Raw genomic sequence first — 57671 nt, 5'->3', positions numbered from 1 at the left:
GTTTGCGCGTTCGCCCGGTAATGATGACGGTAGCAACCATAGTGATTGGCCTGTTACCGGTGTTATATGGCACAGGCACTGGGAGTGAAGTAATGAGTCGAATAGCCGCCCCCATGGTTGGCGGTATGTTTAGCGCCATTGTTTTAACATTGCTGGTGTTACCCGCGGTGTATTTATTATGGCGAAAGCGAAACCTATAATTTTTACACTGGTTGTGTAACTTGTACTGTAAAAAATCAGTACAAGTTACCCATCCTTACTTTACCTACTGATTTTATTGTTTTTTTTGTTGGCATGATTCACGCATCTATTTAATCATTAGGGTTAAATAGTAAGGAACGCACATGCAAGTTAAAACAATTCAAGAAGTGTTCGATTGGACCGTTCAATTTCACACACAAATGGCGGCTAATTTTTTTAGTGTAAGGGATTTACTTGGAGAGCATAACAAACAGTTAATCGATTATTGTGTTGAGTATGAAAAAAAACTCGCTGAGGATTTAATTGGCTTTAAAGCAATCACTGAAATAAATACTTTAGATACATACTGCTATGAATATTTTTCAGAGCACTCAGAAATTATCAGCTTTACTGATTTAGATCGCAGTAATGAGCTAGATGAACTAGCGATTCAAGAGTATTTATCTCAGCAGCATCAAAAAGTATTAAATGCATACAGTTATTTGGCAGATAAAGCGCAGTCACCTGAGGCTCAAGAAAAGCTAGGGGAGATCTTACAGCTCGAAGAGCAAGGTTTGAAGCAGATGATGCAAAGCATTAATCGTCATGCAGATATGTAGCAACAAGTGTTACGCATAAAAAAGGCGCTGTAATAAGCGCCTTTTTCGTATGTAAAATAATAGAGCACATTTAACTTTGCTCTACATCAACCACTAAGTCACTCGTAATTGACTCAAGTGCGTTAATTACTTCGTCTTTGTTAAGCCCATTAGGCAGGCTAACGGTGGCAACGGCACTAAAAATTGGCACCCCCCAGTTTGGCGCACTTTGCTGCCTTGAGTTTAAGTTCGTAATATTAGCGCCTTTATGGCGAATAACACTTGCCAACTCCTGGACAATACCGGGACGATCGTTCCCGGTGATCACAAAATTAAGCTGCTCGAGTTCAACAGGCTCAATTTCGGTGTTGCCTTTTTCAATACGGACATCTAATTTAGGAAGCCCATTAAGCGCATCTTGAAATGCCTGTAAATGCTCTTCAGCCACCTCAACTTGTATAATGCCAGCAAAGTGGCCAAGCAAATGACTTAAATTACTGCTTAACCAATTACCGTGGTTTTCCAATATAACCGATGAAATACTTTCTACTAAACCGGGGCGATCTTCCCCTAAAATGGTTATTACCAACTGCTTCATAATAGTTCTCTTTTTAAGCCCAAATGAAAAAATAAATGCATAGGCATTAAGTGATGCGATCTAATGTATGTGATTCTTAATGTATGTAAAAGCTAACCACAAAAGGATTGTTATATCTTAATAGGTTACTTTATTATTGTTATATTAGATGCCCATTGAGTATTGTCTTGGATAAATAGTTTGTCCAATTAATAATTGATTTAGTTTATTAATAACACATAAATAAATACGATTATTTAATAAAACAATACTTTAATATTATTTTGTGGTTCCAGTAAAGAATTATTACGACTGTAACATTACTGTCACTTTGATGAAATATAATGCGCCCAACGTTAAGATATAAGGGTGTTTTGATGACTTCAAATCCGAATAAACCGACTTTTAATACGGATCGAAGCCGTCTATTTAAAGACCGGTTTGCTAAGTTTGGCATAACCGCAGGCGGTATAATGGTATTAATAGCACTGCTATTGATCTTTTTTTACCTTCTTTATGTAGTGCAGCCTATTTTCGAGTCAGCTAAAGTTGAAAAGCGCGCTAGCTTTAATGTTGCTAATGCTGAGCAAATAGTTGGGCTTGGTGTTGAAGAGCAAACTGAGGTTGCTTACTTACTTGATAATCAAGGCCAAGTTAACTTCTATAGTGTTGATAAAGCAAACTTTGGTAAAAAACTAAAAACACTTAATGCCACTTTACCTGCGAAGGTAACCAGCTTTGCAAATAGTGCTCCTTTTCAAGGTCATTATGCGTATGGCTTAGAAAATGGCACCGTGACTATTGTTGCGCCTAAGTTTTTAGTCACCTTCCCTAATAATGAACGTAAATTAAGCCCGCGTTTAGGTTATCCATTGGGTGAGATGGCGTTAGAAGTTGATGAACAAGGTGCTGCTATTAAGCGTTTTGCCTTTAGCCATTATGAGGACAAAACAGCCGTTGTGGCACTTACCGCCGATAAACGTGTGGTATTTAGCAGCTTTGTAGCCGAAGAAAATATGTTTACCGGTGAAGTCGAATGGCAAGTTGAACGTACCGAATTGAACGTTGATGGTCGCGTAGATGAGTTATTAATGTCGCCGGATACCACCCGCACATTTGTTCGCTCTGCTAATCAAATTTACGTATTCGATACTCGCTACCCAAGTGAAGTAGAGCAAATCCAATTATTATCTGCCAACGAAGAAAACGCTAATATTGTGTCATCACAATTATTAGCTGGTGCTAACTCCCTGATGTTGGCCAATGATAATGGTGAAATATCGCAGTGGTTTGAAGTAAACACTGACTCAGGTCGCGAGTTTCAAAAAATTCGTTCGTTTGAAACCACTAAGCAAAGTAAGCTCAATGTTTTTACTGAATTCTACCGCCGTACCTTTTTTACAACGGGTCAAAATGGTGAGCTAGGTGTTTATTACACAACCAGTGAAGCAAAGTTGTGGCAAGGTAAAGTCAGTGAAGGTGCAATTGAACAGTTTGCTATTGCTCCGCGTTCAAATGCGGCATTGATTTTGGCTGATAACAAGCTAACGGTATTAGAAATTCATAACGAACACCCAGAAGTAACGTGGTCAGCGCTTTGGCAAGAAGTATGGTACGAGGGTTACCCTGAGCCGGGTTATATTTGGCAATCAACGTCTGCAAGTGATGATTTTGAATCTAAGTTCTCACTGGTACCAATTTCATTTGGTACTTTAAAGGCTGCTATGTATGCAATGTTATTTGCTGTGCCTATTGCTATTTCAGCCGCTATTTACACCGCTTACTTTATGTCGAGCGAATTACGTCGCGTAGTTAAGCCGACCGTTGAAATAATGGAAGCTTTGCCAACGGTAATACTCGGCTTTTTAGCTGGCTTGTGGTTAGCGCCTTTAATTGAAGAGCACCTGCCGGCTATTGTTGGCTTACTCGTATTACTGCCATTAGGTATTTTAGCAACCGCTTTAGGTTGGACTAAATTACCTGCAGCTATTCGCCATAAAATTCCTGAAGGCTCACATTCAATTTTATTAATTCCTGTGGTGTTATTTATTGGTTGGTTGTCATTTGCGATGAGCGAAAGTATTGAACTGTGGATGTTTGATGGCAATGTGCGTCAATACTTAACCAATGAGCTTGGTATGACTTTCGATCAGCGTAACTCGCTTGTGGTTGGTATTGCGATGGGCTTTGCGGTTATTCCCACTATCTTCTCAATTGCGGAAGATGCGGTATTCAGCGTTCCTAAGCATTTATCAAATGGCTCGTTAGCATTAGGTGCAACGCAGTGGCAAACGCTAATTCGCGTGGTGTTACTTACGGCTAGCCCAGGTATTTTCTCTGCGGTCATGATGGGGTTAGGTCGCGCCGTAGGCGAAACCATGATTGTACTGATGGCAACCGGTAATACGCCGATTATGGATTGGAGTATTTTCCAAGGTATGCGTACCTTAGCCGCTAATATTGCCGTCGAAATGCCAGAGTCGGAAGTGGGGAGTTCGCATTATCGAATTCTATTCTTAGCCGCCTTTGTATTATTCATATTTACCTTTATTTTCAACACCGTTGCTGAATTTGTTCGTCAGCAGCTGCGTGAAAAATATAGCTCAATGTAAGTGGAGAAACACGACATGGTAAAGCAGTGGTTTAGGTCTGGTTCTCCTTGGATTTGGATGACCGGTGGTGCCGTCAGCATCAGTTTAATTTCAGTAATTGGTTTACTCGCCATGATTGCATGGAAGGGATTAAGCTTTTTTTGGCCATCTCAAGTTATGCAATATGAGCTTGAAGGCTCGATTACTAAACAAACCGTTATTGGTGAAATTTACGACCGTGAATTAGTACCTAAGTCGCGTTTAGCGGCAACCGGTATTGATGTTTCTAAATTTGAAAAAGACGAGGTTGAGCGTTTACTAATTAAAACCGGTAACCGTGAGTATGTAGATTTAGACTTTCGCTGGATACTTGAAACTGATATTACACAAAGCTCAGCACCAAAAGCACTCGCGGTATTTGAGCGTAGCAAAAACGGTAACTTTTACGGTTATGTAGAATCAGTAATCAAAGACGGTGAAACAATAACTACAGATAAAGTTGAAACATTACATGATCTTGTAGAGCGTGCGGTTGACTTAAATGACGAAGCACTGGATTTACAAAATGGTGATATTGGTCATATAAACTACGAGTTAGAGCGTTTACGTTTGCAGGAAAAAGCCTATTTGCTTGATAACGAGCTAACTGATGAGCGCGTAGCTGAACTTGCTCAAGCCCGTGCTGATTTACGTGCGCAATATGGTGAGCTTGAAAAAGAGTTATTTGCACTGCGTAACCAAGCTAAGCGTGACCAAGTAACTGTGAAAGATATGCGTGGTGAGATTGTTACTATCCCGCTTTATCAAGTGTTGGATGTATGGTTTCCAAACGATATGGGCTTTTTTGCTAAACTAGGCCATTACTTTGTGCAGTTAGGCAAGTTTGTTTCAGATGACCCACGTGAAGCCAATACCGAAGGCGGTGTATTTCCTGCTATCTTTGGTACGGTATTCATGGTGATGTTAATGGCTGTGATTGTGACGCCATTTGGTGTGGTTGCCGCCATTTATTTGCATGAATATGCAGCTAAAAACGCAATTACTAAAATGATCCGTATTGCGGTTATTAACTTAGCGGGTGTTCCGTCAATTGTATATGGTGTATTCGGTCTAGGTTTCTTTGTGTATATGGTAGGTGGCAGTGTTGACCAACTATTTTACCCAGAGTCATCGCCTACGCCTGTATTTGGTACACCCGGTGTGATGTGGTCGGCACTCACCTTGGCTATATTAACTCTGCCTGTAGTAATTGTGTCAACCGAGGAAGGTTTATCTCGTATTCCAAGCACAGTACGTGATGGTTCATTAGCACTGGGCGCGACTAAGGTAGAAACGTTATGGCGAATCATTATTCCTATGGCCAGCCCTGCTATTATGACGGGGTTAATTTTAGCGGTTGCTCGTGCTGCGGGTGAAGTTGCACCGCTTATGCTGGTGGGTGTGGTAAAAATGGCACCAACGTTACCGCTTGATGGTAACTTTCCATACATACACTTAGATAGAAAATTCATGCACTTAGGTTTTCATATTTACGATGTTGGCTTTCAAAGCCCGAACGTTGAAGCGGCGCGTCCGCTGGTATATGCAACGGCCTTTTTGTTAGTGTCGGTTATTATTACCCTTAACATCACCGCCATTGGTATACGCAACCATTTACGTGAAAAATTCAGATCGCTTGAGCATTAATTTAGTATAGGTAACAAACATGATTACAGTCGCTCCAAAAGTAAACCAAGCAAAGCCAAGCTTGAAGTTAGATTTAAATAATTTAACAGACGAACAAAAAGCGCTAGAAATTAAAGATCTCGACCTTTACTACGGTGATAAACAAGCACTGAGTAAAGTAAATATGAACATTCCGAAAGGCCAAGTAACGGCATTTATCGGTCCGTCGGGTTGTGGTAAGTCAACTTTGCTGCGTTGTATTAACCGTATGAATGACTTGGTTGATATTTGTCGCATAGAAGGCGAAATAATGCTGCACGGGCAAAATATTTACGACAAAAGCGTAGATGTTGCTGCGCTTCGTCGTAATGTTGGCATGGTGTTTCAGCGTCCAAACCCGTTTCCTAAATCAATCTACGAGAATGTGGTTTACGGTCTTCGCCTGCAAGGGATTAAAGAAAAGCGTAAGCTTGATGAAGTGGTAGAGCAATCGCTACGTGGTGCGGCATTATGGGATGAAGTAAAAGACAGACTTCACGATAGCGCATTTGGTTTATCGGGCGGTCAGCAGCAGCGTTTAGTTATTGCTCGCTCAATTGCGATAGAACCAGAGGTATTATTACTTGATGAACCAACATCAGCACTCGATCCGATTTCAACTTTAGTGATTGAAGAACTAATTAATGATTTAAAGAATAAATTTACTGTGGTTATTGTTACTCATAACATGCAACAAGCAGCGCGGGTATCTGATCAAACCGCGTTTATGTATATGGGTGAGCTCATTGAGTATTCAGATACCAATACGTTATTTACCACACCAACGAAGAAAAAAACTGAAGATTATATTACCGGACGCTACGGCTAGTCGGGTTAAAACGCTAAAACAATGAATTATTAAAGAAGGTCATTATGGAACACAACATTAATAAACATATTTCTGGTCGTTTTAACCAAGAGTTAGAAGATGTGCGAAACCATGTACTGAGTATGGGTGGGTTGGTTGAGCAACAACTTAATAGCGCGCTTGATGCAGTTAGCAAAAACGATGCGGTATTGGCACAAAAAGTACGTGAAAACGACTACAAAGTTAATGCAATGGAAGTCAGTATTGATGAAGATTGCACCCGTATTATTGCTAAGCGCCAACCGGCAGCCAGTGATTTACGTTTAGTAATTGCAATAGCAAAAACCATTGCTGATTTAGAGCGAATTGGTGATGAAGCTAAGCGAATTGCTAAAGTTGCACTAGACTCATTTACTAAGGATCAACAAGATTTATTAGTAAATATTGAAAATATGGGTCGCCAAGTATCTAAAATGCTGCATGACGTTTTAGATGCATTTGCACGTATGGATGTGCAACGTGCATTTGAAGTGCATAAAGAGGATGCTAAAGTAGATAGAGAGTATGAAGCTATCACCCGTCAAATAATGACGTACATGATGGAAGATCCGCGCTCAATTCCAAAAATCATGGATTTAGTATGGTCTGTTCGCTCATTAGAGCGTATCGGTGATCGTTGTCAAAACATCGCTGAATATGTCATTTATTTTGTAAACGGTAAAGATATTCGTCATACATCTCAAGAAGATATTGAAAAATCACTGTAGTGATACGAATAACTAGAAAATAAGAAAGGCAGTAATACACTGCCTTTTTTATTTTTTGTAAATAATTGAATGAGAAAAAGCGTTCACAATCTAGCTTAATGCTGTAAAATTCACGCTGAACAGCATATTGAATTGATTAAAGGGTCAGTTATGCCAACAAATTTTTTAGGTGTTTTTGCAAAATCACCTATAAAACCAATAGAAGAACACATCAGAAAAGCGCATCAAGCAAGCGAAAGTTTGATACCTTTTTTTAATCATGTTTTTAAAGAAGAATGGCAACAAGCTGAAGAGCTACGTTTAACTATTCGTAATTTAGAACGTGAAGCCGATGAAATGAAAAGAACTATACGCTTACAACTACCTGGCGGATTATTCATGCCGGTAGAGCGTACAGACCTTCTCGAATTAGTAACCCAACAAGACAAAATTGCTAATAAGGCAAAAGACATTGCTGGGCGTGTAATTGGTCGTGAGATGATCATACCAAAAGAGATTCAAGAAGACTTTTTGGCGTATGTAACTCGTTGTGTTGATGCAACAAAACAAGCATCTAAAGCGATTAATGAATTAGAAGAATTGTTAGAAACGGGCTTTAAAGGCAGAGAAGTTACTCTGGTTGAAAAAATGCTCGTAGAATTGGATGCCATAGAACAAGACACGGATGAAATGCAAATTAGAATACGCCGCCAACTGCGTAAAGTAGAAAGTGAGCTAAATCCAGTAGATGTAATGTTTTTATACAAAATCATTGAGTGGGTTGGCGAGCTTGCAGATATTGCAGAGCGCGTAGGATCACGTCTTGAGCTGATGTTAGCTCGTTAATTTAAAATCAGTTCAAACACGAAAGATTAAGGTTACACAATGGATATCATTGCATCTTACGGCACGGTATTAATTTTAATTGCCGCAGCAGTCGGCTTTTTTATGGCTTATGGTATTGGCGCAAATGACGTTGCCAACGCGATGGGTACATCAGTAGGTTCAAAAGCACTTACCATTAAACAAGCGATTTTTATCGCGATGATTTTTGAGTTTGCAGGTGCTTATTTAGCCGGTGGTGAAGTAACATCAACAATTCGTAAAGGGATTATTGATGCGGCCCCATTTGCCGACATTCCTGAATTGATGATTTTAGGTATGATCGCCTCTTTATTTGCCGCGGGCAGTTGGTTATTAATGGCCTCGTTTTTAGGCTGGCCGGTATCGACGACTCATTCAATCATTGGCGCTATTATTGGCTTTGCTCTGGTTGCAGTAGGCACAGAGGCTATTCAATGGGGTAAGGTTGCCGGTATTGTAGGTAGCTGGATTGTAACGCCGGCGATATCAGGTTTTATAGCGTACTTAATATTTATGAGTGCGCAAAAGCTGATATTTGATACAGACGCTCCACTTAAAAATGCAAAGCGCTTTGTACCAATATACATGGGTTTAGCTGGCTTTATTATGGCACTTGTGACCATTAAAAAAGGCTTAAAGCACATTGGTATTAATTTAGGTACCTTTGAAGGTTTTGCTATTTCTATAGGTATAGCGGTACTAGTTGCTGTTATTGGTAAAATTGCGATTTCTCGTTTAAATATCGATCCTAAAGCGGATAGAGAAATGCAGTTTAACAATGTAGAAAAAGTGTTTGCAGTACTTATGGTGCTAACAGCCTGTTGTATGGCATTTGCTCATGGTTCTAATGATGTTGCTAATGCAATTGGACCACTAGCTGCTGTTGTAAACATTGTTGAAAATAATGGTGAAATCGCGAAGAAAGCGGCTATTGCTTGGTGGATATTACCACTGGGTGGTTTAGGTATTGTTGCCGGTCTTGCTATTTTAGGCAAAAAAGTAATTAAAACCATTGGTGAAGGAATTACACATTTAACACCAAGCCGTGGTTTTGCTGCTGAATTAGCCGCTGCATCTACCGTTGTTATTGCATCGGGCACAGGCTTACCTATCTCAACCACACAAACCCTAGTGGGTGCCGTGTTGGGTGTAGGTATGGCACGTGGTATTGCCGCACTTAATATGGGTGTAATAAGAAATATTGTAGTTTCTTGGGTAATTACATTGCCAGTTGGTGCTGCCCTTGCTATTGTTATTTTCTACGTACTAAGAACCGCTTTTGGGGTTTAATAAAAAGTACTTAAAAGACTTTTAGCTTGAAAAGATCTCAACGCCCTTGGTGTTGGGGTCTTTTTATTTGTGGAAAGAAAAATGACCAATCTCCCTAGTATAAAGCAGCTACAGTATTTATTAGCTGTGCATCAGCATCAACATTTTGGCCGCGCAGCAAGTGCCTGCTTTATTGGCCAGTCAACGCTGAGCACCGCAATTCAAAACTTAGAAGAGACCTTAGGGTGTCAGCTTATAGAACGAGAAAATCGCAGCCTTATGTTTACCACCATTGGTGAAGAGGTTGTTGAGCGTTCAAGAAAAATCATTAACGACACTATTAGCTTAAAAGAGCTTACCAAAAGCTTTTTAACGCCGCTTAGCGGCACATTAACGGTAGGTGTTATTCCCACGATTGCGAGCTTTATTGCAGCGCCTCTTTATCACTTTTGTCAGCAAACGTTTGCTGACTTAGAGTTAGTTTTAGTGGAGGATACCAGCGACAAGCTACTTGATAAGTTAGAGCATGGGCAAATTGACTTGGCACTATTAGCGCTGCCCTACGAAACCGATAAATTTCATACACAAGTACTTGCACAAGATCATTTTAGCTTAGTGCACCATAAAGACTACACACCAGCTAAAGGCATTGAAGACTTTAATTTACTACCAGAAGCGAGTGTATTTTTACTTGAGCGAGAGCACTGTATGACTGGGCATGCGCTCAGTGCGTGCCATTTAAACCGCTCTAGCTGTATAAATCCCTTTGAGGCGGCTAGCTTACATACTTTATTGAGTATGGTTGAGTATAAACTTGGCGTGACTTTTTTACCGCAAATGGCGATTAACGCGGGTATTTTAGAAAACAAAAACATGCTTGCTACGCCATCACAAGGTGATGCTTATCGTGATATTGGTGTACTGTGGCGAAAAACAACGGGGCGGATTCGTGACTTTAAATTGTTTAGCCAACAGTTAGAGGTCTTTTTGAAAAAGCAGTGCAGTGTTGATTCTAAGTAACGTAAAAAAAGCGTATTAGAGATAATACGCTCAATAACACAGGGAATTAAAGTGGCTGCTTGTGCTGGCCATGGTAGCTCTCTAGAGGCGGTAAAAACAATAAGTAAACCCACACAACAACATTGAAGTAAGGCACCAGTCCAAGCACTGTAAAGGTTTTTACAGGGTAGCCTTTAATCTGGGCATACTTGTAACATTGAAGCGCAATAGCAAAGTGTATAAACAATAATAACGTGATTAGTTGCGTCATAAACATCCTCCTTATGACCAAATGTCCATCTTTAAGAGTATAGACATCTAGACGATAAGAAATAAAGATGTCATGTAAAATCAAGGTAATCACTTAATTTTCATGACATTGTGCTGCCGATAAGCAAAGTATAGGTTAGATGGGCAATTTTGGTAGTAATAAATTGCTTAAATTTGTTTATTAATGTTTATAGTGATGTGAGGGTATCTTGATAAAAAATAGGGTTGTTCTTTATTTTTTCTAATTCAATCAATACCTTGTCGATAGGGACAGGGCGAGCAATAAAATAGCCTTGCCCGTAGTCTACGCCTATTTCTTTGAGTGCAAAAAATACTTCAGCGGTTTCCACATATTCAGCCACAGAGCGCTTATCTAGTGACCGACTGATGTCATTTATAGCTTTTACTAGTGCTAAATCAATGGAGTCGTTAAGCATATCGCGGACAAATGAGCCGTCAATTTTCACATGTTGGGCTGGTAATTGTTTAAGATAATTAAAGGTACTAAATCCGGTACCAAAGTCATCAATCGAAAAGTGGCAGCCTAAATTATTTAACCGTTCAATCATTTTACGAGTGGCAGCCAAATTATTAATGCTAGCCGATTCGGTTATTTCAAAAATAATTTTTGACGGAGGCACTTGATATTTTTCGAGGCTTGACTCTATTAACGGCAGTAAACGCTCATCTAAAAATGATTGTGCCGATAAATTTATTGCAACCTGAAGAAGCTCTGGGTGCGCAGCAACACTCGCAATACTGTTACGAATAACACATTGATCCATTAAAAAGGTGTCGTTAAGCATTTCCAATGAGGGAATAAATTGATTTGGGTAAATAAGTTCGTCGTCGAGCTTTAATCTCAGTAGTACTTCAAAGTAAGCAACCTGATTAGTTTTAAAGTCCCAAATGGGTTGATAATGAAGTTCTATACTGTCTTGTTGTAGAGCTTGGCGTACGCCATGGCCCCATTCTAAGCCCGTTTGCAGCGCATTGTTTTCACCATCTTGTTTTGAATAACAATGTACTAAGTTACGGCCTAAATTTTTAGCAATATATAACGCAATATCTGATTGCTTTAAACATTCATTAGGGTCGCAGTTATCAGCAGTAATTTGTGTTAAGCCAATAGAGCAGCTAATTGAATACACTTGATCTTCTGACTTAAATTGGTTGCCCTCAATGGCACTACAAATCCCCTCTGCAATTAAATGTGCATCTAATAAATTGGTATTTTTAAGGATCACCGCAAACTCATCGCCACCCACACGGCAGATCAGGTGCTCATTACTAATATTGGCAATAAACAGTTGTGCCACTTCTTTTAAAACAATATCGCCTTGTTGGTGGCCTTTACTGTCGTTGATTATTTTAAAGTGATCAAGATCGATATAAATAAGCGCATGCTCAATATTTGCATAGGTATTTTCGCTTTGGCAAATATAGTTAAGTTGTTGGTCGAAGTAATAACGATTATGTAGGCCGGTTAACGTGTCATGCAATGCTAAATGGCGTAATTGAAGCTCAGCTTGCTTACGCTCATGAATATTATCGAGTGTGGCGGTAATGGTCGCGTTATTACTGCTATTTTTTATTAGCTGGAGGCGGCATTCAACCCACACCGAATTGCCGTTTTTTTGTTGCAGTTTAACTTCTATTTTTTGTTTATTTGCGCCACCTTGTAAAATGTCATCAATAGTGGATTGTAACGACTGTTTATACTCTTTGGTACAAAATGCAGTTAATGGCTGTTTCAAGGTCGATTTAACCCCAAAACCACTCAACGACTCCCATGCAGGGTTTATAAAACGAATATTGCCTTGCTGGTCTAGCTCAAGCACCACGGTATTTAGGTGCAATAAAATACGTTGATGTGCTGAAAACAGGTCGCGATATTTTACTTCACTAATACTTAGCTGCTGTACCTTATTAGCAAATTCAGCATAGCTGACCATAAAGTCTTCACGACGAGCTGCGTGGTCACAGACTTTATTTAAAAATGAGGGGTCGTAAGGGGCGCGAATAAAGTCGGTAACGCCTGAAAGTAATAACTGCTCGGCGTAATCGGCATCGTTTTTGTCAATAATAGTAACAATGGCTTGCTGAGGGTTATGCTGCAGAATTTTTTCGACTAATTGATTTGAGCCTTCTGCTTGTGCCGCTGTGGCATCCAGTAGCACGATAGCAAAAGGCTGCTGATTATAAGCACTTAGCGCCGCTTTCTCAGTTGTAACATGGGTGATAGCAAAGTTAAGTTTTAATTGTTCACTCATATCATTTGCCCTGCTGGCAAAGGGTTCTAATAACAACAGGTTTAAGCGACTACTTTTTTCTAAATGGCTCGACAACACATTTGCGAGTATTTGCGGCAGAATATCTTGGCGCTCAAAAGGCAGTACCGCATCTATGCCATAACTTCGTGCAGTAGTCTCGGCGATACGTTCACAATAAATAGGCGGAATAAGTAAAATAGGCGTATTTTTAGGCGTGTTTAGTAATCCAGAGCGGATCATACGGGAAAACCGCCAACCATCAATTTTACCTACATCTAAGCCAGTTATGATTATATTTACGCTTTGATTTTTTAATATTTTTAGGGCGTCTTGGCTGTCTGATGCTTCAATGAACTCAAACACATTAAGCCTCTCTAACGTGGCACGAATAGTCTGGCGCTCATCATTACTTGCATTCAATATTAGCAATTTAAGCTGTTTTGCCACGTAGGTACCACTCCGAGAGATGCAGATCATAAAACAGTAAGAGTAATGATATTTAGCGATAAGAACAAGCGTATTTAACCGCTATTTTAAATGTAGTTCATTGGTGGCTAATTAGGGGGAATATGTGGGATATCTTGAGCTTCATTAGTAATAGTTAAATACCCAAACCACCTCAAAATGCAGAATTCAGCGCTTCACAGGGGCTTAATATCAAGGCGGTACTTTGCAGTAATGGTAGTCCCTTTCAAGAAGTAGCAACGATGAGAGTATGCCCCTGTGAAGCGCCCGTGGGTTGGCTTAAAAGCGATTTATACTGCGTTATTGATATTAATAATAGAACCACTATTATTTGCAATCAATGCCTTGCCTAAATCGCTTTTAATTCCAACTGAAACTCGCATTTTGAGGTGGTTTAAATATACCCAAACCACCTCAAAATGCAGAATTCAGCGCTTCACAGGGGCTTAATATCAAGGCGATACTTTGCAGTAATGGTAATCCCTTTCAAGAAGTAGCAACGATGAGAGTATGCCCCTGTGAAACGCCCACGGGTTGGTTTAAAAGCGATTTATACTGCGTTATTGATATTAATAATAGAACCACTATTATTTGCAATCAATGCCTTGCCTAAATCGCTTTTAATTCCAACTGAAACTCGCATTTTGAGGTGGTTTGGGTATACACTTGGCGCGATTTTAAATGATGTGGAATTCTAACAATGCGCGTAGCTGATTTTAGCTTTGACTTACCTGATGAATTAATTGCTCGTTTTCCTAAAGCAGATAGAACGAGTAGCCGTTTATTGAGCCTAAACGGGCCAACTGGTGAGATTGAGCATAAAATATTTAGTGACATACTTGAGCTTGTAAACGAAAACGATTTACTGGTTTTTAATAATACCAAGGTTATACCTGCGCGTATGTTTGGTCAAAAAGAGTCTGGTGGTAAAGTTGAGGTACTCGTTGAACGCGTATTAGACGAACACCGCGTACTTGCGCATATTCGTGCGAGTAAATCCCCAAAGCCAGGTAATGTACTCATTTTAGAGGGCAAAGCAAAAGCTATTATGGTGGCACGCCATGATACCTTATTTGAGCTTGAGTTTGACCGCAGTGAAAATGTGCTCGACATTTTAAATGATGTCGGTCACATGCCGCTTCCTCCTTATATTGACCGCCCAGATAACGAAGCCGACCGTGAGCGTTACCAAACGGTATATGGCGAAAAGCCAGGCGCTGTTGCTGCACCTACGGCAGGTCTTCATTTTGACGATGAACTCATGGCTGCGCTCAAAGATAAAGGCGTGCAAATGGCGTTTGTAACCTTGCACGTTGGTGCTGGCACCTTTCAGCCTGTAAGAGTTGAGAGTGTTGATGAGCACATCATGCACTCTGAATATATTGAAGTGCCACAAGATGTGGTGGATGCGGTTGCAAGCACCAAAGCCAAAGGCGGGCGAGTGATTGCTATAGGTACAACTTCAGTACGCTCACTTGAGTCTGCAGCAAAAATACATGGCGGCAAGCTAGATACTTACTTTGGCGATACCGATATCTTTATTTTTCCGGGTTATCAATTTAACGTTGTTGATGCCATGGTAACTAACTTCCATTTACCCGAATCAACTCTGATCATGTTAGTTAGTGCCTTTGCAGGGCAAGACAACATTATGGGCGCTTACAATACGGCGATTGAACAACAGTATCGCTTTTTTAGCTATGGCGATGCGATGTTTTTGACCCGTAAATAATTTACAGCGTCATCGGTTTTTATTTACTCCTAAGCACAGTGAATTTCTCACTGCTAATAGTAATAGGGTGGTAAAAAGGGTAGAATCGAGCGGTTAAATTATAGCTTGTTGGACTGTTTTTCCGACACAGAGGATATTATGAAATTTGAATTAGACTGCACTGATGGTAAAGCGCGCCGCGGCCGCTTGATTTTTGACCGAGGTGTAATAGAAACACCGGCGTTTATGCCTGTAGGTACTTACGGCACGGTTAAGGGTATGACACCTGATGAAGTAAAAGCAACGGGTGCACAAATTTGTTTGGGCAATACATTTCACTTAATGTTGCGCCCTGGTACTGAAATCATTAAACAGCATGGTGATTTACACGACTTTATGAATTGGGACTTCCCAATTTTAACTGACTCAGGCGGTTTCCAAGTATTTAGCCTTGGTGCAATGCGTAAAATCACTGAAGAAGGCGTGATGTTCCAATCGCCTGTAAATGGTGACCAAATTATGATGTCGCCAGAAAAATCAATGGAAGTGCAGCGTGATCTTGGCTCAGATATCGTGATGATATTTGACGAATGTACGCCATATCCTGCCACCGAAAAAGAAGCCAAAGACTCTATGGAGCTTTCTCTTCGTTGGGCTAAGCGTTCTAAAGAAGGGCATGGCGACAACCCATCAGCATTGTTTGGTATTATTCAAGGCGGTATGTATCCTGAGCTTCGTGCACAATCACAAGCGGGCCTTGAAGAGATTGGTTTTGATGGTTATGCACTCGGTGGTTTATCGGTGGGTGAGCCTAAACATGAAATGATTAATATTCTTGATCATTGTGCTTATAAAATGCCAGAAAACAAACCGCGTTACCTAATGGGTGTTGGCAAGCCAGAAGACCTAGTTGAATCGGTTCGCCGTGGTATAGATATGTTTGACTGTGTAATGCCAACGCGCAATGCACGTAACGGTCACTTATTTATTACTACTGGCATCATAAAAATCCGTAACGCAGTGCATAAAACAGATACTGGCCCACTTGATCCAGAGTGTGATTGCCATACCTGTAAGAATTATTCGCGTGCTTATTTGCATCATTTAGACAAATGTAACGAAATTCTTGGCGCACGACTAAACACTATCCATAACTTACGATACTATCAACGTGTTATGGAAGGTTTGCGTAATGCTATTAGCGAAGGTCAACTAGAGACATTTGTACACGATTTTTACGCTCGCCGAGGCCAAGAAGTGCCAGAGCTAGCTGATACAACAAATTAAAATTTAAAAATTAAAGAGGAAGTATTATGAGTTTATTTATTTCAAACGCACATGCAAGCGCTGGCGCACCTGCAGCAGGCGGCGGTATGGAAATGCTAATTATGTTAGCGATTTTTGGTTTGGTTTTTTACTTTTTAATTTACCGCCCGCAAGCAAAGCGCGTAAAAGAGCATAAAAGCTTAATGAGCGCGATGGCAAAAGGCGATGAAGTGCTAACCCAAGGTGGTTTAGTGGGTAAAATCGTAAAAATTGCTGAAGATAAAGACTTCATCGTGATCTCATTAAATGAGCAAGCAGAAGTAACTGTACAAAAATCAGCAGTATCTGCTGTACTGCCTAAAGGCACAATGAAGTCGCTATAAAAATAATAAGGACGGCCCCGTGTTAAACAAGTTTCCAATTTGGAAGTATTTACTTGTTTTAGCTGTGTTAGCCATTGGCCTTTTATATGCTTCACCAAACTTGTATGGCCGCGATCCGGCCATACAAGTTTCTGGCGCTAAAGGCACCGATGTCGACCTCAGTGTTGTAGACAAAGTAAACGCAATCCTCAAAAAAGATAACGTCAGCGCTAAATCGACGAAACTCGAAGACGGGCAAATTCTTGTTCGTTTTAAAAACGTTGAAGACCAACTAAAAGCGCAAGACTTATTGCGTAACTCACTTAGTGACGATTATATCTCAGCTATTAATATGGCTCCTGCACAACCGGCTTGGTTAAAGTCGCTTGGCGGTAACCCAATGAAGTTAGGCCTAGATTTAAGTGGTGGTGTACATTTCACCATGGAAATCGACATGGTCACTGCGGTTGATAATCAGCTTGAGCAAATGGAGCAAGATTTTCGTAGCGACCTGCGCGAAGAAAAACTACGTTATCGTAGTGTGCGCCGTGTAGCAGGCTCAGAGCGTATGCGTGTAGAAATGCGTAACGAAGAAGATAAAGAAGCCGCAGAGCGCTTTTTAGAAAGCCGTTACCCATTAAACGTTTACATTGATGATAGCAGTAACGATAACGCATTCTTTGCCACTATGAGTGAGCTAAAGCTAAAAGAAATTCGTGACTATGCTATCAAGCAAAACGAAACGATTATTCGTAATCGTATCAACCAAATTGGGGTTGCAGAGCCAAACGTACAGCGCCAAGGTGCTGAACGTATTATTGTGCAATTACCAGGGATTCAAGATACCGCTCGCGCTAAAGAAATTTTAGGTGCTACGGCCACGCTTGAGTTTCGTGAAGTTGACGAAAATGCTGACATAAGCGCCGCTGCTCAAGGTCGTATCCCACCGGGTACTGAAATGATCATGAGCCGTGATGGTTATCCTGTGGTACTAAAAAAGCGCATTATTCTTGAAGGTAGCCATATTACTGGCGCGCAGTCAGGTGCAGATGAATACCAGCGTCCACAAGTAAGCATTAAACTCGATAGTAAAGGTGGGGCAAAAATGAATGCCTTCACCAAACGTGCTATTGGTAAACGTATGGCTACCGTGTTTATTGAGTACAAGCCATCGGGTAAAAAAGACAGCGAAGGTAAAGCACTTCCACCAATTAAAGTGGAAGAAGTGATTAACGTAGCAACCATTCAAGCGCGTCTTGACCGTTCATTCCGTATTACCGGTATTGATAACCCCGCTGAAGCACATAACTTAAGTTTACTACTTCGCGCGGGTGCACTGGTTGCGCCTATTCAAATAGTAGAAGAACGTACGGTTGGGCCAAGCCTAGGTCAAGAAAACATTGAAGCAGGTATGACCGCTGTAGCCTTAGGTTTTGCATTTGTACTGGCCTTTATGCTTATTTACTACAAAGGTTTTGGTCTTGTTGCGAATATCGCACTGGCTGCCAACTTAGTACTTATTATTGGTGTAATGTCGTTAATTCCAGGTGCAACGCTTACCCTGCCGGGTATCGCAGGTATTGTACTAACCGTTGGTATGGCTGTTGATGCGAACGTACTTATATTTGAGCGTATTCGTGAAGAGCTCGCTGATGGCCGCAGCCCTCAACAAGCGGTTCATTTTGGTTACGATAGCGCCTTTAGTACTATTTTTGATGCCAATATCACCACATTAATTGCGGCGATTATCTTGTTTGCTGTTGGTACCGGTCCTGTTGCAGGCTTTGCGGTAACCCTAGCAATTGGTATTTTAACCTCTATGTTTACAGCAATTGTAGGTACCCGTGCGGTGATCAACCTATTTATTGGTGGTAAACGTGTTGATAAACTTTCAATTTAAGGAGCAGACATGCAAATTTTAAGATTGGGCGGAAAAACCCTTCGTTTCATGTCTCTTCGAAAAGTGGCAATGGGCTTTTCTACGTTATTAATCATAGCGTCGCTGGCGTCACTTTTTGTTAAAGGCTTAAATTTCGGTTTAGATTTTACCGGCGGTACAGCAGTTGAGGTAGGTTTTTCACAACCTGCCGATCTGAAAAAAGTACGTAATGTACTGGCTGAAAACGACTTTGCTGATGCATCTGTGCAGCTTTTTGGCTCAAGCCAAGAAATACTGGTCCGTTTAGCCCCTCGCGGTGATGATGTAAAAGCAGAAGTGATTGGTAACCAAGTAATTGCTGCCCTTAAACAAGCTGATGATAGCGTAGTAATGCGCCGTATTGAGTTTGTAGGCCCAAGCGTAGGTGAAGACTTAAAAGAGCAGGGTGGCCTTGCCATGTTAACTGCGCTTATATGTATCTTAATTTACGTGGCATTTCGCTTTGAATGGCGCTTTGCTGTAGGTGCGGTGGGGGCACTATTACACGATGTAATCATTACGATTGGTTTATTCTCGGTGCTTGGTTTAGAGTTTGACCTAACTATTTTGGCTGCAATACTCGCCGTGATAGGTTACTCACTAAACGATACCATTGTTGTATCAGACCGTATCCGTGAAAACTTCCGTAAAGTACGTATTGACGACACCATTGAAATTATTGACCTGTCACTTACGCAAACACTTAATCGTACTTTAGTTACATCAATTACCACTATTTTAGTATTGATTGCACTCTTTGTATGGGGCGGCCAAACTATTCATGGCTTTGCTACCGCACTATTATTTGGTGTATTTATTGGTACTTATTCTTCAGTTTACGTTGCCAGCTCGGTGGCTATTGCCATGGGCGTAAGTAAAGAAGATTTAATACCAGAGGTGATTGAAAAAGAAGGTGCCGATTTAGACTCAATGCCTTAATTGAGATTAAATTATCCTTTTTAAAAAACCGCTCCTTGTGAGCGGTTTTTTATTGCTTAGCGTGTAAGACATATAATTGTCATACGAGCTTGATATTTTATTACTCTTATTTAATTTTGATCAGAGCTAGTAGTGACTGAGCAACGTAAAGCCTTAGAGTCAATTTTACAACAAGGGGCAATAACAACCTTGTTCCAACCTATTTTTGATATAACTAAGCAATCTATTATTGGGTATGAAGCGCTGAGTCGAGGCCCTAAAAATAGCCCATTAGCGATGCCAAATAAGCTATTCGAAACGGCTCATAAATATCAATTGATCTCAGAGCTTGAGCTTTTATGCCGTTCTCGCGCCATAGAAAACTTTGTAAAACTAAATCTACAAGGGAAGTTATTTTTAAATGTCAGCCCAAAAATTCTACTCGATCCGAGCCACCCTAAAGGCGAAACTTTACATTTAATTGAACAGTTTGGTCTTGCGGCTAATCGTGTGGTGATTGAAGTCACCGAACAAGAAAAAGTAGATGATGGCTTTTTACTGTTAAAAACCATTGCTCATTATCGAGAGCTAGGCTTCACTATTGCTATTGACGATCTTGGTGCAGGTTATTCCGGTCTAAAGCAATGGTCGCAGTTATGCCCAGATATTGTAAAAATTGATCGTTACTTTATTGATCATTGCGATCAAAGCGAAGTTAAAAAAGAATTTCTAAAATCAATTGTGGTGTTAGCGCGGGCAACAAATACAGCGGTGATTGCTGAGGGAATTGAGCGTACTGAAGAACTCGATTTAGTTAAAAGTATAGGCATAAGTCATGTTCAGGGATTTTTGTTAGAAAGACCCAGCCAACAACCAAGCTATGACTATAACTGTAAGCAGTTACAAGCATTTACATCGACTCAAGCAGGTTCAAAGTTTGAACAATCAATGGCTATCGGGGTGCTTGCTGTTGCTCAGCCTGCCATTAGCAGTCATACGCGTTGTAAAGAAGCTCATGCCCTTTTTGAGCAAGACAAACGCATAATTAGCTTACCCGTTTTAAATAGCAATCAGCAGCCAATAGGGCTGTTACACAAAGATCAGCTAACAGAAGTGTTTGCCGCGCCATACGGGCATGCACTTTATGATAAATGTGAAGTCACTGAGTTAATGGATAAACAGCCTTTGGTGGTTGATGAAAATCAAATGCTTGATATTGTCTCTCAGCAAATAACAGAGCAAGACTTTGATATTCGTCGCCATATTGTTATCACAAGTAATAATAAATATTTAGGTTTGGCACCGCTCAGGGACATATTAAAGCACATTACCGCTGAAAAAATCCGCCACGCCCAACATGCTAACCCTCTGACCATGTTACCGGGTAATGTGGCAATTAGTGAAGTAATAGAGCAGCGTCTGCAACATAAACAGCCATTTTCACTAGCTTATATCGATTTAAATCATTTTAAACAATTTAACGATCTGTATGGTTATGCCAGTGGGGACAGCGTGATAAAACTTCTGGCCGATGTGACTGTAAAAGCGTGTGCGCACAGCGCTAACTTTGTCGGGCATATTGGTGGCGATGACTTTATGGTGGTGTTTGAAAAAAAAGATGCGGTGGAGGTTTGTAATACCATTATCACGCAATTTGAATTGCAGTCACGCGTATTTTTTACGCCAGAGCATATTGCTGGAAAAGGGTATTGGGCAACTAATCGAGAGGGCGAAAAGCAGTTTGTACCTTTACTTACATTATCGATAGGTTTAGTTGAGCCGGATCTGCAGCAGTGTAAAAATAGCCATCAAGTAGCGGCATTAGCCACAGATGCTAAAAAAGAAGCAAAACGTTATCGTCACAGCTACTTATTTATTTGTAATCGAAGAAGGCCTGCACCCGCTGTTGTGCGTTTATCCAATAGTAAAAAAAGTGGCTAACAAAAAGCAAAAAAGGAGCCTCGGCTCCTTTTTTTAGTGCGGTATTACGATTAACGTAATAACGACTCAGATAATACTGGGCGCATTTCACGAACAATCGCTTGTGTTAGCTTAGGTGCACCACAAATAACGTTACCGCTCACGTTGTAGTTATTACCGCCAGCAAAATCAACAACCATGCCGCCAGCTTCTTTAACTAATAGCTCGCCTGCTGCTGTATCCCACGGTTTTAAACCAATTTCAAAGAAACCATCAACACGACCCGCTGCAACATACGCCATATCAAGTGCTGCAGAACCTGCACGACGAATATCAGCGGTATGTACGAATAATGCTTTAAACGCTTCAGAATAGGCATCTAAGTGGTGTTTTTGTTTGAAAGGGAAACCTGTTGCAAGAACAGAACCGGCAAGTTCAACCGTTTTAGATACACGTAAACGTTTGCTGTTTAACTGTGCGCCTTGACCACGAGAAGCGGTAAAAAGTTCGCCACGAATTGGATCGTAAATTACGGCTTGGTCTAAACGACCTTTAACTTTAAGTGCAATAGATACTGCGAAATGAGGGATACCCTTGATGAAGTTAGTTGTGCCATCAAGTGGGTCAACAATCCATTGGTAATCAGCATCCTTACCTTTGTGTTCGCCTAACTCTTCACCAACGATGCAGTGATCAGGGTAAGAACGTAAAATAGTGTCACGAATTACGGCTTCGGCTTCTTTATCAATGTTCGTAACTAAATCATTAGTGCCTTTTTGTTGCACTTCAACTTTTGATAAGTCTTCACTTGCACGAAGAATAAGCTTGCCTGCGTTACGCGCAGCGCGAACCGCAATGTTTAACATTGGATGCATGGTATTACCTTTGGGTTGTAAAAGAACGTTTATATATTTAAGCCGGCGTATTTTAGCGGTTTTTGCCATAAAGTAAACCATAAAGCCTAAATACTTGTGAGTGTTTTTTGTACAGCCATGATCTTTCAATATATTTATCGGAATAAAAACAGACAATAAATTTGTAAATTAGCGCTTTACCTAAAGTTAACTTGAGGTTTTATGATGTTCTATATTCAATTAATAGGAAGAAAGTTATGAAATTAGAACACGTAAATTTAGTTGTTAGTGACATAAACGCCATGCTTAAGTTTTACCAAGCAGCGTTTCCCTATTGGTCAATTAGAAGTGAGGGGGAAGGAACTTGGTATGGTAAAGCAAGGCGCTGGGTACATTTTGGTGATAACGATCAATATATTGCTATAAGCGATCACGGTGAAGGGAAAAACCGCAACCTATCAGGACATCAAATTGGTTTGGCACACTTTGCCTATGTAACCAATAACTTAAATGCAGTAATAGCGCGCCTAAAACATGCGGGCTTTGCAATAAGTAAAGAAGGTGCTGTAAATCCATTTAGAAAAAACATTTATTATATTGACCCTGCAGGGTTTGAAGTTGAGTTTGTAGAGTACATGAGTGATGTACCTAGTGAGCGAAATAACGACTTATAATATGAATGAAGCCAACGATTATGGCTTCATTCAATGTTTAGCATATTTAATAATGTTTACCATTTATGCCAAGTTGAGTTTTTAGATCATTTGCAAAGCTAATAAATTTTTCTTTAATAGTGCGCTTAACTTTAATTTCCACAGAGCCCAAAACAGTTTTTCCTTCAATGTGAATCGTTGGCCCTTGGCGCTTATTAAGTGACACTGTTTTATTTTCAAAACTGCCTAAAATACAAAACATTTTAGAAACTACATTAACGTGCTCTGGTACATATATTTCTTCGCTGCCAAAGTAACAATTAACGTGAATAGTGACATGTTGATGGGTAAAAATAGCATCCGTAAAATCAAGATTGATTGACCCCATGTAGTTTTCTATATAAATGTTTTGAGGAACTACCCATTGGCCGCTTCGTTCACTCGAACCAAGAATGCTTCTTAATGTAAGTGGCTCTTCATCAGTCTCATGCTGCGCGCTATAATTAGGTGCAAACTGAGAGTGCTTTTGCGCCTTATATTGTTGGTCAGTATTTAAGGTTAAATCTTCAACGAGATCCATAAGTGCTTTATTGTCACTCGCTGCCATGGCGTCGTCTAAGCGCCTTTCAAATGCTTCTACAGAAATAACACCATGGCTGTAGTTATAAATGAGCTGATCAATCACTTGCTCACGAACTTGCTCAATAGGGCGGTCTTCAATTTTAACAGACATTTAAATTATCCTTTTATGATTGCTGGTTATTTCAAAGCAAGCCTTATACCAAATATTAAATTGTTTAAATTCAGTGGTTTATGATTTTGGGTTTTTGATTCTTTATTATATTAACGAAAGATTAACCAAATATACAATTATTTAGTAAGTTTCGCTATTCGAGAAACTTTTACGCAATAGTCTGTAAATGTTTACTTAGTAGGTTTAAGCCAATATCTACTATTTTAAATTAACCTATTGAAATTAAAGGTTAAAAAATGTTGGCCCGATGCTCGCATTAGCTTAAGTGTCTTTAATCAAAAGGAGAACGATTATGAAAACATTTAATAAGTCTATGATTGCAGCCCTAGTATTAGGAACAACCGCAATGGGCGCTCAGGCAAGCAGTTGGGAAAACGAAAGCAAAGATGCTTGGATTGATGGGAAAGCAGAAACAGTATTGCTTATGAACACCAATCTAAATAACTTTGATATCAACACGGACGTAAAAAACGGCAAGGTAATGCTAACAGGTAAAGTAAACAGCGAAGTAGATAAAGAGCTTGCTGAAGAACTCGTACTAAGCCTAGATGGTGTAACTGACGTTGAAAACAGTCTAACTGTGGTAAAAAACACCGACATGAAGAAGCATGATTCTAAAATGATGGGTAACGACACTGAAAGTGATTTAACAGATGCTAAAATCACTACAGTGATCACAACACGTTACTTATTTGATTCTGAAGTAGGTGGTACAGACATTGATGTTGATACCGATAATGGTGTGGTAACTCTTAAAGGTACAGTTGAGTCTGATGCTGAAAAGCAATTAGCGATGGAAATTGCTAAAAACGCTGAAGATGTTCGCAAGGTAGTTGATGAATTAACTGTTATTGCAGAATAATACACTATACTAAAGCCCAGCCCTGCTGGGCTTTTTGCTTTGCTAACATTATAAGGATTAAATTATGGATATCATTAGAATTATTTTTTCTATTTTATTACCACCACTGGGTGTGTTTTTACAGGTAGGACTAGGGATGCATTTTTGGTTAAATATTTTGCTAACTTTGCTCGGCTATTTCCCTGGATTAATTCATGCGATTTACATTATTGCCAAAAAATAATGTAGCAGCATAGCAGGACATTTAATACTGAGTTGCTAAGTGCTCCCAAAGGTATGTGTATTAGTTACTCAGGCTGCTATTAATAAATGGATTTGTTTTACAAAACTCATCACTAACAAAACCTCAAAGCTTACTATTTGAGCAGTTAGCCCCTTGATTGTTAAAATAAAGCTTTTTGCTAGTGACAAGCCCCTAAAAACTTTTTATACTGCAACCCGCTTTAGTCGCTCTGTGGCTAAACGCTTCAAAAATTAACTGCTTACAGTTATACAAAGATGGCCCCTTAGCTCAGTTGGTTAGAGCACACGACTCATAATCGTTAGGTCCCCAGTTCGAGTCTGGGAGGGGCCACCACTTTTCAAAGCTTTCCAAGTAAATAGAAACTCACCTTCCTAGTTTATAAAACTTCATTTCTATTACTTCTATTGTATTTTTATCAGCGCACTGATTTTTTTATTAATTTTATTGAATACATTGCAATAAACACAGTTGAATCTACTATTAAAGTGTTATGGGATTTTATTATAAAAATCTTTATTTTATGACCTTTAATGTCGCTACTGTTAATTGTGTGCAGTATATAAAATACCGCTTTGTTACCCCTTAGGTGCTCTATGTTATTAAAACGAAAAGTATACCTTAGCCTTATTTTGGCTGTTGTTGCTCCTTTAGCAATATCTACTCTAATATTTTCAAATAGTATTCGCTCAAATACAGAAGAAAAACTAGCCAAAGTAGATTTACCAACAGCGCTTAGTGAAGTGAAAAGCCAAATCGAATTAGAGTTATCGACTCCTATTATTGTTGGCAAAGAAATAGCGCAAAACTTATTTGTGCAACAATGGATGAATAATAATGAAGATGCGCAAAGCCGAGGTAAATTCATTGATTACCTCAAACATATAAAAAATAAAAACCAAGCCAGTAACGCATACATTATTTCTAAAAACTCCCGCAATTATTACACCGATGAAGGTATTTCTAGGCAAATAGACAGTAGTGATACTTGGTTTGATGCTTTTTTAGCATCGGATAGACCATTTGAAGTAGCGCTCGACATAGATAAAGGTAGCTCTGAGGTGATGGTATTTATTAATTATGCCATTGAGCTTGATGGGCAAAGACAAGGAATTGCCGGAATAGGCCGTTCGCTCGATTCTATGGTGGATCTCATAAGTGAATATAGGATAGGTGAGGGCGGCATTGTTTATTTGGTCTCTGGTAGTGGCGAGATTATGCTGCATGGTAATAAAACTAAAATAGGGCAATCTGTTGACTTGGCGCCGATTAAAAATGGGGCAATTCAAAGTAAAGTAATTGATGGTGATGACTATGTTGTATCAAGTACGCCTGTAAACTCATTAGGTTGGCATCTAGTTGCTGAAATTCCCCAAGAGCAATTATATGGCGCAATTAATAGTGCTATTAATACTAATATCATTTTTGGTGTAATTATTGCGCTTGTTGGTTTAGCGTCAGCACGCGTGTTGGTAGGGCAAATATTTAGGCCAATCGAAAACATTACTGCAGCAGTGAATGCGTTAACAGAAAAAGATGGCGATTTAACAGCGCGACTCCCTACTGATGATAATAATGAAATTTCAGACTTAGCGGTTAAGTTTAATCTGTTTTTAGAGCAGTTACATTATATGTTCAAACAGGTTTCTGAGTCGGCAATTCATGTTAAAGGTATTTCCCAAGATGTGCTTGAGCAAGTGCAAGGTGCGGCAAATTTAGCTGAAGTGCAATCATCGAGTACGCAAACGGTGGCGGCAGCCGTTAATGAGATGGAGGTTACGGTTCAGGATATTTCTGGTAGTGCCAGTAATGCGGCAGATATTGCTACTAAAACCGAAGAAACGACGCACAAAGGGGTTGAGTTTGTGCAAAGCACGATTAAACAAATGGAACAACTGGAAGCGTCAATGGCCAATTCTGTGGCCTCGGTGTTAGAGCTTTCGACAGAGATTAAATCAATTTCTCATGTATTAGATGTAATTAAAGGGATTTCCGAGCAAACTAACTTATTGGCGTTAAATGCGGCTATTGAGGCTGCTAGAGCGGGTGAGCAGGGCCGTGGCTTTGCGGTAGTTGCTGACGAAGTAAGAACGCTTGCGCAACGTACCGCGGAGTCTACGGAGCAAATTAATGAGATGATTGATTCGTTAAATGCTAAAGCGTCAAGCACGGTAACAGCGATTGAATTGGGCAGCAAAAACACCCTAGAAAATGCCGAGCGCTTAAAAGAAACCGGCCATACATTAAATGGTATTTCACAGGAAATTGTACTACTAAGCGAGTTAAACAACTCAGTGGCTACTGCAACGCGAGAGCAAACACTAGCAACCTCAGAAATTAGCCAAAATATTGTGATGATTTCTGATTCGGCAGAGCAAACCAAAGAAAATATGAAAAAGTCAGAGCATCTTTGTAACGGTTTAAATAAAGAATCGAATATTTTAAGGGATTTACTGGGTAAGTTTACGCTTTAAACACGATTTAATTAAAAAATCAGTTGAGCGAGGAAACCATCATAGTTATAGAGTTCTCGCCTATAACTATGATGTTGTAATGGCGGTTAGTTTTTACGGTAAATCTCGTGATCCATTTCGTAAATATTTACGCTTAAACTGTCAGAGGCTCTGCAATACGTTTGCAAGCAGGCTAGTAATTGCTCACTTAGTAGTTGCTTTTGCTCAATGGAACGCCCAGCCATAATATGCACCGCAATATGAATAAACCCTTCTTTACCCACACCTAACTGATAATGCTGATAAGCAATAGCGCGAGTCTTTATTGTTTCTAAATCAAATAAGCCACTTTCAAACGTTGTTGTATGGATTTTTTCCACAAGAACTTGAGGTAGTAAAGGCAGATCTTCTGAGTGTTCAATAATAATGTGTGGCATTTAACGTATCCTCTTTAGATTGGTTTATTTAATTATACCAAACGGGTTTGTACACGCTAACCCCATAACGCTTAATTTTTAAAAATGTGGCTTGAACATATTTTTAGCAATAAACTATTTAAGCAATTACAAGACCTGTAGCGTGTTTAATTTTAGATTTATTATGGCAAATATTTTTGGTTGATACGTTTTATGTCAATTTGTGGTGACTTATACGAAGAGTACACAAGCCAGTTGGTATTTGTAATAAAGGTTAAGCCAGAGGTGCGACTAAATGCGCGTTCGGGAAGGCGTATTACGTCATGATGGCTGTTGGTTGAGAAGTCGTAATAACTCAAACGGTAATCACCTTGTTTTACATTAAAATAGTAAATACGCGATTGCGCTAAGGTGTCGCCTTCAAAAAAATACCACGAATTATGATTTGATAAATTAATTTCGCTAACAAGTGGTTGCTCAGTTTGGCTATCTGGGTCTTTTATCCATAACTGATTGGTTGCTTGGTTTGCAAAAATTAAAGCGCCTTGCTTGTTTTCATAAGCGTATAGTGTTGGTGAATCTATGGCCTGTGCGAGTTTATTGCCCTTTAAGTCGAAGCGATAAACGTGTTTATCATTCGCTACCAATAGGCTTTTACTATCTGCAGCCCAACTCGGTTTTCCATGGTAACTAAAGCCTGTGGGTAATGACTGACTTGATTGGGTGTTAAAGTCATAAAGGTATAGCGCATGCTCACCAAGATGAGAAGCAACAAAGGCAATGTAATTACCATCAGGTGACCACACCGGGTTGTAAATATTTGCACTGAGATTAGTAAGCTGTTTTCGTGAGGTGCCGTCTTGATTTGCAGTCCATAATTCCATTGAGCCCGATTCGTTAGATACAAAAACTAACTTTTTTCTGGCTTTACTGTAATCAGGAAAGCGCGTATTAAAGTCGCTTGATAATACCGGAAAAGGGGAACTTGCAACCGCATTACTGGTTTCTACACGCATTAATGCAGAGTCGATATTCCATTGATGAAAATACAAACTGCCATCATGTGCATATTCTGGGTAACTTAACCCATCGATGTGCGCATTGATCATTTGTTGTGTTTTAAGGTTATAAAAATAACCTTGGCGCTTGCCTTTTTTAACACCCGAAAAGACGAGTTGTGGCTTATTAGGGTGCCAATCAACGCCTCTCATATCAACAAAACCTGAAGTTAATTGCTTGGCATGAGCTGTTTTTATGTCGATTAAAAATAATTCTTCAAAACCCGTTGGTAAATTACGCGATACCACCAGCTGTGTCGCATCTGGTGAAAACACGACCGACTCATCGGTATATTGGCATGCCGACGTACAAGGGACTTGAGTAACTGTGTATGGCGATGAGGTTAAATCGACAATGTTAAGCTGGGTAAGATTATTATTTTTTTCATCTTCACTAATATAAACCAGCTTAGTGCCTGTGGCATTAATGTCTATATCGGTACTTGTTTTATTACCGCACAGCCCTAAAACAGTGGTATTGCCCGAGGCAATATTTTGCTGAATGACTTCACAACCTTGAGCAGCTATACGGCGGTAATAATAAATAAACGTTAAATCAGGACTAAATACCGCTCTGCCCTCAATGAATGGGGTGTCGGTAAGTGCTATTGCAGCTTGCTCTGGTAAATGAAGATCACGTAAGTATAAATTAGCTTTGTGTCCTGGGCGACGCCACGAATACGCTAAAAAATGACTGTCATTAGAAATAGCCGGAAACAACTCTCTTCCTGGGCTGGTGGTAATTGTTTCAATGTAATCGTACAAACGTGCTGCATGTTGCGATTGAGCAAGTGGCTGCTTTGCGTTTTCAAAAAGGGCGCTATAACCCCAATAGCTACCTAATAATATAACAATAGCAAGTACGCTAGCGTAAATATACCCAGAGCGAAGCGGCGTATTGTTAATGCTATTAACAGGCTCTGGCGTTGTTGGTTTTTGTACTAAGCGGTAACCCGTTTTACGCAGTGTTTCTATATAGGTATTGTCGGGGTCGAGTTCTTTAAAGCTTTTACGAAGATGCCATATGGCATTTGTCAGTGCTTTTTCGCCCACATATTGATTACCACCCCACACATTCTCTATTAGTTGCTCACGCGTCACTGCGTTTGGATAACACTCTACCAAGTAAACAAGTAGTTCTATAAATTTAGGTTGTAATACACAGGTTTTATCGGCACAAAACAGCTTATTTTCAAACACCGATATTTGGCATTTTCCAATTGAAAATGTCTGTTGAGTATTCATAGTTTGTGTATTTAAACCTCTTGATTAATTACGTTACTAGGCAGTGTTTAATGCAAAATAAAGCGATAGTTGGTTAACATTCGATTTTACATCATTCTAACACGAAAACCTTAAGTGTATGATTATAAATAAATAGATATTAAATAGATATAAAATAGGGATATAAACGAGACACCTCTCATTGTGCTTTTATTCACGATTACTTACAACATGTTATTAGTAAAATAAACCAATTGGTACAAAACAAATTTAATAACTAAAAAGTTAATCAAAAACGATTTGTACTAATGGAATAATAAATAATAAGGGAAGTTTGTGAGTAATATATCAACAAAAAAATGCGCTTTAGCATTGGCTATAACAGCCAGTTTATCTGGGCATGCAATAGCAAATGACGAGGCTATTGCTCGTCAATCAACGGCTAAAGCAAGCGAAGAAGTAGTACAAGAAGCACCAGAAAAAATAACCGTAACGGGTTCGCGTTTAAAGCGTGATAGTTTTTCGGTAACAACCCCGCTGGTAACCATGGATAGAGCGTCGATTCAGGATACAGGCCTAGGCAACCTTTCAGATGTATTAATCGATAACATGCCTGCACTGAGCGAAAGTATTGGTAACACAACCAGCCAATCAAGTATTTCGGGGACCGGTTTATCAACGGTGCAGCTTCGCGACTTAGGCGCTAACAGAACGCTAACGCTTATTGATGGCCGCCGTGTGGTATCAAATAGTTATGGTGGTAACTATGTGAGTTTAAATACCATTCCAAGTGGCATGGTGGAGCGCGTTGAAATTATAAGTGGTGGTGCATCGGCCACTTATGGTGCCGATGCGGTAGCCGGTGTAGTGAATATTATTACCCAGTCAAAAAAAGAAGGCTTTGAATTTCAAGCCCGTGGCGGTGAAACAACAGATGGTGGCGGTCGTGAGTTTACGCTTGATTTAAACTACGGAACGTCATTTGCTGATGACCGCGGTTATGTATTTGTCAGCTCAAACTGGGATCGTGATTTTGGCATGACCTTTTACGACCGTGACCGCGCCAAAATAGAAGCCGCGCATAGTTACGATGATGAGTTGATGTGTAATCAAATGTACACTGCCGATGGTTATCAGTGTATGAGTGGTATTACACAAGCTGATTGGGCAAGCAAAAGCGATGGTACCTTAGGCGGTGTATTTTTAGAAAGCAGCCGAAACGATACCCAGTTTTGGTATGACGGGCAAACGCTGCGTGATGACTGGAAAGGTAATGAAGAAATTTATGGTATAAATTCGTCACAATACGTCATGCTTGATGTACCTAGTGATAACTTTTCGACCGCGATAAAAGTAGATTATGATGTAACAGACGACATTATGAGCTACTTCCAAATTCAATACAGCAAAAGTGGCTCGTTCAACGATAAGTCACCTGAAGATGAATACGAAGGGGCTTACGTACCTCGCTACGACCCAGTGACTGGCGACCCTATCGATGATATTGCGCCCGGTTACATTCCTATTGATAACCCATACGTGCCACAAGAAATTATTGACAGCAACCCATACAAAGACCGTATTTATTGGGATCGTCGCTTTGGTGAAGTAGGTAATATCAGCACTGATAACGACCGTACGACCATCCGAACTTGGGCAGGCCTACAGGGCATGATGTTTGATGATACATGGGATTGGGATATCTCTGCTGGATACGGGCAATTCAAGCAACATCAAATTCGTAGTAACGAGTTAAACACGGTACGTGTTAATCAAGCACTGCAAGCTGAAAAGCTAGCCGATGGCACTATTCAATGTAAAGACGCCGAAGCGCGAGCGCAAGGATGTGTCCCGCTTAATCTATTTGGTGAAGGGTCTATTACCCCTGAAATGGCTGACTGGATCCGTACTAACCCAATTATTGATACTGAGATTCAACAATATACGGTAATGGGTTATATCACTGGTGACCTATACGAATTACCAGCAGGTAATGTGTCTGCAGTATTTGGTGCAGAGTACCGTAAAGACTCACAAAGCCTAGATACCAGTGATGATATGAAAGCGGGCGGTATTACGTTTAATGTTGTGCCTTCTTTTTACGGTGAAGTAGAAGTGTATGAGGCATTTGCTGAACTTGCAGTGCCACTACTTAAAGATGCGCCATTTGCTAAAAGTTTGTCGGCAGAAACGTCGCTGCGTTTAGCAAATTACAGCATTGATAATATCAGCACTGTTGCCAGTTATAAGCTAGGCCTTTTATGGCAACCAATTGATGGGTACATGTTACGTGCCAATTATGCACGTGCACAGCGTGCGCCGACTATCACGGAATTATTATCACCCCCTCGCGGCGATTTTGATTCATTTGATGATATTTGTGATGGTCTAACAGCAACATCAACAAACCCAGGACACGATAACTGTCGTTTAGAGCCAACCTTGGCACAAAAGCTAGCTGATGATCCTAACTTTGAATTTGAAAGTGAAGACAATAACTACTCGCCAAATACTGGTAATCCAAACTTAAAAGAAGAAACAGCCGATACCTATACCTTTGGTATTACTGTATCTCCTGAGTTTTTAGATGGCTTTAACTTAGCGGTGGATTACTACGATATTGCCATTGTTGATGCAATTGATGAAATAAGTAACGAAAACATCATGCGCGAATGTTATGACTCAGAGGCTGCGTGGGGCAGTGATAACGAATACTGTAACGATATTACCCGTAACGACGAAGGTAACATTGTAAAAATTCTACAGCGTGAATATAACTTGGATGAGTTAACTGCGCGCGGTTACGATGTGGTTGCAACTTACAAATATGACATCGGCAGCTATGGCAACTTGTCATTCAAGCTTGATTACAATCACATTATTGAAAACTCGCAAACCTATGAAGGGTTAGATGGTAACAGTGTTACTTCACAGTATGCAGGTTATGGGCGCTCAAAAGATAAAGCCGCTATGTCGATTGTATGGAAAATAGATGATTTACGTATCCGCTGGCGTACAAATTACGTAGGCGCGTTTAAAGCAAGCCAAGAAGATGAGAAAGACTACCTTGAGTATGTTGCTGCAAACGATGAGCGCTGTGCTGCGGGCGATGCCGGTTGTATTGCAAACCCAGAGCCACTTGCGTATCAAGATTATGGCTCATTTTTAAAGCATAGTTTATCAGCGTCTTACACTCTGGCACTGACTGATAAAAGTGACTTACGTGTATTTGGCGGTATTAACAATGTATTTGACGACAAAGGGGCATTTTACCCAAGTGGTCGTGGTAACTTTTATAGTGGCTACGGCGGCGGTGCCGGTCGTTATGTTTATCTAGGTGCACAATATAGCTTTTAATAACCTTTAGCTGTATTTGTTTGCAAAGGCACTCCCTCGGGCGTGCCTTTTTTATTGTGTATCTTGCTGCGAAATACCCTTTAAACCATTACAGTATTGAGTTGGTGGATAAAATTTGTTTTATCGCGGTGAAAGCGTTTAGTATAAGGCGTAACTTAATTTTTAATATGAACGAAGGACTTGCTATGAAGTATCTCAAAATGGGTGGTTTAATTGTATGCTTAGCAGGGCTTGCAGGGTGTTCTGATGATGTTGCCTCAGTGAGTCTTGGGCTATTTACCACTAAAGATGTGGTGGTTAATTCACAGCAAGACCCGCTAGTGACCGGTGTAACCTGTCATATTAGCCATATTGAGGCGAATTTAGATTTTTCAGACCCATCAGATATGTCGATTGCCTGTCGTCAAACCGGGCCAATAACGCCAGACCAATTACAGTCTATCGACCGCAGTAAATCCGGTGAAGTCGTGTTTAAATCATCTAAGAGTATTTTGTTTAAGTCATTAAAAGTGCGCCGTATTTATGATGCTAAAACCCATACATTATTATATTTATCATACTCAACGAAAGAGTCTACGGGCAGTCATCATCATGCGCTCTCTACGGTGCCTTTATACAATACACAAGCATGGCAATGGGCGAAGGGGCAAGAGTAGTTTATGTTAACTCTATTTAAATCAAAGCCCTTATTGGCAGAACAAGAACAACAATGGCTGGTTGATACCTTTATATGGGCAGCAGAAAACTTTGATTTGGATTTTTTTACCAAACACAGCCAAGTTATTTTGCCAACGGTTGAGTTTTTTCCTGACTCGGTTTCAAGTATTGAGGAAATGGCCAGCAAAGTGTTTGCGCGTGTTAAGCAATACGCTGGTATGAATGAATGGCCAGTAACCTTGGTTGCACCGCAACAATTACAACCACAGGTGTTTCCACACTTTGAATTTAGTCAGCATTTACGTGGCGAAGAGTGTCATTTAATAGTACCAGCCAGTCATACTATTAATGTGTCGTTTAATCCCAATCAAATTAATCAACCGCAAGACTTAGTGGCGAGTTTTGCCGGTACGCTTGCCACCATATTAATTCATCACGTAGGGGTGCTGCCCCCAGGTGGTAAAGAGTATTTACCGCAAGCCACTGATGCCTTGGCATGTTTTTTAGGCTTTGGGGTAATGATGAGCAATACCGTGTACCAGTTTAAAGGTAGCTGTGGCTCATGTTATAACCCGTATGCAAATCGCGAAGCGGCGCTCAGTGAAACGCATACCGTATTTATGCATGCGTTAGTGAGCTACTTTAAGCAAGATAAACACTCTAAAAAACATTTAAAACCGCATTTACGAGGCCAATTTAAAAAAGCGCAAAAAGAAATAAAAGCCTTGGTTAATCAATCGGCTAACCCATTATTATTGGCTTTTTCGCCAGAGCAAGCCAGTTAAGTATGAACTATATCGATGAATTTTTATTAATTGCGGTGGCTCATTTTTTTGCGGTAGCAAGCCCTGGGCCCGACTTTGCGGTAGTCCTTAAACAAAGTGTACAACACGGCAGGCGCAATGCCTTATGGACAAGTGCAGGTGTTGGTGCGGCTATTTTATTACACATAGCCTATTGTGTATTGGGAGTTGCGCTGGTGTTAACTCAATCACCTGCGTTGTTTATGGCGCTTAAATATATAGCGGGCGCGTATTTAGCGTATTTAGGCGTGCAGGCACTGCGCGCTGCTAAACCTACAAATACCTCATCAGAACCGACTGCAAAACCCAGCCTTGCAGCTGAGTCATCATGGCGTGCGTTTCGACGTGGCTTTTTTACCAATGCACTTAACCCTAAGGCAACACTGTTTTTTATGTCGTTGTTTACCTTGGTGATTAGCCCAACTACACCGGTAATAATACAAATGGGATACGGCGTTTATATGGCGCTTGCTACCTGGGCTTGGTTTTCTATTTTATCACTATTGTTATCAAAAGCGCGTGTACGTGATTTTTTTCAGCAAAGTGGTTATTGGTTCGACCGCGGCATTGGCATTATTTTAATCGCACTGGCTGTGCGAGTTGTTATTTAAAGAAGGAATAGTATGGCATTATATAATTTTTCGTTTGGCTCTAATATGTCATCTAATCGTTTATTGGCACGTTTACCTAATGCAAAACGTGTGGGTACGGCACTTTTAAAGGGCTATAAGTTAACCTTTAATATGGCCTTTTCAGATGGTTCAGGTAAATGCACTATTGTGCCCACCAATGAACCCGATGCTGTGGTATATGGGGTGGTGTATCAGCTTAATGAAGCCGAAAAAGAGATCTTAGATAAAATTGAAGGCCCTAATTACGACTGTGTTGATTTAACCGTGAGCCTTCTAGATGACGATGACATTAATGTACACTGCTACATAGCAAACACACATGACGACACACTGCTACCTTATGATTGGTACGTGCAGCATGTATACCGCGGCGCACTTGAGGCGGGCGTACCCGAACACTACAGTCAACGCATTTTAGCTTACCCGAGTAAGCAAGATACTAATAAAGCGCGCGCCGAAATAGAATTTGCGGTTCATCAAGACTAAACAAAAATAATAACCTAAGGTAACACTATGAAACTAAAAAAATTAGCCACAGCCGCATTATTGGCTGGCTGGGCGTTTACGAGCTCTGCAGCGGTTGATACCGATAAAATTTCAGAGGTGATCAACGCCTCAATGACACGTTTTGATGTACCCGGAATGGCCGTTGCCATTGTTGAAAATGACAAAGTTGTATTCGCTAAAGGCTTTGGTGTTGCCAACCTTGATACGAATAGCAAGGTGAATAAAGACACTTTATTTGGTATTGCTTCAAATACCAAGGCATTTACCAGTGCAGCATTGGCTAAGCTGGTGGATGAAGGCAAGTTAAGCTGGGATGACCGCGTAATTGACCATCTTCCTGAGTTTAGATTGTACGACCCTTACGTTACTCGTGAAATGCGCATACGCGATCTACTTAGTCATCGTAGCGGTTTAGGGCTTGGTCAAGGCGATTTAATGATTTGGCCAAGTACAGATAAATCGGTAGCCGATATTTTATCTGGGCTGAAATATTTAAAACCTGCGAGCAGTTTTCGTAGTCAATATGCTTACAACAACCTAATGTTTGTTACCGCTGGTGAAGTTGTTGCGCGAATATCGGGGATGAGCTGGAACGACTACATTGAAAAAAATATTCTACAGCCACTAAATATGACCAACTCGCGCGCTGGCTTTTCGCGTATCGCAAAAAACAACAAAAACTGGGCGATCGGACACATCCCAATGGATGGCAAATTGCATCCTTTTTTTGTTAATTACCTTGAAGACTTTCGAGGGGCAGGCGCCATTGCATCAAGCGTAAATGATATGAGCCAATGGCTCCGTACTCAACTTGCTGGTGGCAAAATGCCTAATGGCGAGCAGCTATTTAGTGAAAAGCAGCAAGCACAAATGTGGCATCCACATATTACATCAATGGCATCTAAAAGTGCCTATGAAGCGTATCATCAACAATTTAGAGGCTACGGATTAGGTTGGAGTATAGAAGATTACCACGGCGTTAAAAAGCTGGCACATGGTGGCGGCATTTTAGGTATGGTCTCGCAGGTGACTTTATTACCAGAAAAAAACGTGGGGATTGTGATATTAAGCAACCAACAAGCATTTTCTGCATTATCGGCAGTGACTCATGAAGTACTTGAAGATGTACTCGAGCTTGAAGATAAAGATTGGGTTGAAGAGTTAGCTAAAAAGCATTTTGCAGGTAAAGAAAAAGTCTATGCTAACGCCGCTCCAAAAGCGCCAACAGATATTCAACCGCAATTGCCTAATATAAACTACACCGGTACATTACATGATGATTGGTATGGCGATGTAATCGTTGAAGAACTAGATGGTAAATTACGCATTGATTTTACCCATACAAAACGCCTTAAAGGTGAGCTAAAGCATTACACAGGTAATACTTTTATTGTGAAGTGGGATGAAAAGTTATTAGAGGCAGATGCCTTTATTCGCTTTTCTATGAGCGCCGATAACCGCGTAGAATCAGCGAAAATGAATGCAGTTTCAACGCAGGTAACCGACTTTAGCTTTGATTTTAGAAACCTCGACTTAAAAGCTAAATAACCATAACTTTGGTTAAAGAGTCGTTTAGTATCAACCAAAGTCGCAAAGCCACCACAAGGTGGCTTTGTTATACTTGATGAGCAACTTATTTTTGGAGTTAGCTATGCGCACTGCGATTATTTCTCATCCTCACTGTCGTAAACATAAAATGATTGAAGATCATCCAGAATGCCCTGAGCGTTTAGATGCGATTAATGACCGTTTACTTGCTAGTGGACTGGATGTGGCTATAGAGCAAAAACAAGCCCCTAAAGCACTGCGCGAACATTATTTATTGGCGCACAGTGAGCAGCATATTAAGCATGTAGAAGACATGATCCCCTCTGAGGGGCTCAGCGATCTAGATGGAGATACGTGGTTATGCCCCGACTCTTTAAAGGCCATTGAGCGTGCAGTCGGAGCAGGCTTACTCGCTGTTGATGAGATTTTAGAGGGTAAGTTAGACGCTGCGTTTTGTTCAGTACGCCCGCCAGGGCATCACGCTAACCGAGATAGCTCTTCTGGTTTTTGTGTGTTTAATAACCTTGCGATTGCGGTTAAATATGCACAAAGCAAAGGGGTAAAGCGCATTGCCATTGTTGATTTTGACGTACACCATGGCAATGGGACTCAAGATATTTTTATGGATGATGAAAATGTGTTGCTGTGCTCGTTATTTCAATATCCATTTTATCCTAATACCGCCATTAAAAATAACGCCACACTGGTAAATTCACCTTTACCGATAGCTAGTGATGGTGCTGATTTAAAAGCACTTTATGAGCAGCAATGGCTACCAAAATTAACAGAATTTAAGCCTGAGCTACTTTTTATAAGCGCGGGATTTGACGCACATTTAGAAGATGACATGGCCAGTCTTAAGTTTGTTGAAAGTGATTATATATGGCTTACTGAGCAGTTAGCGCAATTTAGCCAACAGCATCATTGTTTAGGTATTATTTCTTATTTAGAGGGAGGATACTCACTGTCGGCCCTCGGGCGCAGCGCGATTGCACACGTTAAAGCGCTAGTTGATTTCGGCGAGTAACCTGAATGCCTGATCTGGAGTTAGCTGCTCTATTTTACTTAAGCAGCATTGCCCTTCTTTTGCTAAATATTCTTTTACTAGCTCTGCTAATTGGCTTGCACTGAGCGCCGTGAGCGAATGGCCGCTTAAGCTTTGATAGCCACTAACCTTATCTAAAATAATGACTTTTTGCTGTTCACTTGCTTCCATAGTGTAAATAAAGTCGTGTAAATCATTGGCGTGCTCTATTAGCTCAATTTCATTATTATAAATAATAATTTGTGGGTAACTGATGCTCATCTATTGTCCTAAATCAAATTGTTTTTTTACTGAATAATTTATAATCATTAATTGGTTTAATTTTGGAAGTAGAAGCAATGCCTCACACTAGCCGCTATCAAAAAGTATGCGATGTTTTTACCAATAAGGTGATCGCCTGCGCTAAGGATACCCCTTTAATTGAAGCGGTGAAACTAATGCGAGCGCACAATGTTAGCGCTATTTTTGTAAAACAACAGCAACAAATAATAGGCGTATGGACTGAAACCGATTGTTTAACACTTAACTTTTCTAATCGCTCACTTAGGCAGTTAGCGATTGAAAGCGTTATGTCGAGCCCTGTATTGAGTGTGCCCAGCCAACAATTATTAACCGAGACGGCCATGGTGTTTAATAAGCAGGGTGTAAGGCATTTGTTAGTAACCGATACAAATGACATTCCCAGCGGCGTGATCAGCATTACGGATATTGTAAACAATCAAGGGCTAGAGCATTACTTACAATTTAGACCTATTAATGATCAATATAATAAAAACATACGGATAGTACCGAGTTCATTGGCAATCAATGACGCGGTGAGCATGATGCGTGAATATGCAGAGAAAGTGATTTTGGTGTTTAATGAGGATGAAAATGCCCATGGCATTATTACCCAGCGCGACTTACTTAAGCTCATCACCGAGCAGCACAATCATCTTGTTTGTTGGGATTTAGCCAGTCGCCCCCTTTATCAGATAAGCCCCCAAGACAGCCTTTTTGATGCTTACAGGTTGATGTCTGAAAGTAACATTCGACATTTAGTAGTAAGCGAAAATAATCAAATTAACGGTGTATTATCGCTTGAAAACTTAATTAATGAAATTGAAACGGCTTATTGTTGTGAGCTTGAAAAAGTACTTCAGCAGCGTGATATTGCATTGCAGCATTCGCAGCGTAACTTATTTTTAGCCAATAAAATTATCGACTCCTCTTTGGATGGCATCATGATCACTGATGCTAACGGCGTCATTATGCAAGTAAACCCCGCATTTACCCATTTAACCGGTTACAAAGAATATGAGGTGATAGGTAAGCGACCCAATATGTTGAGTTCAGGGCGTCATGATAAAAACTTTTATATAAAAATGTGGGATTCGCTTGCCAAAACAGGGGTATGGCAGGGGGAAATTCATAATCGTAAAAAATCTGGCGATATTTATATTGAGTGGCTCAGTATTATAGAAATAAAAGAGCCAAGTCATAGTGATGTGATTTACGCCGCTATTTTTAGTGACATAACTGAGCGAAAAAGCGCAGAAGAAAAAGTGGTGCAGTTAGCGTATTTTGATGAGCTAACTGGCTTACCTAACCGGCGTTTATTTAACGATAGACTCTCTATGGCACTGGCCTCAGCGCACAGAGATAAACAGATGCTAGCGGTAATGTTTATTGACCTTGACCGTTTTAAAGAGGTGAATGACAGCTTAGGCCATAATGCCGGTGATACCTTATTAAAATTAGTCTCTGAGCGCATTATTAACACCCTCAATGAGGGAGATACACTGGCGCGATTAGGGGGGGACGAGTTTATTGTATTGTGCGAAATAAACAATGTCGAAGGCGCTATCACCCTTGCTGAGAGTATTTTAAATCACTTAAATACACCGTTTAAGCTTGAAGGCTTTGAGGTTGGTGTTACCGCGTCTATAGGGGCGGCTGTTTACCCTGATGATGGCTTGGACAGTGAAACATTATTAAAGCATGCTGATATTGCCATGTACCGCTCAAAAGATGTCGGTCGCAATTCGTTTCAGTTGTTTCAACCCTCAATGAATGCACGATCTTTAGAGCGTTTAGCGATGATGAGTCGCTTTCAACATGCGCTAGAAAATAATGAGTTTGAGCTTTATTTTCAGCCTAAGCAATGTTTAAAAACAGGGTTGATTATGGGAGCTGAAGCACTACTGCGTTGGCATGACCCTGATTTAGGCACTATTTCACCAGCGCAGTTTATTCCGCTTGCTGAAGAGCTAGGTTTAGTGGTGCGTTTAGATTTATGGGTTATAAACCAAGCAGGTAAAGAGTTAACCCTTTGGCAAGCGCAGGGGATTGATGCCGGACGTTTAGCGATTAATGTCTCTGCGTGTCATTTAAGCCAAGGTAAGTTGGCTGATAATATTAAAGCGATGCTTACTCGTTACCAATTACCTGGCAGCTTACTTGAAATTGAGCTGACCGAAAGCAGCTTTATTAGCTCGTTTTCACAGGCAAAAGAGCAACTACAACAGCTCAAAGCGCTGGGCGTGCATATTGCGCTGGATGATTTTGGTACGGGGTATTCTGCACTCAGTTATTTAACCAAATTACCGTTTAACACATTAAAAATTGATGCGAGCTTTATTGCTAAGATTCCTGATGAGTATGGCAATAGCCAAATTGTGGCGGCCATTATAGCCATGGCGACAAGTTTAGGATTGGATGTGGTTGCTGAGGGCGTTGAGCATGCCTCGCAAGAGGCACACTTAGTCGAAATAGGCTGCAATGTTATTCAGGGCTATTATTATTGCCATCCATTAACGCAGCAGCAATGGATAGCATTTTATAACCAAGCTACTAACGGTTACTCTGTACCTACACTCACTTCATAAGAGGTGAACTTACGAATATTAATAACGCCGCTATCAAAAATTAAATATTGGCCTTTAATGCCTTGTAAAATACCGCTAACAACGGGGTTTTTATCAAAGTTAAATGAGCTAATTTTACTTGGGTATTCGCTTACAGGAAAATCAAGATTCACAACGTCTTGGTCAAGCTGTTCAATAGCGGTTGCGCCAAATAATTCACTCAGCTCTGTTAGTTTTTCGCTAATTTGTGGAATAAGCTCAGCAGCCGCTGCTTTTAAATCAAGAACGTCGTTTTGTCCTTTGAGCATATTGCGCCAATTGGTTTTATCAGCAATAAACTGAGCGAGCGCCACTTCCACTAAGCCCGACTGTAAACGAGTTTGTACTTTAAAAATAGGTAATGCTTGGGTTGCCCCTTGGTCAATCCAACGGGTAGGTATTTGGGTGTGGCGAGTAATGCCTACTTTTAAACCTGATGTATTAGCTAGATACACATAATGCGGGATCATGCAGTTTTCTTCGCCCCACTGTGGCTCGCGGCAGGTGCCTTGATCGTAATGGCAGGTTTCAGGTTTCATGATACACATGTCGCAACTTGCAAGCTTGCGCATACATACAAAGCAATGCCCTTGAGAATAGCTTTTTTTAGTTTTTTTACCACAGTTAGAACACAAAATTGTGCCACTAAAAGTGAGAGTCAATTGTTTACCTATTAAAGCATTTAAATCAACCAGTTCATCACCTACAGGTAAATGATATTGAACGGGTTCTGTTAAGCTCGACTTTAATTTACGCAGTGTACCTTGCATCTTTACTTGGCCCCAAAGATGTTAAAAAGGGGAGCTTAACATTTTTAGACGGTATTGGCTGTTCAAGAAGTCTAAATAATTATCATAAGAGAGTGCTTTTGCGTACAAGTAGCCTTGGGTACGGTCGGCTTTCATGGTGTTGAGCAGCTGGTGAACTTCTTGAGTTTCTACGCCCTCAATCGTGATAGTAAGGCCCAAGTTATGCGCCATATCTATAGCTGTTTGCACAATGACCTGATGAGCCCGGTTATCGGTTAAATCATACACAAACGACTTATCTACTTTAAGTTCACTAAAGTGATAGTTAACTAAGTAGCTAAGCGATGAATAACCAGTACCAAAATCGTCTAACACCACCTTAACGCCCAGTGTGGCAAGTTCACCAACTAAGGTGACTAACGCATCTTGATTTTCGACAAACGCTGATTCAGTCAGCTCAAACTTCAATAAATGAGGGGCAACCTGATACTTTATTAAAAGGTTTTCTACTTTTTCGGTTAAATTGGCAATGGCTAGGTTTTTTGCACTTAAATTAACGCTAATACTATGTTCAGTTACGCCCTCATTTGCCAGTTTTGCAATGTCTTTGCAGGCTTGCTCTATCACCCAAAGTGTTAATTCATTAATAATACCGGTGTGTTCGGCAAGTAGAATTAGTTTTTCTATGGAAATGTTTTTAAACTCAGTATTAGGCCAGCGTAGTAGAGCTTCGGCACCATTGACACTGTTATCTTTTAAACTAATTTGTGGTTGATAAAACAGAGCGAGCTGATCCGTTCTTATCGCTTGTTGAAGCTTAGCAGCAAGCGCAACGTCCATAGCTAAGCTGCTGTTCGCAGATGATGAGCTTACCTTACTTAGACTATGTTTAGCGTTATGTAATGCCAAGTAGCCTCGTTTTAACCAAAATTCAAAGTCATCACGTTTACCAAAGGCACTAATCCCCACGCTGTAATTGAGTTGTAAGTCTAGCCCTTTGATTTGATAAGTTTTTGGTAACTTATTTACTACCCTTTTTAATAACTCTTCGAGCGTGTGTGGGCTTTGGTTTTTAGTCGAGATACAGGCAAAAACTCCGCTACCTAAATCAGCAATTTTAGCGGGTTGATTAATGCCACTACTTAAGTTAAAAAATTCTCTCTCAAAGCTCAATTGGCATTCTAATTCGTGCGCAACATGCTTAATTAATTCATATCCTTGGGAGGGCGTAATAATGGTATTTAGTGAGTTAAAATGACGTATTTTAACCAAACATAAAGTGGTGGAACGTTGCTGGGCTTTGAGTGCCATAAAGGCATACTTTAACTTTGCGCTATTGAGCAGTTTTGTTTGCTGGGTATGCGTGGCATGATATAAAGCGCGCTCACGCTGATAACGAACCCGATCGGCAAGTGCCATGGCCATTAAGACAATTTCACACAAAATGGCCATTAAAAAAGCATGACGTATTGAAAAGCTATAAGTGATAACGCCTGTAAGCTCTAAAGGCTGAATGGCTGCACCAATAATCAATGGCACCTATGAAAATACGTAAAACTTAGCCCATCTAAAGCCACTTTTTAATTTGTTATAAATTAAAATAAAGCAGACGATATAAAGTAATCCCAAAATTACAAAAAATATGGGGGCAGCTATATTTTCGGGAATAAAAAAGCTTAATGTACCGAGCACTAGCATTAGCCAGAGTAAACCAACACTTAATTTATAACGCCAGCAACGGTCTTTATGATATCGCAAAAACATGGTGCAAAAAGCGAGAGTGAAAAACGCAATAGTGTAATTAACGACAATTATTTTTTCGTGAATAAACAACTGCCATTCTAGCGGCCATAAATAAAAACCAAACCCCAGAACGGTGCCCATTAATGCTATAGCACTAATAATGTAGCCAATATAAACTAAGTACACGCGGTCTTTAATGCCAAAATAGAGTAATAGGTTATATAGTGAGGCCATTAATAAGACACCCGCGAAAATTCCCCAAATGCCTGTTTGTGAGCGAACTAAGTCAACAAATACATTATGGCGATACAAGTGAATTGGGGTTTTACTGATCCCCACGGTATCTATTTTTATAATTAGTCGTTGTGTAGATTGGCCATCGAGGTTAAAGCGAATGTGGGGCACGCTGTACTTAAATAAAGTAAGACGTGGCTCTTTATCGCCAAGCTTATAAGTGTCGAGTAGTTGGTTGTTACTATTGAGCCTATATATGGTGAGATGATCTACCATCGGGTTATCAAAGTGGGCAACCACATCTTCTTGTTGGCTGCTTTTGTTTTCTAAATCGAGGCGTAACCAATAATTTTGCTGTTCAAAGCTCCAAGGTATATCGTTAAATTCTTGCTGTGTAAATAGCGCCTGCTTGGTCATTACTTCTGCAAAACTTTGTGTTTTGCTTTTGTCTATGTAATAAGCATGATCGAGGTAAACAGGGGTTATTTTATCTATGGTATAGCGTGATGGCATCACAAAGTTTGTTGCCAATGTGCTGATAATAAAAAAGATAAAAATAAGTATTACAACTGCCACCGCATGGTAGCGCAAGGTTTTAAATTCCAATATTAATCTATGTCCAGATTACTTTTTTTTATAGTGTAGCAGTAAAAAGCGCAGATAATCTGCGCTTTTATAAAATTTACTCGTTAGTTATCAATCGTTATGATTGTTCACGAGCAATTGCGCGATAAGCAATGTCAGTACGGTATTCCATGCCATCCCAGTTGATTTCATCAACCAGTTTATAGGCACGCTGCTGCGCTTGTGTAACTGTATTACCCAGTGCAGTAGCACACAGTACACGACCACCGGCAGTCACTATGCTATCGCCGTCTTGCTTAGTCCCTGCATGGAAGACTTTTTCGCCTTCAGGGTAAGTTACTTTCAAGCCACTAATAGCATCGCCTTTCGGGTAGCTATCTGGGTAGCCTTTAGCGGCTAAAACAACACCTACTGCAGCGCGTGAATCAAACTCAATGGTGGTTTTATCAAGCTCTACACGGTTAGCAGCTTCAATCAATTCAACTAAGTCTGATTGTAAGCGTAGCATCATAGGTTGTGTTTCAGGGTCGCCAAAACGACAGTTATATTCAATAACCTTTGGTGTACCTGTCTCATCTATCATCAAGCCTGCATATAAAAAGCCAGTGTACGGATGGCCTTCGCTAGCCATACCTTCTACCGTTGGGTAGATCACTTCGTTCATAATGCGCTGATGAATTTCATCGGTTACTACAGGCGCTGGTGAGTATGCACCCATACCACCAGTGTTAGGACCTTGATCGCCATTGTAAGCGCGTTTATGGTCTTGGCTGGTTGCAAACGGCAGTACGTTTTTACCATCAACCATGACAATAAACGACGCTTCTTCACCTTCTAAAAACTCTTCAATGACCACACGGCTACCGGCGTCACCAAAGGCATTACCCGCAAGCATATCGCGAATAGCCTCTTCAGCCTCGCGTTCGTCCATAGCAACAATCACGCCTTTACCAGCCGCTAAACCATCGGCTTTAATAACAATCGGTGCGCCTTTTTCTTTTAAATAGGCAAGCGCAGGGTCGATTTGTTCAAACGTTTGGTAATCAGCGGTTGGAATAGCATGACGTGCTAAAAAGTCTTTAGTGAACGATTTAGAACCTTCAAGCTGTGCCGCTCCCGCCGTTGGGCCAAAAATAGCTAAGCCGTGTTCACGGAACTTATCAACAACCCCTAATACTAGCGGTACTTCAGGGCCAACAATGGTTAGCTCAACATTATTTTGTTGTGCAAAGCTTAGCAGTCCATCAAGGTCTTCAACGTTAATTGCTACGTTCTCAAGTTTTGGCTCAAGAGCTGTGCCCGCATTACCTGGAGCAACATAAACAGTGTTAACTTTTGTATTTTGAGCGGCCTTAAACGCAAGTGCGTGTTCGCGGCCGCCGCTGCCAATGACTAATACATTCATGGCGAATATCCTATTTAAAGCGGTTTTTTAAATTTCAGCGTCATACGGTCGCTTTCACCTATGGCTTTATATTTAGCGGCATCTTGCTCGCCAAGTCTAAGGCTCGGTGGAAGGGTCCATACCCCTTTAGGGTGATCGGCTGTATCAAGAGGGTTTGCATTAATATCGCTTTTTGCTTCAAGTTCAAAACCAGCTTGTTCAGCAAGTGCAATAACCACACTTTGCTTCATATAACCTGATGATTTTTGCATCTCATCATCTTGCTCTTCTGGTAGGCGGTGTTCAACCACACCTAAAGTGCCGCCTGGTTTAAGTGCTTTGTAAAAAGACTTAAACGCATTGCTTGCAGCTTCTTTATCTTTGCTCATGTACCAGTTATGGACATTACGAAAAGTCAGTACCATATCGGCGCTAGCCGCAGGAGCAATATCTAAATGTGTAGATGGGGCAAACTCAGTGAGTTTAACGTGACTAAAGCGGGCATCTTCAGCGATTTTAGCCTTAAAGCCAGCAAGAGAACGTTGGTAATAACCAACCGATGAATCAGCAGGGAAGTGCGCAGCATAATAGGTGCCTTGCTCTTTCAGCGCTGGCGCTAAAATCTCACTGTACCAACCACCACCTGGGGCAATTTCTACCACGGTCATAGATGGTTTAAAGCCAAAAAATTCGAGTGTTTCTACAGGGTTGCGGTATTGATCGCGCTCACTGCTACGCTCGCTTGCTTTAACTGCATTTGTTAATGCTGAGTCGTGGCCATGGTTATGTGCCAACGCCATTGTTGAGCTTAATGACAGTGTGGCAACCAGTAGAGATTTTAGTGCAAATTTCATCGTCTAATCCTTCACATTATAATTGTTAGTCATGGTTATAGAATAAGCAGAATACGTGAATTTGGTGCAAACAAAAAGAGCTAACTGAACCCGTTAGCTCTTTATGCGATTAATGACGGAAGTGGCGCATACCGGTAAACACCATTGCCATTCCAGCTTCGTCAGCGGCCGCAATCACTTCTTCATCGCGCATTGAACCACCTGGTTGGATAACAGCAGTAATGCCAGCCTCTGCAGCTGCATCAATACCATCGCGGAATGGAAAGAATGCATCTGATGCCATCACTGAACCTTTTACTTCAAGGCTTTCATCAGCGGCTTTAATACCGGCAATTTTAGCTGAGTAAACGCGACTCATTTGGCCCGCACCTACACCTATAGTCATACCGTCGCGGGCATAAACAATGGCGTTTGATTTAACAAATTTAGCCACTTTCCAGCAGAATAATAAATCTTTAAGCTCTTGCTCAGAAGGTTGGCGCTTAGACACAACCGTTAAGTCGCCTTGCGTTACCATGCCTAAATCACGGTCTTGAATAAGTACACCGCCATTTACACGCTTAATGTCGTGACCTGTGCCTTTAGCTGAGAATTCACCACACTCTAATAAACGCACGTTTTGTTTAGCTGATACTATTTGAGTGGCTTCTGCACTTACGCTTGGTGCAATAATAACTTCAACAAATTGACGTTCAACAATCGCTTGTGCAGTCTTAGCATCAAGTTCTTGGTTAAAAGCAATAATGCCGCCAAATGCTGACGTTGGGTCAGTTTTAAAGGCGCGCTCGTACGCTTCTAAGATATTATTACCAATTGAAACACCACATGGGTTAGCGTGTTTTACAATAACACACGCAGGTACATCAAATTCTTTTACACACTCAAGTGCAGCATCGGTGTCGGCAATATTGTTAAACGATAATGCTTTACCTTGCAGTTGAGTCGCTGTTGCCACTGACGCTTCAGTGATGTCGTTTTCAACATAAAACGCGGCATCTTGATGCGAATTTTCACCGTAGCGCATATCTTGCTTTTTAGTGAATTGCATATTAATAGTACGCGGGAACTTAGTATCGATAGCGGCTTCTTCTGTGTAATCAGGAACCATTTTACCGAAGTAGTTAGCAATCATGCCATCGTACTGCGCTGTATGCTCATACGCTGCAATAGCTAAGTCAAAGCGTGTTTTGTAGGTTGTTGAGCCGTTGTTATTTTGCATTTCGCTAATAACACGGTCGTAGTCGCTTGCGTTAACAACGATCGTCACATCTTTGTGATTTTTAGCTGCCGCACGTACCATCGTTGGGCCACCAATATCGATGTTTTCAATAGCATCTTCAAGGCTGCAGTTTTCTTGAGCGACAGTATTCGCAAAGGGGTATAAGTTAACTACAACGATGTCGATAGCAGAGATATTGTTATCTGCCATTACGTCTTCATCTTGGCCACGACGAGCAAGAATGCCGCCATGAATTTTTGGATGTAGGGTTTTTACGCGACCATCCATGATCTCAGGGTGACCGGTGTGATCTGATACTTCAGTTACTTTAATTGCATTGTCAGCAAGTAGTTTACACGTGCCGCCAGTTGAAAGTATTTCAACACCTTGTGCTTCTAGTGCACGGGCAAATTCAACAATACCGGTTTTGTCTGACACACTCAAAAGTGCGCGACGTATAGGACGATGTGTATCCATTGTAGTTTGATTTCCTCAGTTAATGAGCTAGCTTAGAAGCGCGTATTTTAACTGATTACGACTCAAAAAACGACTTATAACGACCCATAAAGCGTGAGCATTTTGCAATTTCGTTAATAAATTTTACAAATAAAAAAAGCACCCTAAGGTGCTTTTTACTCAAAATACTTTATACCAGCTGTATTGGATTAGTAAGCAATTATAACGACAAAGAAATAAGTCAATAACGAGGCAAAAATTTTGCTGTGTAGTTATTCTACATAAAAAATTTTTAACGCAGTTAGGGGCTTATTTAGCTCGTTAGAATGATTACGGTTTCAATATAGCTGGTATTAGTTCATACCGTATTTTTTAAGCTTTTTACGTAAAGTACCACGGTTGATACCTAGTAAAATTGCCGCACGAGTTTGATTGCCACGTGTGTAAGTCATTACTTCTTCAAGCAATGGCGCTTCTAGCTCAGAAAGAACAAGGTCGTAAACGTCTTGCACATCTTGACCGTTAAGCTGCTTTAAGTAGTGGTGAACAGCTTTTTTCACTGCATCACGCAATGGCTGCGGTTTCTCGTGTGACTGAACATGAGGGTTAGTGATAAATGGAGAAGTCACGTTTTGTTCGAACATTATAAAGTCTCTTTCTTTCTTAGTTAGCTGCTAGTGTTTTAAAGTATTGCTCTAATGCGACGACCTGTGCCTCTGAATTGTCGAGCGCATTAAATACTCGCCTAAACTGACCGTCACTGTCATGGGTTTGCAAATACCAAGATACATGTTTGCGAGCGATTCGTGCTCCCATTGGCTCACCGTAAAACACATGGAGGTTGGTTAAATGCTCCATTAAAATACTGCGCACCTCTGCAATAGCAGGTGGCTGCATATGTTCACCAGTTCGCAAATAGTGGTCTATCTCCCTAAATATCCAAGGGCGACCTTGGGCGGCTCGACCAATCATAATGGCATCTGCACCCGTATAGTCCAAAACCTGCTTTGCTTTTTCAGGTGATGTAATATCACCATTAGCAACGACAGGTATCGACACTGAACGTTTTATATCCCTAATTGTGGCGTACTCAGCATCACCTTTATACATACATGCGCGCGTGCGCCCATGTACAGCCAGTGATGCAATGCCATAACGTTCAGCTATTCTTGCAATCTCTACACCATTACGGTTGTCCTGATCCCATCCGGTACGGATTTTAAGTGTCACAGGTATATCAACCGCGTTTACTACGGCATCAATAATCTCTTCCACGAGTTCTGGAAACTGTAATAAGGCTGAGCCTGCAAGTTTCTTGTTCACTTTTTTTGCTGGGCACCCCATATTGATATCTATGATCTGTGCACCGTTTGCAACATTGAATTGTGCGGCCTGTGCCATAAGCTCAGGGTCTGCTCCTGCAATTTGCACCGCACGTATACCCGACTCACCAGAATGATCCATCCGGTTCATCGACTTTTCGGTTTTCCAAACCTTCGGATTAGACGACAGCATTTCAGACACAGCAAGGCCAGCGCCTAAACGACGACATAGCTGTCTAAATGGTCTGTCCGTTATGCCCGCCATAGGCGCGACAATGACATTATTCTCAAGTTGGTATGAACCGATACGCACGATATTCAATAGGCCTCTTTTCAAGGGGCGCTAAGTTTACGGCTTTTTACGCAAAAATCAAAGGCTATAAATTGAACAAAAGTGACTTTTTTTTGCTCTTTTCGTATTGACATTTGATAACCGTATGACGAAGCGGTTTATTTGTGTGAATTTTGAACGGCTGTTACTTTTATAATAAAAAATCTTTATTTTTTATTATGTAAAAAAATAGTAAAGCCTGTTAAATACAGGCTTTAGATACGACTTTTGAGTTAATACTCTAAATTTTTTAATAACGCACTATTACGCTTTTTTAATGCCACTTACTCGGGTCCAATCGCCTTCAATGGCAATTTCATCGAGCTCAATAAAGGGCGCGTATATGTCAGCAACCGATTGTGCTTGTTCTTCTAAAATTCCCGACATCGCAATTTTACCGCCTGGCTTTAATAAGCCTAAAATAACACTATGAAGCTCACGCAGTGGTTGCGCTAAAATATTTGCCACTACAATGTCAGCAGTAAACTCAGGTTGATTTTCTGGCAGGTACACTTCAAGCTTGTCAGCAACACCATTGCGATTAGCGTTATCTAGGCTTGCTTCCAGCGCTTGTGGGTCAATGTCTATCCCTATCATGCGCTCAGCACCCAATTTTATTGCTGCAATGCCTAATATGCCTGAGCCACAGCCAAAATCGACCACGGTTTTACCAGTTAAGTCTTGGCTTTCTAACCATTTTAAACACAGTGCCGTGGTGGCGTGTGTGCCAGTACCAAAAGCAAGACCTGGATCAAGTAGTACATTGACTGCGTCTAGGTCTGGAATGTCGCGCCAGCTAGGACAAATCCAGAGTTTTTCGCCAAATTGAATAGGGTGAAAATTATCCATCCACTCACGTTCCCAGTCTTTATCTTCGAGTTGCTCAATTTTGTAAACTAAATTGTCTTTTAGCTCATCATGGCGTTTTAATAACGCAACCACTGCGTTCATATCGTGATTAGCTTCGAACAAGCCAATTACTGTGGTGTCAGCCCAAAATACAACAGTGCCAATTTTAGGCTCATAGATAGGCGTGTCTTTAGCATCAATAAAAGTAACAGAAGCACTGCCTGCTTCCATTAATAGGTCACTTACTGCATCAGCGGTTGCAGCATTGGCATTGATACGGATTTGGATCCAAGCCATGTTTATTTCCTTGAAATAGAAAAAAGGCCGCTACAGCGGCCTTTTAAATTAACTTATAATGTAACGCTAGATTATTTAGCGTCTAAAAAGCTTTTCAGTAAATCAGAGCGAGAAGGGTGACGTAATTTACGCAGTGCCTTCGCCTCAATTTGACGAATACGTTCACGTGTTACGTCAAACTGTTTACCTACTTCTTCTAACGTGTGGTCGGTATTCATATCAATACCAAAACGCATACGTAGTACTTTCGCTTCACGGGCTGTTAAGCCAGCAAGCACGTCGTTAGTTGCGCCACGAAGAGACTCCATTGTTGCCGAATCGATTGGCGAATCAATAGTGGTATCTTCGATGAAGTCGCCTAAGTGCGAATCTTCATCATCACCAATAGGTGTTTCCATTGAAATTGGCTCTTTTGCAATCTTAAGTACCTTACGGATTTTATCCTCAGGCATCATCATGCGTTCAGCTAATTCTTCTGGATTTGGCTCACGACCCATTTCTTGTAACATTTGACGTGAAATACGGTTCAATTTATTGATCGTTTCAATCATATGTACTGGAATACGGATTGTTCTTGCTTGGTCAGCAATAGAGCGCGTAATTGCTTGACGGATCCACCACGTAGCATAAGTTGAAAACTTATAACCACGACGGTATTCAAACTTATCAACCGCTTTCATCAGACCAATGTTACCTTCTTGGATTAAATCTAAGAACTGTAAACCACGGTTGGTGTATTTTTTAGCGATTGAAATTACAAGACGTAAGTTTGCTTCTACCATCTCTTTTTTAGCACGGCGCGCTTTCGCTTCACCAATACTCATGCGACGGTTTATATCTTTAATACGTTCAATGCTTAAGCCAGTGCTTTCTTCCATTGAAGTAAGTTTGCTAATACAACGAAGTATTTCAGGCTTCACTTCTTCAAGTTTAGCTGAATGCTTTTCGTTTGCTGCAATTTCAATATCAAGCCATGCTGTGTCAGTTTCGTTGTTTGCAAAATGCTTAACAAAGGTTTTCTTTGGCAGCTTTGAAACTTGAACTGCATGCTTCATGATAAGACGTTCTTGAACGCGAACTCTGTCCATCATTTCACGCATGTTATTAACCATGCGATCAAACTGTTTAGGTACGAGTTTAAAGGTTCTGAACAGCTCACCGATTTCTAAAATAGCGGCTTGAGACTCTGGATGAGAGCGACCTTTCTTATCGAATGTTTCACGTGCTTTGGTGTATAAATCACGTAAATTTTCGAAATGGATGCGCGCTTCTTCAGGATCTGGACCTGTATCTACTTCTTCTTCGTCTTCATCATCGCTGTCATCGTCATCATCGTCGCTGTCATCAAGTTGTTTTTCACTTAATTCAGAACCAATGTTGGTGGCAGCAATAGGTGGTGCTTCTTCTGCATCAGGATCGAAAAAGCCAGAGATAATATCGCTAAGACGCATCTCTTCTGCTTCAAACTTATCCCACTGTTCAAGTAGGTAAGTGATCGCTTCAGGGTATTCAGCAACCGAAATTTGAACTTGGTTAATGCCTTCTTCAATACGCTTAGCGATAACAATTTCGCCTTCACGGGTAAGAAGTTCAACAGTACCCATTTCACGCATATACATGCGAACAGGGTCAGTTGTACGGCCAATTTCTTTTTCTACAGTAGCAAGGGCTGCAGCGGCAGCTTCCGCTGCGTCTTCGTCTGTCGTGGTTTCTTGCATCATTAATTCATCGGCATCAGGCGCGTTTTCGCTAACCTTGATACCCATGTCATTAATCATGCTAATGATATCTTCTACTTGATCTGAGTCGATAATATCTTGTGGAAGGTGATCATTAACTTCTGCAAAAGTTAAGTAACCTTGCTCTTTACCTTTTTGAATCAGAAGTTTTAATTGTGACTGAGGAGTTGGATCCATAGAGATTGTTTCTTCCACTCTGATAAGTTGATACAACAGGCGCCATCATGGAGTTTGCTCAAAGGCTAACCAGAATAATGTGACGCAGTGAATAGCACAGTATAACAGCCTAAATCAAATCTGACTAGCTGTTCGTTGCTTTTAACGCTGTCATTAGTAAATGACATTCTAGTCGTTCGTCGCTATTTAGGCCCTGTGTCTTGTCTTTTATTAATAGGGTCTCTAGTCGATAATTTAAACACTGATCTTCAATAAATTTGAAAGTATTTTGAAAAACAGTCTCTAAACGCTCTTCATTTATTTGATGTTGCCATGTCGCTAACTTAGTTAATGGCTCGTAGTCATCGGTGCCCCGAAATGATTCAAGAATTTGTGCGGTGGTAATGCCATCTTTTTGTAATGCTTGATGTTGTAGTCGCAATAATAAGCCAATACCCGCAATATTCATTTGAGCTAAATCGGGTAAATAGGGCACACTTTTAGCCAAGTTAGGGTGCTGAATTAAAATCCCTATTGCTTGGCGCATGGGTGTAATTTTAAATTTTCGTTCAATTGCTTGCTGCTGTTTTGGCGTTTTTAAGTGATTATTGAGTTGCTCACGGGTACGGCCAATCAATCGCCCAAGTTGCTCTAGGATATTTTCTTGGTAAAACTCACTTGGGATCTTTTCAATCAGGGGCAGTGCCGCACTGAGTAACTTAGCCTTACCGGAATCTAGTGTTAAATCAATCTCTTTACTTAGTTTATTAAACAGCACTTTAGTGAAGTCATCTGCGTTTTCAAGGCGTTGCTCAAAAGCTGCTTTACCTTCTTGTTGTACGAGTGAATCAGGGTCTTCACCATCGGGTAAAAATACAAAATGCAGTGCTTTGCCATCGTTTAAGTAAGGCAGCGCATTTTCGAGTGCGCGCCACGCAGCATCTTTACCTGCACGGTCACCATCGTAACAACAAATAACTTTATCTGTGGTTCTAAATAAAGTGTGCATGTGCTCACTGGTTGTCGCTGTACCAAGGGCTGCTACGGCATATTCAATACCTTGTTCTGCCAGCGCTACTACGTCCATGTAACCTTCTACAATCAGTACATGGTCAAGCTTCTTGTGTGCTTGTTTAGCTTCATAAAGGCCATAGAGTTCAAAGCCCTTATGAAATATGCGCGTCTCCGGAGAGTTTAAATATTTAGGCCCTTGATCGGCTTGCATTACTCGCCCACCAAAAGCAATAACGCGGCCGCGTTTATCACGAATTGGAAACATTAAGCGATCACGGAAAAAGTCGAACTGTTTGCCTGGGGTTTTCTCAGATGCGAGTTTAAGCTCAACTAATTGTTCTTTTTGTTCTTGGTTTCGCCCAAGTTGTTGGCAGAGCCCTTCCCATTCGCTGGGCGCATAACCTATCATAAACTTTTTAACGGTTGCACCGCTTAAGCCGCGACCTTTAACGTAATCGATTACCGCTTCAGAGTTACTGTGATGTTTTAACTGATGTTGATAAAAGCGTGCTGCATGCAGCATTAGATCATAGTCTGAACGTTTTTGTGCCGCTGTGCGCTCTGGTCCATTACTGCTCCCTTGTTCGCGAGGAACATCAAGGTTAAGTAAACTGGCTAGTTCCTCAATTGCATCAACAAACTCGAGTTTGTCATACTCCATTACAAAAGAAATAGCATTGCCGTTAGCGCCACAGCCAAAGCAATGATAAAACTGTTTATCTTGCGATACGGTAAATGAAGGCGACTTCTCATTATGAAAAGGACAGCAAGCTTGATAGTCTTTGCCCGCTTTTTTCAACCCTACCTTTGAGTCAATCAGGTCGACAATATCGGTTCGTGCCAATAAATCATCGATAAAGTTGCGTGGGATCTTTCCAGCCATTGTTTAAAGTACAGCCCTAAGATAAATAGAAAAGTGATGAAAACGAATTATAATACGCAAAGATTTGAACACAAATGCATAATTTTTTGAAGTACTAAATATCTAAACGAAGAAACCGAGCTCAAGGCTCGGTTTACTTCAATCATACTAAATGTATGTGGGGGTATTAGGCAGTTAATCGTTGCTTAATTAAACCTGAGATTTTGCCCATATCGGCACGACCTTCGGCTTTGCTTTTGATTATACCCATTACTTTACCCATGTCTTGCATACCTGCTGCGTTAGTATCAGCAATAGCCGCGTCAATGAGAGCAATAATTTCTTCTTCACTCAATTGTTGAGGTAAAAAAGCTTCAAGTGCTGTAATTTCATTGGCTTCAATATCAGCTAAATCATCACGCCCAGCATCTTTGTACTGAGTGTAAGAGTCGCGACGTTGTTTAACAAGCTTCACTATAACCGAGGTAATACCTGCGTCGTCTAGTGTTATTTGCTCGTCAATTTCACGTTGCTTGATTGCAGCAAGTACCATACGAATAGGGTTAAGACGTTGTTTGTCTTTGGCTCTCATCGCATCTTTTTGCGCATCTTTTAGCGTTATTAAAAGGCTCATTTATACAAGACCTAATATATTAGTATAATTTAACGCGACGAGCGTTATCACGAGAAAGTTTTTTCATGTGACGTTTAACAGCAGCTGCTTTTTTACGCTTACGCTCAGCTGTTGGTTTTTCATAGTGCTCGCGACGACGAACTTCTGAAAGGATACCTGCTTTTTCACATGAACGCTTGAAGCGACGAAGTGCTACGTCAAACGGTTCGTTCTCTCTTACTTTAATTACTGGCATTAAAAATTCACCTACCTAAATTATGAGCGTTGCTCAAGTTGATCAAACATTGATCAAGTGGTTCAAAAATGGTGCGGTATTGTAATCCGAAGCAACACCACATGTAAAGGATAATATTAACAGAAACACAGCAGCTAAAACAGTGTTAATTTATATGGCGTTGGTACAGCCTACAAAAAACCTGACCTGCCTTTTTCTCTTTAATTAACAACCAGTTATTTGGTGCTTTAAACGAGGTTAGCTCAGTTTCTACTTCAACATATATCAATGCTTCGGGGTCGAGCCATTGATTATTTTCCAATAAATCACAGCATGATTGAGCTAAATTTTTGCGAAATGGCGGGTCAATAAAAACCAAATTAAATGTGTCACTGGTGTTTTTTCTCTCTAAAAACGTCAGTGTATTGGTATTAACGACTTGCGCGTTTTGTGCATCAAGCGTCGCAATGTTTTGCTCTAATTGTTTTGCTGCTTGTGAATCAAGCTCTATGAATGTGGTGTGTTTTGCAAAACGCGACAATGCTTCAAATCCCAATCCACCGGAACCGGCAAAGCAATCGAGAGTGTGCGCATCGCGGGTATCGTGCATCAACCAATTAAACACCGTTTCTTTAATTCGGTCGGTTGTAGGACGCAGACCTTGAACATCTTTTACTGGCAGTTTTCGACCGCGAAATTGGCCGCTAATGATTCTAATAACCCCATCAGCTGATTTATGAGTGGTGTTATTTTGTGTGGTTTTTTTTCTCATTTAACTCACTAAAAATTGGTATCTATGATCTAGCTCAGATAATATTGCAATCATATCACGGCGTGTCATTTTTCAACTGCACTAAAAGTGTTACTATTATGCACCCTCGAGGATAACGTGTTGCTAAAAGCAATTATTTAGACTTAAAAGCACGCTATCATTATCGTTAGTTTATCAGATTTTTATAAGTGGTTATTAGCAAGTATGGCAAAAAAAAGTAAATTCATGTCGTGGCTCGGTTTTGGCAAGTCAGATAAAAAACAAGCAGAAGCTGATAAACAACAAGCATTCGCAAAAGAGCAGGCAGAAAAAGCCGAACAAGAGCGTTTAGCTGCAGAGCAAGCTGAGGCAGAGCGCTTACAAGCTGAAGCAGAAGCCGAGCGTATAGAACAAGCCCGAATTGCAGCTGAACAAGATCGTTTAGCACAAGAGCAAGCTGAAAAAGCTGAGCAAGAACGTTTAGCTGCAGAGCAAGCTGCGGTAGAGCGTTTACAAGTTGAAGCAGAGGCCGAGCGTTTAGAGCAAGAGAAACAGGCGCAAGCACAGCGCGCAGCGGCAGAAGAAAAACAAGCGATTGAACACGCTAACGCAGAGCTATTAGCTAAACAGCAGGCAGATGCAGAGCAGCAAAGACAAGAGCAAGCCAAACGTTTAGCAGAACAAGAAGCGCAAATGCAGTTAGAGCAAGAGCGCATTGCAGCAGAAAAAGCTGAGAACGAGCGTTTAGAACAACAGCGTATTGCAGCAGAACAAGCTGAGAACGAGCGTTTAGAACAACAGCGTATTGCAGCAGAGCAAGCTGAGAACGAGCGTTTAGAACAACAGCGCATTGCAGCAGAGCAAGCTGAGAATGAGCGTTTAGAACAAC

General features: G+C 40.7%; 47 protein-coding genes, 1 tRNA gene and 2 pseudogenes (1 of these 50 running past the window's edge). 29 read left to right on the top strand and 21 right to left on the bottom strand.

What is annotated here, in order from left to right; genetic code table 11:
• Positions 1-200 carry the end of an efflux RND transporter permease subunit gene (locus ND6B_RS07200; RefSeq protein ID WP_033103729.1) on the top strand. Its footprint begins 2917 nt before the window's first position, so only the last 200 of its 3117 coding nucleotides appear in the window; the start codon falls outside the window, past its left edge; its stop codon occupies positions 198-200.
• Positions 201-344: 144 nt separating this feature from the next.
• Positions 345-800 carry a hypothetical protein gene (locus ND6B_RS07205; protein ID WP_010391728.1) on the top strand — a complete coding sequence of 152 codons (456 nt, stop codon included), beginning with the start codon at positions 345-347 and terminating at the stop codon, positions 798-800.
• Positions 801-870: 70 nt separating this feature from the next.
• Here ND6B_RS07205 and ND6B_RS07210 read toward each other — a convergent pair whose 3' ends face one another.
• The gene (locus tag ND6B_RS07210; RefSeq protein WP_013465996.1) at positions 871-1377 is read right to left on the bottom strand and encodes a glycine cleavage system protein R; all 507 of its coding nucleotides are present in this window, start codon (positions 1375-1377) and stop codon (positions 871-873) included.
• Between the two features lie 356 nt (positions 1378-1733).
• On the opposite strand from ND6B_RS07210, the gene ND6B_RS07215 reads away from it, so the two are divergent.
• The 7 genes from ND6B_RS07215 to ND6B_RS07245 all read left to right on the top strand — a co-directional run bounded on the left by ND6B_RS07215 (position 1734) and on the right by ND6B_RS07245 (position 10358).
• Entirely contained in the window at positions 1734-3968 is a 2235-nt protein-coding gene (locus ND6B_RS07215; RefSeq protein WP_024601956.1) for an ABC transporter permease subunit, read from the top strand.
• Positions 3969-3983: 15 nt separating this feature from the next.
• Complete coding sequence (gene pstA / locus ND6B_RS07220; protein ID WP_013465994.1) at positions 3984-5633, top strand: phosphate ABC transporter permease PstA; 1650 nt, start codon at positions 3984-3986, stop codon at positions 5631-5633.
• Between the two features lie 19 nt (positions 5634-5652).
• Entirely contained in the window at positions 5653-6480 is an 828-nt protein-coding gene (gene pstB / locus ND6B_RS07225; protein WP_008114812.1) for a phosphate ABC transporter ATP-binding protein PstB, read from the top strand.
• A 44-nt stretch (positions 6481-6524) separates the two neighbouring features.
• On the top strand, positions 6525-7226 hold the full coding sequence (phoU, locus tag ND6B_RS07230; protein ID WP_008114815.1) for a phosphate signaling complex protein PhoU: 702 nt from the start codon (positions 6525-6527) through the stop codon (positions 7224-7226).
• A gap of 150 nt (positions 7227-7376) precedes the next feature.
• Positions 7377-8051 carry a TIGR00153 family protein gene (locus ND6B_RS07235; RefSeq protein WP_008114817.1) on the top strand — a complete coding sequence of 225 codons (675 nt, stop codon included), beginning with the start codon at positions 7377-7379 and terminating at the stop codon, positions 8049-8051.
• Positions 8052-8090: 39 nt separating this feature from the next.
• Entirely contained in the window at positions 8091-9359 is a 1269-nt protein-coding gene (locus ND6B_RS07240) for an inorganic phosphate transporter (protein WP_008114819.1), read from the top strand.
• 81 nt (positions 9360-9440) lie between these two features.
• The gene (locus ND6B_RS07245; RefSeq protein WP_033103728.1) at positions 9441-10358 is read left to right on the top strand and encodes a hydrogen peroxide-inducible genes activator; all 918 of its coding nucleotides are present in this window, start codon (positions 9441-9443) and stop codon (positions 10356-10358) included.
• A 46-nt stretch (positions 10359-10404) separates the two neighbouring features.
• Here ND6B_RS07245 and ND6B_RS07250 read toward each other — a convergent pair whose 3' ends face one another.
• Both ND6B_RS07250 and ND6B_RS07255 read right to left on the bottom strand, forming a co-directional pair.
• On the bottom strand, positions 10405-10608 hold the full coding sequence (locus tag ND6B_RS07250; protein WP_008114823.1) for a hypothetical protein: 204 nt from the start codon (positions 10606-10608) through the stop codon (positions 10405-10407).
• 187 nt (positions 10609-10795) lie between these two features.
• Entirely contained in the window at positions 10796-13327 is a 2532-nt protein-coding gene (locus ND6B_RS07255; protein WP_033103727.1) for an EAL domain-containing protein, read from the bottom strand.
• A gap of 718 nt (positions 13328-14045) precedes the next feature.
• Between ND6B_RS07255 and queA the strand changes: the two genes are divergently transcribed.
• From queA to ND6B_RS07285, 6 genes are all read left to right on the top strand, one after another.
• Positions 14046-15077 carry a tRNA preQ1(34) S-adenosylmethionine ribosyltransferase-isomerase QueA gene (gene queA / locus ND6B_RS07260; protein ID WP_033103725.1) on the top strand — a complete coding sequence of 344 codons (1032 nt, stop codon included), beginning with the start codon at positions 14046-14048 and terminating at the stop codon, positions 15075-15077.
• Between the two features lie 138 nt (positions 15078-15215).
• Positions 15216-16343 carry a tRNA guanosine(34) transglycosylase Tgt gene (tgt, locus tag ND6B_RS07265; RefSeq protein ID WP_028835575.1) on the top strand — a complete coding sequence of 376 codons (1128 nt, stop codon included), beginning with the start codon at positions 15216-15218 and terminating at the stop codon, positions 16341-16343.
• A 26-nt stretch (positions 16344-16369) separates the two neighbouring features.
• Positions 16370-16705, top strand: a complete 336-nt coding sequence (yajC, locus tag ND6B_RS07270) for a preprotein translocase subunit YajC (RefSeq protein WP_010391747.1) — start codon at positions 16370-16372, stop codon at positions 16703-16705.
• A 19-nt stretch (positions 16706-16724) separates the two neighbouring features.
• Positions 16725-18584 (top strand): protein translocase subunit SecD, encoded by a 1860-nt coding sequence (gene secD / locus ND6B_RS07275; RefSeq protein WP_013465988.1) that lies wholly within the window; start codon positions 16725-16727, stop codon positions 18582-18584.
• Positions 18585-18593: 9 nt separating this feature from the next.
• A complete protein-coding gene (secF, locus tag ND6B_RS07280) occupies positions 18594-19541 on the top strand; it encodes a protein translocase subunit SecF (protein WP_013465987.1) in 948 nt (315 codons plus the stop codon).
• A 132-nt stretch (positions 19542-19673) separates the two neighbouring features.
• Positions 19674-21461: a GGDEF domain-containing protein gene (locus ND6B_RS07285; protein ID WP_033103724.1), complete on the top strand. Its 1788-nt coding sequence runs from the start codon at positions 19674-19676 to the stop codon at positions 21459-21461.
• 50 nt (positions 21462-21511) lie between these two features.
• Here the strand turns inward: ND6B_RS07285 and suhB are convergent, their stop codons facing one another.
• Positions 21512-22315 (bottom strand): inositol-1-monophosphatase, encoded by an 804-nt coding sequence (gene suhB, locus ND6B_RS07290; protein ID WP_010391751.1) that lies wholly within the window; start codon positions 22313-22315, stop codon positions 21512-21514.
• 236 nt (positions 22316-22551) lie between these two features.
• Here suhB and ND6B_RS07295 point away from each other — a divergent pair, with 236 nt between their 5' ends.
• A complete protein-coding gene (locus tag ND6B_RS07295) occupies positions 22552-22968 on the top strand; it encodes a VOC family protein (RefSeq protein WP_024601699.1) in 417 nt (138 codons plus the stop codon).
• A gap of 46 nt (positions 22969-23014) precedes the next feature.
• Here the strand turns inward: ND6B_RS07295 and ND6B_RS07300 are convergent, their stop codons facing one another.
• A complete protein-coding gene (locus tag ND6B_RS07300; RefSeq protein ID WP_033103723.1) occupies positions 23015-23680 on the bottom strand; it encodes a LiaF domain-containing protein in 666 nt (221 codons plus the stop codon).
• Positions 23681-23993: 313 nt separating this feature from the next.
• Here ND6B_RS07300 and ND6B_RS07305 point away from each other — a divergent pair, with 313 nt between their 5' ends.
• From ND6B_RS07305 to ND6B_RS07320, 4 genes are all read left to right on the top strand, one after another.
• Positions 23994-24563, top strand: a complete 570-nt coding sequence (locus ND6B_RS07305) for a BON domain-containing protein (RefSeq protein WP_033103722.1) — start codon at positions 23994-23996, stop codon at positions 24561-24563.
• A gap of 64 nt (positions 24564-24627) precedes the next feature.
• Entirely contained in the window at positions 24628-24786 is a 159-nt protein-coding gene (locus tag ND6B_RS19955; protein WP_008466367.1) for a YqaE/Pmp3 family membrane protein, read from the top strand.
• Positions 24787-25063: 277 nt separating this feature from the next.
• Positions 25064-25140 (top strand) — tRNA-Ile (locus ND6B_RS07315).
• Between the two features lie 260 nt (positions 25141-25400).
• Positions 25401-27278 (top strand): methyl-accepting chemotaxis protein, encoded by a 1878-nt coding sequence (locus ND6B_RS07320; protein WP_033103721.1) that lies wholly within the window; start codon positions 25401-25403, stop codon positions 27276-27278.
• Between the two features lie 86 nt (positions 27279-27364).
• Here the strand turns inward: ND6B_RS07320 and ND6B_RS07325 are convergent, their stop codons facing one another.
• Both ND6B_RS07325 and ND6B_RS07330 read right to left on the bottom strand, forming a co-directional pair.
• Positions 27365-27694 carry a 5-carboxymethyl-2-hydroxymuconate Delta-isomerase gene (locus tag ND6B_RS07325; protein ID WP_013465979.1) on the bottom strand — a complete coding sequence of 110 codons (330 nt, stop codon included), beginning with the start codon at positions 27692-27694 and terminating at the stop codon, positions 27365-27367.
• Positions 27695-27855: 161 nt separating this feature from the next.
• A complete protein-coding gene (locus tag ND6B_RS07330; RefSeq protein WP_033103720.1) occupies positions 27856-29976 on the bottom strand; it encodes a winged helix-turn-helix domain-containing protein in 2121 nt (706 codons plus the stop codon).
• Between the two features lie 315 nt (positions 29977-30291).
• On the opposite strand from ND6B_RS07330, the gene ND6B_RS07335 reads away from it, so the two are divergent.
• From ND6B_RS07335 to ND6B_RS07365, 7 genes are all read left to right on the top strand, one after another.
• Complete coding sequence (locus tag ND6B_RS07335; protein ID WP_033103719.1) at positions 30292-33312, top strand: TonB-dependent receptor domain-containing protein; 3021 nt, start codon at positions 30292-30294, stop codon at positions 33310-33312.
• A 185-nt stretch (positions 33313-33497) separates the two neighbouring features.
• Positions 33498-33968 (top strand): CreA family protein, encoded by a 471-nt coding sequence (locus tag ND6B_RS07340; protein ID WP_013465976.1) that lies wholly within the window; start codon positions 33498-33500, stop codon positions 33966-33968.
• Positions 33969-33971: 3 nt separating this feature from the next.
• A complete protein-coding gene (locus tag ND6B_RS07345) occupies positions 33972-34754 on the top strand; it encodes a hypothetical protein (RefSeq protein ID WP_033103718.1) in 783 nt (260 codons plus the stop codon).
• A gap of 2 nt (positions 34755-34756) precedes the next feature.
• Positions 34757-35383 carry a LysE family translocator gene (locus ND6B_RS07350; RefSeq protein WP_024601704.1) on the top strand — a complete coding sequence of 209 codons (627 nt, stop codon included), beginning with the start codon at positions 34757-34759 and terminating at the stop codon, positions 35381-35383.
• A 12-nt stretch (positions 35384-35395) separates the two neighbouring features.
• The gene (locus ND6B_RS07355; RefSeq protein WP_013465973.1) at positions 35396-35890 is read left to right on the top strand and encodes a gamma-glutamylcyclotransferase family protein; all 495 of its coding nucleotides are present in this window, start codon (positions 35396-35398) and stop codon (positions 35888-35890) included.
• A gap of 27 nt (positions 35891-35917) precedes the next feature.
• Positions 35918-37459, top strand: a complete 1542-nt coding sequence (locus ND6B_RS07360) for a serine hydrolase (RefSeq protein WP_033103717.1) — start codon at positions 35918-35920, stop codon at positions 37457-37459.
• A gap of 103 nt (positions 37460-37562) precedes the next feature.
• Positions 37563-38486 (top strand): histone deacetylase family protein, encoded by a 924-nt coding sequence (locus tag ND6B_RS07365; protein WP_033103750.1) that lies wholly within the window; start codon positions 37563-37565, stop codon positions 38484-38486.
• Here the strand turns inward: ND6B_RS07365 and ND6B_RS07370 are convergent.
• Positions 38466-38765, bottom strand: a complete 300-nt coding sequence (locus tag ND6B_RS07370; RefSeq protein ID WP_028835587.1) for a DUF4144 family protein — start codon at positions 38763-38765, stop codon at positions 38466-38468. The two genes, ND6B_RS07365 and ND6B_RS07370, sit on opposite strands and share 21 nt — an antisense overlap.
• Before the next feature lie 77 nt (positions 38766-38842).
• Between ND6B_RS07370 and ND6B_RS07375 the strand changes: the two genes are divergently transcribed.
• A complete protein-coding gene (locus ND6B_RS07375) occupies positions 38843-41371 on the top strand; it encodes an EAL domain-containing protein (protein ID WP_033103749.1) in 2529 nt (842 codons plus the stop codon).
• Here ND6B_RS07375 and ND6B_RS07380 read toward each other — a convergent pair.
• The 13 genes and pseudogenes from ND6B_RS07380 to rsmD form a co-directional block, all read right to left on the bottom strand.
• Positions 41344-42159: a DUF2797 domain-containing protein gene (locus ND6B_RS07380; RefSeq protein ID WP_033103716.1), complete on the bottom strand. Its 816-nt coding sequence runs from the start codon at positions 42157-42159 to the stop codon at positions 41344-41346. The two genes, ND6B_RS07375 and ND6B_RS07380, sit on opposite strands and share 28 nt — an antisense overlap.
• A gap of 21 nt (positions 42160-42180) precedes the next feature.
• A pseudogene (locus ND6B_RS19650) lies at positions 42181-44721 on the bottom strand (EAL domain-containing protein).
• Between the two features lie 97 nt (positions 44722-44818).
• Entirely contained in the window at positions 44819-46105 is a 1287-nt protein-coding gene (gene purD / locus ND6B_RS07385) for a phosphoribosylamine--glycine ligase (protein ID WP_024601711.1), read from the bottom strand.
• Between the two features lie 14 nt (positions 46106-46119).
• On the bottom strand, positions 46120-46938 hold the full coding sequence (locus tag ND6B_RS07390; RefSeq protein WP_013465965.1) for a class I SAM-dependent methyltransferase: 819 nt from the start codon (positions 46936-46938) through the stop codon (positions 46120-46122).
• Positions 46939-47047: 109 nt separating this feature from the next.
• The gene (gene purH, locus ND6B_RS07395) at positions 47048-48634 is read right to left on the bottom strand and encodes a bifunctional phosphoribosylaminoimidazolecarboxamide formyltransferase/IMP cyclohydrolase (RefSeq protein ID WP_033103715.1); all 1587 of its coding nucleotides are present in this window, start codon (positions 48632-48634) and stop codon (positions 47048-47050) included.
• A 332-nt stretch (positions 48635-48966) separates the two neighbouring features.
• Positions 48967-49257, bottom strand: a complete 291-nt coding sequence (gene fis, locus ND6B_RS07400) for a DNA-binding transcriptional regulator Fis (RefSeq protein ID WP_002957804.1) — start codon at positions 49255-49257, stop codon at positions 48967-48969.
• Between the two features lie 19 nt (positions 49258-49276).
• Positions 49277-50248, bottom strand: coding sequence for a tRNA dihydrouridine synthase DusB (gene dusB, locus ND6B_RS07405; RefSeq protein WP_024601713.1), 972 nt, complete (start codon positions 50246-50248; stop codon positions 49277-49279).
• A gap of 282 nt (positions 50249-50530) precedes the next feature.
• Complete coding sequence (gene prmA / locus ND6B_RS07410) at positions 50531-51412, bottom strand: 50S ribosomal protein L11 methyltransferase (RefSeq protein WP_033103714.1); 882 nt, start codon at positions 51410-51412, stop codon at positions 50531-50533.
• 71 nt (positions 51413-51483) lie between these two features.
• A complete protein-coding gene (gene rpoD, locus ND6B_RS07415; protein ID WP_028835594.1) occupies positions 51484-53328 on the bottom strand; it encodes an RNA polymerase sigma factor RpoD in 1845 nt (614 codons plus the stop codon).
• A 124-nt stretch (positions 53329-53452) separates the two neighbouring features.
• The gene (dnaG, locus tag ND6B_RS07420) at positions 53453-55204 is read right to left on the bottom strand and encodes a DNA primase (protein ID WP_028835595.1); all 1752 of its coding nucleotides are present in this window, start codon (positions 55202-55204) and stop codon (positions 53453-53455) included.
• A 166-nt stretch (positions 55205-55370) separates the two neighbouring features.
• Positions 55371-55817 (bottom strand): GatB/YqeY domain-containing protein, encoded by a 447-nt coding sequence (locus tag ND6B_RS07425; RefSeq protein ID WP_016899740.1) that lies wholly within the window; start codon positions 55815-55817, stop codon positions 55371-55373.
• Between the two features lie 19 nt (positions 55818-55836).
• Positions 55837-56052 (bottom strand): 30S ribosomal protein S21, encoded by a 216-nt coding sequence (rpsU, locus tag ND6B_RS07430; RefSeq protein WP_002957797.1) that lies wholly within the window; start codon positions 56050-56052, stop codon positions 55837-55839.
• A gap of 145 nt (positions 56053-56197) precedes the next feature.
• On the bottom strand, positions 56198-56803 hold the full coding sequence (gene rsmD, locus ND6B_RS07435; RefSeq protein WP_013465959.1) for a 16S rRNA (guanine(966)-N(2))-methyltransferase RsmD: 606 nt from the start codon (positions 56801-56803) through the stop codon (positions 56198-56200).
• Between the two features lie 204 nt (positions 56804-57007).
• Between rsmD and ND6B_RS07440 the strand changes: the two are divergent.
• Positions 57008-57671, top strand: a pseudogene (locus tag ND6B_RS07440) (signal recognition particle-docking protein FtsY); the annotation flags it as partial.

Source organism: Pseudoalteromonas sp. ND6B (assembly GCF_000764215.1).
Lineage (GTDB): Bacteria > Pseudomonadota > Gammaproteobacteria > Enterobacterales > Alteromonadaceae > Pseudoalteromonas > Pseudoalteromonas tetraodonis.
The sequence above is the reverse complement of the archived record's forward strand: the minus strand, read 5'-3'. Positions and strand labels throughout refer to the sequence as shown.

Excerpts from the sequence above, each read along its gene's own strand:
- ND6B_RS07205 (WP_010391728.1), top strand. The coding sequence starts at position 345 with ATGCAAGTTAAAACAATTCAAGAAGTGTTCGATTGGACCGTTCAATTT.
- ND6B_RS07210 (WP_013465996.1), bottom strand. The coding sequence starts at position 1,377 with ATGAAGCAGTTGGTAATAACCATTTTAGGGGAAGATCGCCCCGGTTTA.
- ND6B_RS07215 (WP_024601956.1), top strand. The coding sequence starts at position 1,734 with ATGACTTCAAATCCGAATAAACCGACTTTTAATACGGATCGAAGCCGT.
- pstA (WP_013465994.1), top strand. The coding sequence starts at position 3,984 with ATGGTAAAGCAGTGGTTTAGGTCTGGTTCTCCTTGGATTTGGATGACC.
- pstB (WP_008114812.1), top strand. The coding sequence starts at position 5,653 with ATGATTACAGTCGCTCCAAAAGTAAACCAAGCAAAGCCAAGCTTGAAG.
- phoU (WP_008114815.1), top strand. The coding sequence starts at position 6,525 with ATGGAACACAACATTAATAAACATATTTCTGGTCGTTTTAACCAAGAG.
- ND6B_RS07235 (WP_008114817.1), top strand. The coding sequence starts at position 7,377 with ATGCCAACAAATTTTTTAGGTGTTTTTGCAAAATCACCTATAAAACCA.
- ND6B_RS07240 (WP_008114819.1), top strand. The coding sequence starts at position 8,091 with ATGGATATCATTGCATCTTACGGCACGGTATTAATTTTAATTGCCGCA.
- ND6B_RS07245 (WP_033103728.1), top strand. The coding sequence starts at position 9,441 with ATGACCAATCTCCCTAGTATAAAGCAGCTACAGTATTTATTAGCTGTG.
- ND6B_RS07250 (WP_008114823.1), bottom strand. The coding sequence starts at position 10,608 with ATGACGCAACTAATCACGTTATTATTGTTTATACACTTTGCTATTGCG.
- queA (WP_033103725.1), top strand. The coding sequence starts at position 14,046 with ATGCGCGTAGCTGATTTTAGCTTTGACTTACCTGATGAATTAATTGCT.
- tgt (WP_028835575.1), top strand. The coding sequence starts at position 15,216 with ATGAAATTTGAATTAGACTGCACTGATGGTAAAGCGCGCCGCGGCCGC.
- yajC (WP_010391747.1), top strand. The coding sequence starts at position 16,370 with ATGAGTTTATTTATTTCAAACGCACATGCAAGCGCTGGCGCACCTGCA.
- secF (WP_013465987.1), top strand. The coding sequence starts at position 18,594 with ATGCAAATTTTAAGATTGGGCGGAAAAACCCTTCGTTTCATGTCTCTT.
- suhB (WP_010391751.1), bottom strand. The coding sequence starts at position 22,315 with ATGCATCCAATGTTAAACATTGCGGTTCGCGCTGCGCGTAACGCAGGC.
- ND6B_RS07295 (WP_024601699.1), top strand. The coding sequence starts at position 22,552 with ATGAAATTAGAACACGTAAATTTAGTTGTTAGTGACATAAACGCCATG.
- ND6B_RS07300 (WP_033103723.1), bottom strand. The coding sequence starts at position 23,680 with ATGTCTGTTAAAATTGAAGACCGCCCTATTGAGCAAGTTCGTGAGCAA.
- ND6B_RS07305 (WP_033103722.1), top strand. The coding sequence starts at position 23,994 with ATGAAAACATTTAATAAGTCTATGATTGCAGCCCTAGTATTAGGAACA.
- ND6B_RS19955 (WP_008466367.1), top strand. The coding sequence starts at position 24,628 with ATGGATATCATTAGAATTATTTTTTCTATTTTATTACCACCACTGGGT.
- ND6B_RS07320 (WP_033103721.1), top strand. The coding sequence starts at position 25,401 with ATGTTATTAAAACGAAAAGTATACCTTAGCCTTATTTTGGCTGTTGTT.
- ND6B_RS07325 (WP_013465979.1), bottom strand. The coding sequence starts at position 27,694 with ATGCCACACATTATTATTGAACACTCAGAAGATCTGCCTTTACTACCT.
- ND6B_RS07330 (WP_033103720.1), bottom strand. The coding sequence starts at position 29,976 with ATGAATACTCAACAGACATTTTCAATTGGAAAATGCCAAATATCGGTG.
- ND6B_RS07340 (WP_013465976.1), top strand. The coding sequence starts at position 33,498 with ATGAAGTATCTCAAAATGGGTGGTTTAATTGTATGCTTAGCAGGGCTT.
- ND6B_RS07345 (WP_033103718.1), top strand. The coding sequence starts at position 33,972 with ATGTTAACTCTATTTAAATCAAAGCCCTTATTGGCAGAACAAGAACAA.
- ND6B_RS07350 (WP_024601704.1), top strand. The coding sequence starts at position 34,757 with ATGAACTATATCGATGAATTTTTATTAATTGCGGTGGCTCATTTTTTT.
- ND6B_RS07355 (WP_013465973.1), top strand. The coding sequence starts at position 35,396 with ATGGCATTATATAATTTTTCGTTTGGCTCTAATATGTCATCTAATCGT.
- ND6B_RS07360 (WP_033103717.1), top strand. The coding sequence starts at position 35,918 with ATGAAACTAAAAAAATTAGCCACAGCCGCATTATTGGCTGGCTGGGCG.
- ND6B_RS07365 (WP_033103750.1), top strand. The coding sequence starts at position 37,563 with ATGCGCACTGCGATTATTTCTCATCCTCACTGTCGTAAACATAAAATG.
- ND6B_RS07370 (WP_028835587.1), bottom strand. The coding sequence starts at position 38,765 with ATGAGCATCAGTTACCCACAAATTATTATTTATAATAATGAAATTGAG.
- ND6B_RS07375 (WP_033103749.1), top strand. The coding sequence starts at position 38,843 with ATGCCTCACACTAGCCGCTATCAAAAAGTATGCGATGTTTTTACCAAT.
- ND6B_RS07380 (WP_033103716.1), bottom strand. The coding sequence starts at position 42,159 with ATGCAAGGTACACTGCGTAAATTAAAGTCGAGCTTAACAGAACCCGTT.
- purD (WP_024601711.1), bottom strand. The coding sequence starts at position 46,105 with ATGAATGTATTAGTCATTGGCAGCGGCGGCCGCGAACACGCACTTGCG.
- ND6B_RS07390 (WP_013465965.1), bottom strand. The coding sequence starts at position 46,938 with ATGAAATTTGCACTAAAATCTCTACTGGTTGCCACACTGTCATTAAGC.
- purH (WP_033103715.1), bottom strand. The coding sequence starts at position 48,634 with ATGGATACACATCGTCCTATACGTCGCGCACTTTTGAGTGTGTCAGAC.
- fis (WP_002957804.1), bottom strand. The coding sequence starts at position 49,257 with ATGTTCGAACAAAACGTGACTTCTCCATTTATCACTAACCCTCATGTT.
- prmA (WP_033103714.1), bottom strand. The coding sequence starts at position 51,412 with ATGGCTTGGATCCAAATCCGTATCAATGCCAATGCTGCAACCGCTGAT.
- rpoD (WP_028835594.1), bottom strand. The coding sequence starts at position 53,328 with ATGGATCCAACTCCTCAGTCACAATTAAAACTTCTGATTCAAAAAGGT.
- dnaG (WP_028835595.1), bottom strand. The coding sequence starts at position 55,204 with ATGGCTGGAAAGATCCCACGCAACTTTATCGATGATTTATTGGCACGA.
- ND6B_RS07425 (WP_016899740.1), bottom strand. The coding sequence starts at position 55,817 with ATGAGCCTTTTAATAACGCTAAAAGATGCGCAAAAAGATGCGATGAGA.
- rpsU (WP_002957797.1), bottom strand. The coding sequence starts at position 56,052 with ATGCCAGTAATTAAAGTAAGAGAGAACGAACCGTTTGACGTAGCACTT.
- rsmD (WP_013465959.1), bottom strand. The coding sequence starts at position 56,803 with ATGAGAAAAAAAACCACACAAAATAACACCACTCATAAATCAGCTGAT.